The following is a 57671-nucleotide window of genomic DNA, read 5'->3' as shown; positions in this document are numbered from 1 at the left end:
AAAATTGAGGGATAGACCTGTACTTATGTACGGATATGGTGGATTTGGAATACCGACCACACCTGCAGCATCTATGGCCTATCTAGGTGTTTTACAACCTATGTGGCTTGATAACAATGGTATTTTTGTTATTGCAAGTGTTAGAGGGGGAGGTGAATATGGGCCGAAATGGCATGACTCAGCTAAACGTACAAAAAGGCAAAGAGTTTATGATGACTATTATACAATTACCGAAGATTTAATAGCAAAAGGGTATGGACGAGCAGGAAAAATAGCATTTATTGGTGGTTCAAATGGTGGTTTGACTGCAGGTGTACTTCCAACTCAACGACCTGATTTATTTGGCGCGACAATTTCATTGGTACCGCTGTTGGATATGGAACGTTTTCATAAATTATTAGCTGGAGCGAGTTGGGTAGATGAATATGGAAGTCCAGAAAACCCAGTAGAGAGAGAAAGCTTGTTGAAGTATTCTCCTTATCATAATTTACACAAAGACAAAAAGTATCCTCCAATGTTTATTATGACCTCGACTAAAGATGATCGGGTTCACCCAGGGCATGCACGTAAGATGGCTGCTAAAATGCAAAAGCAAGGTCATGAAGTGTATTTTTACGAAGCAGCTGAGGGTGGACATTTTATGGCAATAAATGATGAAGGAAGAGCATACAATACTGCAATGCAAATGACTTTTCTCACTGAAGCTTTAGATATTCACTAGAAAGGATAGTTCTCCCAAGTAAGATCCTAACTTTCTATTTAGTTAGGATCTGTTCTGGTCAACTCCAGCCGGACACTTTTCTTAAAGAATTTTCATACTCTACTGGTGACTGTTCGTCATTAGCTGAGTGCAGCCTTTCCAGATTGTAATATTTCATATATTCAGTAACATCACTTTTCATATGTTCACGAGTTGGCTGAGCCACTTTTAACAACCAATCATGTTTCAAGCTACCAAAGAACCTTTCAACAACAGCGTTATCCCAACAAGCCCCCACTTCACCCATGCTTGCTCGCATACCAAACTGCTTTAACAGGTTGCGATATCGCTTACTTGTATACTGGGACTCTCTATCAGAATGAAATACCAAGCCTTTGGCTGGTTTTCTCAGGTTATAAGCCTTAACCATGGCTTTCATTACTAAATCAGTCGTCATACGTTTATCAATATGCCAGCCAACAATTCGACGAGAATATAAATCCATCACAACAGCAAGGTACATCCAGCCTTCGCCAGTTTTCAGGTATGTCACGTCGCCAGCCCAAATCTGATTGGGTGCTACCGGATTAAAGTTCTGGTTAAGCAAATTATCTGCAACTGCATCAGAGTGCTTACGCTTAGTTGTTACTTTATAGGCCACTCGTTGTTTAACCACTAAATTGAGTTTCGCCATTAACTTTCTGGTTTTATAACGCGTTATTTTAAAACCTTCTTTGCGTAAGCTTTTACATAACTCACGGTAGCCTAAGCTTTCTCTGCTGCGTTTAAACAGCGCTTTGGCTCTGCAATAAAGATGCAGCTCTTTGGCCGTTATAAGCTTTGCTGGACGCGCCAGCCATGCGTAATAACTTGAGCGACTCACCTTCATCGCTGAGCATAATTTTATAACGCGAAAAGCTTGGCTATTTTCTTTGATGAACTGATACTTTACTTCATTTCTCTCGCAAAGAAGGCGCTGGCCTTTTTTAAGATCTCTTTCTCCATTTTGAGATCTTTCACTTCTTTCCTCAGGCGCTTTAGCTCTGCGCGCTCATCTTCATTTAGCGAATTACCAGCTTGTTGCTCTTCGAGTTTAGCTTTCCAGTTATAAATAAGTTTGGTTGTGATCCCTAAAGAGGCTGCGGCCTCTGAAACTGAATAGCCTTGCTCAGTGACTAAAGCAACTGCTTCTTGCTTAAATTCGGTTGTATAAGATTTATTTTTACGTTTTGTCATTTAACACCTCAATATTGGAACATTGTCCATTATTAAAGTGTCCGGCTCAATTAAACCAGTTCACAATTAGAAGAGCTAGTAGAATCATAGTTTATGAATAAACTATTTTTTTATAAACAAGGCTGAAACAGCCTTGAATCACATCTTTTAAGCAGTAGTTGCTTACTTTACTTTTTCTAACAGTTCACCCACTTCACATTCGAAAAGCTCACAAAGTTTATCAATAGCTTCTAAATCAATTCGTTGTGCTGTTTCTTTATAAAGAAGGGTTATTGTATTTCTATGCAGTCCCGTTTCTCTGGCAACATCCATAACTTTCATTTTCCTTTCGCCCATTAGGCGAGCTAAGTTACATCTAATCACGTCATCTGACCTCTAAAGTGACTTTTTGTCACCCAGGATAACAAAAAGTCGTTGACAAATGCGTTTTGAGGTGCATAATGTTATTCAGGATGACAAAAAGGTTTTCTGAATTAACCTTTGTCATTTATATTAGCATGACAATTAGGTGAATACTATGCAATCAACATCTACTTATTTAACTACATCAGAGTTATCAAAACTTATTAAATATGACTGTCGAACTATTCGAGAGCAATTGAAAGATTCGGTATTGCTGGAGGGGGTTCATTACATACGCCCATTTGGAGGGCGAAAGATCCTATACGACTGGGGGGCTATACAGCGTGATATGTGTAAATTTTCTTTGCAAGCTATGGCAATTCCAATGTCAAATGGAGGTATTTGTCATGGGTAGTATTAATTCACGTGGCTCAGGAAAATTGTACCTCGATTTCAGATATAGAAATCAAAGATGTCGAGAGCAAACTGAGTTAAAAGACACACCTGCGAATAGGAAAAAGCTACAAAAGTTACTCGATAAAATTGAGGCTGAGATTTTATTAGGGTGCTTTGATTACGCGAAAACGTTTCCTAATAGCCCTCGATTAAAAAAGATCAAATATGCAGAAGAAGTTTTAAAAAACTCTGATGCTAGCTTTCCAATATTTAAGGACTTTGCTGAACTTTGGTTTACTGAAATGCAAGTTCAATGGCGGAAAAGTTATATCGCAACGATTCGAAATATATTGTTTAACAGGTTGATACCGTTTTTTGGAGAGATGCCAATAAATGAAATATCAAAATCACAGTTACTCAATTTTAGAGTGCAGTTAACACAGTTGAAAAAAAGTGGCGGTGGTTTGTTTTCTCCAAATCATATAAATCGGCATATGAAAGTTATGAGGTCGATTTTGCAAGAAGCAGCGGATCGATATGATTTTATAACTTCTTACAAGGGTATAAAGCCATTGAAAGGGCCTAAGCATCATATAAAGCCTTTATCTACCAATGAAATTGCGTTGATCCTCGAGAATGTTCGTGAAGACTTTAAAGAGTATTTTACAGTTAGAATTTTTACGGGTATGCGTACTGCAGAAATTGATGGCCTTAAGTGGAAGTTTGTTGATTTTGAGCAGCGCGTTATTTTAATTCGAGAAACATTAGTTTCTGGTCGTGAAGAGTATACGAAAAATGACTTTAGTCAGCGTGAAATTCAAATGAGTGATGTAGTCCTTCGAGCAATGATGAGTATGAAGAAGCGAACAGGGCATCTTAAATATGTTTTTTGTGACAAGAATGGAAAACCTCTCGATCATAATTGGGTAACAAAAAGTGTGTGGTACCCATTGCTTAGGCGGTTAGGAATTGAAAGAAGGGTTCCCTATCAAATGAGGCACACCGCAGCAACTTTGTGGTTAGCTTCAGGTGAGAGCCCTGAGTGGATAGCTAATCAAATGGGGCATGCAAATACTGAGATGCTATTCCGTACATATAGCAGGTATGTCCCAAATTTAACTAGAAAAGACGGTTCTGCAGCTGATGGTTTCTTCAGCAAAATTTTAAAGCCAAGCCGATAAGGCTACACTTTTTATTACTTCAGGAATTTGATTATGAAAACTTTTGAAATTGACTCTATACAGCCATTACTATCTGATGTTATTGAATTTAAGAGATTTATGGGTCGTTACTATTTAAGTAATATAACTATAAAGGAAGACTCCATTGGCCAAAAATGTTGGGTTCTGACTTTATCTGATGGCACCGGTGATTTTAATGTTTATTGTAACTCTCAAGAGTTGATGAGTATTGAACTTAAGGCCCATAGCATAGTGCATGTTGAAGCTGCTCTTTTACAGACTCATGGTAGTGCTTACTTTAAGTGTAAGAATTTATTGGAATGTAACCATTCACATAAGCTTGGAGAAGATCTGTCAAATCTACCAAGATCGCAATGTCCTTTGCCAAAGTATTTTGACGCTCTCATCGTTCTCGTAAGCCGTGTACAAAACCCATATCTAAGATCCTTTATTAGGTCTGTATTGTTACAAAAGTCAGTGGGAGTGAGGTATCTGCAGTGCCCTGCGAGTCTTAATTATCATCATAATTATCCTGGTGGATTATTGAGACATTCTGTTGAAATAGCATGGGATATTTTGGGAGTAGGTGACTTAAATTCGCATGAAAAAGATATCGCTGTTGTTGCCGCGTTATTACATGATATTGGTAAAACGCTTACTTTAACGTCATCAATGAGAAGAACAGAAATCGGTAAGTTAGTGGATCACAGTCAGTTAACTCTTGAAGTTTGCTCTAATGAACTTAAGAAGCTGGAAAGCTTGGCTCCAAATGTTGCGAACCACCTGAGGCATGCATGGACTTGTTATTCACCCAAAGCTAGGTATGGCTTCAAACCTAAAACTCAGGTTGCAAAGTATTTACAAAAAGTTGATAGAATGAATGCTGAAAATGACTATGGAGAGGGGTTCATTCCACAATTTTCGAACGTCACTGAAGTGCTGCGTGAAACGGTTGGAGGTTAGAATGAACTTGATTAATTGTGATTTTCAAAAAGTGGCAGGTTCTAAGTTGTTAAAAGCATTAAAAAAGGAGCTTTATTTGAATGTAGGTGAGCCATTTACCCAGTTAATGGTAAGACCGCAAAAGACTTTTGAAGGCTATCAGTTAGATCCTGCTACTCATGCAAAGGCACAGGCTGTACTACAGTACTTTAGCTCTTTTGGTTGTCCTATCAGTATGTTGAGGCTGGGGCGCTCTCTATCTCCTATGAATAAATTTGCAGGGTCTATACTTTCAGATGAGTTTGCTCAAACATATTTAATTTATGGTTTTCGAGTTATGCATATGTTTAAAAGTGACTTTACTGTGAGAGATAAGCTAGTTGCTTACATAGCAAGCGTAGAGTTTAGGCAATCGTCGGAGTTACTTCTTCATTATATTCAAGATAAAAAGTTAGATGCTGAGGCTGAAGTCATAGGGCTCGCGTTAACTGGTATGGCAAGAGATGGACCAAGTATATTAAAGTTTTGATATGTAGTAATGATTGCTTTTCATTGAATACAAGTAAACCCTGAGGAATCGAGAAGTGACTCAGGCTTTATGACTCTGTCACTAAATATACAAAATGAGAATTCGGCACCGGCTCGTCTTCAATCCCAGCTATATATATCGAGTTTACATGAAATAGATATTGGAGTATTTGGTTTGAGCTATTCGCTCTACCTTCTATATGATAATAAAGTTGCGCATCGATGAATCCGTTTTGTGATTCTTTTATATCATCAAGCTGTATTTCCATATATTTTTTTTCTTGTTTTACTTTAATTACCCATTTCATAGGAAGGGGGAGCTCTTCTTCGATTATATTAATAAAGTCTTTGAGCTTCTTATAGTTTTTAAATCTGATACAGCTATGTGTGGCTAATACGTTGAAGAACATATATGACATACACCATGTAAGTCTTCGATTGTTAGTTAATATAGGAGTAATGTGTTGTTGGAGTATGTGTAAATGATGAATTTCATCTGATTCTTGTGGCATTGGCGGGTGTAAATTATTTGATGTACTAGGGTATAAACGGTATTGTTTTTTTGTTGTCTTGAAGAACTCTTTTATGTCACTGGCTACTTCAAGCCACTTTGAAATAATATCACTTTTGATAGAAAGGACTTCTGAGATTGTTGAGTTATTTATACCTTGGTCATGAAGTTTTAAAGTGTCGATACAGTCATATATAGTAGGTGTTTTACAGCTAAAATCAGGGAGGTTGTTACCGATAGTAAATTTCAAAGGAGCTGAAGACTTTTTCACAAACTTTTCAAGTCTAGGTAAAATAAATTTATATGTATCACTTAAGTTGATAATACCATCATTTTTGTACTCTCTAACTACCTTTGTAGGCATGCGACATAACTTCTCCCAAAAATTTATAGGCTGTTTGAGTTCTAGATTTTTTGTCTGAGAATAAAGCAATAAGTCACATGTATGAGAATATGATCTTAGAGTCGTTTCAGGTGTTAAATGGCCAGCAGCACCAGCGATTTGCCAAAGTTCGTTGAGTAAACTTTTCCCACAAAACTCATTTTTTAGTCTATCGAAAAAATCAGCTCGATAGTCAGTAAAGGTGCTTTTTAACTCATTACACCCAAAGAACATTATCATGAGATTAGATATAAAACTATGACGACACTGATACAATGGAGAATCTGTTAGAATGAGATGTTTATTTGCAAAATAGTTAAAAATTGTACTTAACTCTGATTCATTAAATTGGATATCATCTGACGCATTTTTACTAAAAATCAGTGCTTTATTAGTGGTTTTATGTAGTAGTTTTCTCTTGTTTATATATTGCCTAAAAGTTTTTAATTCATCATCATTTAGCAGTAGCTTTAGTGGAATTTTTCTCTTCGACTGCGCTGTTTTATTATCTCCAAATTTATTTTTTTGAATAAAAAGCCAATCTTCATTTTTATCTACATCAATTAATTGCAACTTAAAGATTTCTTTAGGCCTTAGGCCACATCTGAATGCAATTATAATGATTAAGTCGATAGTTGTACGATAAAAAGAACTCTCATGTTGTAAAGCCTCATTCGTGTCAAAGCGAATTTGTTTATAAAGATGTGGGGGAATGATTGTGCTTCTAACATAATTCTTCCTTATTACTTTATCTGTTTGAAGTGTTTTTGGTAGAGTTATTGCGAAGTTTATAGCTGCATATTCAAAGAGATCTTCAGTTCGTAATTTTTTTTGTTCAGTAAATCTTTCTATAGATTGAGTTATTTTTTTGTATAGAAACTCGGAATCATCTTCATCAAATTCAGATATTTGCTCATAAATAGCGCAATTTAGCCATGCTTCACCAATCTCGCTGATGTAAGAATTAGGGGTTGAAATAGCCTTCCATCGATTAGCTTCTATCTTATCCAACATTCTAGAAATGAGTATTTCAACAGCAATTGGGGAGGGATCTTTTAATAGTGATAGTAAGTTTTTCGTAAACCTTTCAGGCCAATTATTTTTGTTGCAAAGTGCTGTTTTAGGGTTAACTGCGTTGCGTATTAAGTTGACCCATTTTTCTACTTCATTTGAAGAAGGGAGGTTAAAGCACCGTGAAAAATTGTATTTTTCATGGTGCTTTAACCTAGTAATGCGTAGATTTTTCTTTATTGGGATGTATTTTTTATTTGTAGCCATGTTGAAAAAAAGTTGGAAGCTACTTAGCGGCATAGACGCCGAAAGAAGGGTGCTATTCATATGACTTATTAAGAAGAGCGGAGTGTTTGGGTAGTGACTTCTGATCATAACTACACTTGCTGCTTTACAAAAGCGTGAGAATGAGGAAACTTTAGGTGTATTAAAACTTGACCAAAAAGAGGTGATATATTTCCAAATATCAAAATCATCAAGGTTAGTTGTTGTCGTTTTTTTCTTATGAAACTTTAAAAAGTTGTATATTGCTACAGATGTTAATTTGTCTGGAAACCAGCGTTGCAACGTTAAGCTTTCTGAACCTTTATGATAGTTGAGAGGAGTATTTTTTGCCTTGAAAACTAATTCGAAATGTATAAAGTGATTGGTTTGAAACAGGGGATTTTTCTCGGTTAAAAGTTGTTTAATTAAAGTATTAAGGCCTTCCCTATGACACAAGCCTCCGTATACTGATGCAAAAATAGCAATCAGTGCTAAATTATCATTAAAACCGATTTTAAAAAGGGAGTTATTACTTGATAAATGGACGTGAATCTCGCTTATTAACTTCTGTACCATTAAAGCATCTTTTTCCATCTGTGACGTAATTGCGGCTTTTGAATCATCTAGCATTTTATTCTCGAAGAGGGCTTTTAAGAGTTTTAATATCGAGGCTTTGAAATATTTTATTTTCAATGAAGTCTGCAAGCTTATCTAAATCATTCGTTTTTATGCTGCTAAATATTGAAGATTTATGATCTAAATTGCTATTATGATCAAAAAATAGATCAACTAATTCGGAATTAAATTCTGCTTTTTCAAATTCACTTCTTAGATAATGTCTGTGCCAGTTTGTAGGAAAAGGGAAGCGACCTTGAGTGAAATCTTTAAAGACTCTCAGAGTATTGGAGCTAATTTTGTAGCGTTTTTTCGAAGCATTATCTCGCTCAATTAATGAGAGCAAGTTGCTCGTGCCATCTATTTTTTTAGTCAACTCCTCACTAACATTTCTATCTTGATAATATGTTCTTTTAGTTAAAATTTTTATAAATTTTATGTATTCAATAAGTTGAGTATGTGCAGATTTACTTAACTTTATTAACCGTCTTGATTTCTCTCCTTTGTCGCAAATGATGACTGTTTTATCATCTAGATTGAATCTGTTTATATCTTCAAAAAAGCCCACCTTTGGTCTTAACCCGGTACTTAATTGTAAAATACTAATGGTGTATGTGGTAAAGTAATTATGAAGACTTATGTAGTCCAAGTTATTCTTATGATACTTGATGTTTCTTTGAATAAAAGCAAACAGCATTGATACGAAGTGTTGGTCTATTACACGGTTACTTCCCCAATATTCCGTCGATACTAAGGCTGGTAAAGTTGGCTTATATTGAAGTTGATTTTTAAAAATATCATCCCAGTAATTCTCAATTGTTTTTAATAAAATTTCATTATTTAATCTCGTGTAATAAATTCCTGCATGGTAGCTAATTGGCTGACCTGAAATAGCGGCGTAGACAACTTCAGAAACTGATTTTTTAATACACCATTGATGAAAATTTGATCTTGTTCGTGCCAGTGTTAGTCTTGTTTTGTACTGCTTATTGATCGACTTTAGAAATGAATTAATTAACTTTTTATAGTCTTTTTCTTCGAGGTTGGACTTCGATTTTTTGAAGTTTGCGAGAATTTTTGATAAAGGTTTTGGTATTAAAATTAATGCTGGCGAATTGGATAATTTTGCAAAGCCTTGAATTTTACTTAAGCTTTTTTGTTTCATAGTCGGTCGGTTTACAGAAAATAAAGCAGCTCCTTTAAATTTTGTATCTTCCCCAGGATAAATAATTTTATTATCTTTGTTGATTAATGAGTTTAAAGACCTGCCTGTCAAAAGTGAGCACAAAATGAAGGTGATTTTATACAATTCATTTGTGTTTTTACTACCATTGATTAGTTTATATGAAACGTTAATTAGAGTAGTAATATCATGATCATCTAACGAATCATACCCGCAAAAAAGCTGCTTTTTATGCCTTGTTAGATGTTTCTTTTTTCTTAGTTCACTCTTGCTCATAAGCACTTTGCTTTTGTTCAAGTCTTTTAATTTGAGTCGTAATTTGTGAGCGAGTTTTTTGCGTCAATGTGCTCGTAATCTCGCGCGATGAATGATGATTTGAATGTTCTTTTAACTCATCTTTAATATTAGCTGGGAGGAGATTAATTAGCTCTTCAAGGCTTCCTAAGGCGGTTTCTATATCTAAACTTTGTATAAATAAGTGTAATGCATATTGCCAGCTGAGATCATGAAGAATGTCAAAGTCTTTACATAAAATGACTTCGACAGTTTCTTGTTTCTTAAAGTTCTCAAAGAGCATTGGTAACCAATTAGCGATGACATAAAAGCTATCATTGTATTCACTTTTAACGACAAATGGATAAATAAAATCATGACACTTTATAGCATTTATTTGATCGAAATCTTTTATCAAAAAGGCTAATTCTTGAGAAAAATTGAAGGCATCCTCGGCTGTAAATCCAATGATTAGTTGTGAAGGCTTTACTGTAATAATTTCCTTTTCACAGTCCTTAAACATGTGTATCTCGAAGAAGTAATGATTAATAAACAATAGGTTTTTAGTCTGTAGAAGTCAAAATTTGAAGAAATATCTCCAATAATTTTTTACAAAATGTGACCATACCTCTGCTAAATGGTTTTAAAAGGACTTATTGGTCGTAATGAGTTAGCAGGTTAAGTGTTTGTAATTAATAATATAAACATTGGACGACGGTTAACCCCTATCACCATCAGTTTCGATAGGGGCCCTCCGGAGGCTAAGTTGCAGGTTCGATCCCTGCCGAGAGCGCCATTTGCTCTTCACTTTAATATCTTCTAAGCTCGATTTACTCTTTAATAAAACTCAAAAGTAAAATGACCTATCAACCCATAGACTGTGGCGACTACGATAAGTACGAATTATGGTGCATGCATAAATCATTATTGAGTATTACCTTAGTATCTGGTGAACAGGTAGAGGGAAGGGCTGAGACACTTAAAATATTTAACTCCGATGGCGAGCACCTGATTTTGGCGACAAAAAAAGGCGAACATGCCGTCCGCCTTGATTTAATTAAAAAGGTTATCGCGTTATAGCCACTTCTTATTTTTAAAGTAAATGCCAATTCCAACGGTTAGCACCAGCAAGAAAATAATAAACAAGCTAAATGCATAAGGGCTTTCAGTGCCCGGAATTCCACCCACGTTTACACCGAGTAAGCCTGTTAAGAAGCCAAGTGGTAAAAACAGTGCAGCAACCACCGACATCACATACATGCGTTGGTTTAGTTGCTCCGACACTTGGCTGGTAATCGCTTGTTGAATAATTTGTGCACGTTCAATCGAGCTGTCTAGCTCCTCTAAATAACGGATCAACATATTGGTTGTTTCGTTTAAGCGAGCTTTATCGTCTTCATCTAGCCACTTATATTTGTTGTTTAACAAAGTAATAAGTGCTTCTTTTTGTGGTCTTAAATAACGTTTTAACGCGATTGTCTGACGACGAATTTGCGCTAGCGATTGATGATCAAAGCCTTTGTTTGGTTCATCAATTTCATCTTCAAAGCCATCGAGTGTGTCATCAAGGCTATCGATCACCGCTTGCATACGAGACGTTAGGTTTTGCGCTAATTGACACACTAATTCAGAGATTGAGCAAGGGCCATTACTACCATCGAACGATTCAACAACGTCTTGCACCGATAATAAACGGCGTTTACGCGTTGTAACAATAACATTCTCGTTGATGAATAAACGTAACGACACCATATCTTCTGGACTTTGCGCGGGGTTTAAATTTACACCACGTAAAAACAGCATGTTACCGTTGGTAACTTTAGTTAGGCGAGGGCGTGTTTCATCAGCAATAAGGGACTCAAGTTCGTAATCTGTTAATAAGTTACTTTGTTCAAGCCACTGCACTGCATCGGCCTGACTGTAGTCCATGTGAACCCAAAGTTTTCCGTGTGCAGGTTGCCAATTTTGCAGCTCGGTACTATTGTCAATAGCACGTGCGCCGCCTTGTTCGTCTAAGATTAAGACATGAAGTAACCCATTGATCATATTGAGCTCTCATTTTACAAATAGTGCGATATAGTTGAGTATATACATTAGTATAGTCAAGACTATATTAATGAAATCGATTTATCGAGGGGATAAATATATTTCGTTGGTGTTTCTAGCGCTGTAGCGTATAAGACACTTTTTTAAAGAGGGCACATGAATGACCGCAAAAATGATAGTTGGCTGGCGTGAGTGGCTGAGCTTGCCAGAACTGGGCATTGAGAAGATCAAAGCGAAGGTGGATACAGGTGCGCGTACATCTTGTATTCATGCGTTTGATATTGAGGAATTTTCAGAAAATGGCGAAAACTGGGTGAAATTTAGTACCCATCCTCTGCAAGAAGATGTAGAAACAACAGTGTTGTGTCGTGCAAAAATCGTTGAGCGTAAGTACGTGACCAGTTCGAGTGGTCAGCGTGAACTTCGTTACTTTATTGAAACAAAACTCGTTGCAGGAGATCAAAGCTGGCCTGTAAGAGTAACCTTAAGTAACCGTGCAACGATGAAATTTAGAATGTTGCTAGGGCGCACAGCAATGGAAAATCGTATAGTCGTTGATCCGGCTTTATCACACTTATTATAAAAAGGACTTATGACACATTTTTAATGTGTATGAGTTAAACAGTTAAGGTTTTAACTATGAAACTTGGTATTTTATCTCGCAACCAAAATTTATATTCAACACGTCGCTTGATAGAGGCAGCAGAACAGCGTGGTCATGAAGTAAAAGTGATTGATGCACTACGTTGTTACATGAACATTAATTCAGAGCAACCAGAAATTCATTATCGTGGCGAAAATTTAAAAGATTTTGATGCTATCGTGCCACGTATTGGTTCATCAGTAACTTTCTATGGTTGTGCGGTATTACGTCAGTTTGAAATGATGGGCGTATTTCCTGTGAACGAGTCTGTTGCTATTACCCGTTCACGTGACAAATTACGTTCACTACAGCTACTCTCGCGAAAAGGTGTGGGTATGCCAGTAACAGGCTTTGCGAGCAAACCTGATGACGTAAAAGACTTATTAAGCATGGTAGGTGGCACACCTGTAGTAATTAAACTACTTGAAGGTACGCAAGGTATCGGTGTGGTATTAGCTGAAACACGCAAAGCAGCAGAAAGTGTAATTGAAGCATTCATGGGCTTGAAAGCCAATATCATGGTGCAAGAGTACATCAAAGAAGCTGGCGGTGCTGATATTCGCTGTTTCGTACTAGGTGATAAAGTTATTGCTGCTATGAAGCGTCAAGCTCAAGAAGGTGAGTTCCGCTCGAACTTACACCGTGGTGGTAGTGCGACACTTGTGCGTATTACGCCTGAAGAAAGAAGAACTGCTGTTGCAGCTGCTAAAGCGATGGGCTTGAACGTAGCAGGTGTCGATTTACTTCGTTCTGCACGTGGTCCATTAGTGATGGAAGTAAATTCATCACCAGGCCTTGAAGGCATTGAAGTAGCAACAGGCAAGGACATTGCTGGCATGATCATCAATTTTATTGAGAAAACAGCCGCTACAAAAAGAACTGCAACTCGTGGTAAAGGCTAAGCCTTTACCCATAATTATGTATACCCAAACCACCTCAAGGTGCGAGTTTCAGTTGGAATTAAAAGCGATTTAGGCAAGGCATTGATTGTAAGTAATAGTGGTTCTATTGTTAAAATCAATAACGCAGTATAAATCGCTTTTAAACCAACCCTTTGGGCGCTTCACAGGCACTTACTCTCATCGTTGTTACTTCTTAAAAGGGACTGCCATTCTTGCAAAGTAACGCCTTGATATTAAGCACCTGTGAAACGCTGAATTCTGCATCTAGAGGAGGTTTGGGTATTAGCGCTCTATTAAAAGGAACAGTGCGTGGCTAAGGTTAAGAAAAATACACCGTTTTCAATTTTAGGTGATACGGTGGGGGTTGGCGAACGTAAAACATTTTCTATTGAAGCTGCTAAGCTTTATACCCATTCGCCGTTAAATATTCCGATTGAAGTCGTCAATGGTGTGCAGCAAGGACCGGTATTAATGGTATGTGCGGCCATACATGGTGACGAGCTCAATGGTGTTGAGGTTGTTAGGCAATTACTGGCTAAGATTGAGCCTGAGCAACTGCGAGGGACTATTATTGCAGTACCGATTGTGAATGTATTTGGATTCATTCACAAATCACGCTATTTACCTGATCGCCGAGATATGAACCGTAGCTTTCCGGGCTCAACCCGCGGTTCATTAGCTGGGCGCATGGCTAATGCATTTTTCTCGCAGGTAGCTATGCATTGTACGCATATTATTGACTTACATACGGGCGCGATACACCGGACAAACTTGCCGCAAATTCGTGCTAATTTAAGTGATCCTGCAACGGCAGCTATGGCGAAAGCCTTTGGTACTCCAGCGGTGATTGATGCGTCACTTCGTAATGGTTCATTACGTAGTGAGGCGGCAAATTTAGGTATTCCAGTGATTACTTATGAAGCTGGTGAAGCGCTTCGCTTTGACCCTATTGCCATTGCTGCAGGTGTGCAAGGTGTTGATTATGTAATGCGCCATTTAAAAATGGTACGTGGTAAGCGAGCTAAGAAGCTACCAGAGCCGGTTATTGCAAGCTCAACAAGCTGGGTACGCGCCGAAGTTGACGGTATTGTGCGTGCACAAGTATCACTTGGTGAGCGAGTAATGAAAGGGCAAGTGTTAGCTTATATCAGCAGCCCACTTGGTGATGCTGAGCTTGAGCTACTCGCTCCGCGCAGTGGTATTGTGATTGGTCAACAAACCATGCCGCTTGTGAACGAGGGGGATGCCGTATTCCATCTTGCTTACTTTGCTCATGCAAATAGTATTGTAGAGCAACAACTTGAAAACTTTATTGATGAAATAAGCGATATTGAAGACGAGTTGAAAACTGCAGATTTAAATAATTAGCCGTTAAAGTATTTTATAAAAAAAGCCGCAATTGCGGCTTTTATTTTTTTGGCCCTAAAATGCGCTTTATGGTTGGCGCTTTAGTCGCTGTTGGTGGGGTCTTTAACACCATCACAGGGCGGGTAACAAAGATGTTGTTTGGGTAAATGACTTTGTGGCCATCAACATGCTCAAGCACCACGTTCATTAACCCCATTTCGATAATACGCCCTTCTAAAAAGTTTGCACCGTCAATTACTCTGACCCAAAAACCAACCCGACAATCGTTTTGAATAAACATCAGCAAGAAGGCTGTTAGGTTGCTTAGTAACGACCAAGCAGCAAAAAGGGCTACACCCAACATGGCAAAAATGGATGAGCCTAGTACTAACAAGCCGCGCAGCTCTATACCCCAAAAAACTAATACTAAGCATAGCATTACGATCGCCAAAATAATGTTAAGGAGTAGCTCTGCACGGTACTCTCGGTGCGGATCAGCTTTACCTTTAATGGCTTTTAAAAGCAGTTTTTTGGTGGTTTTACGTAGTAGCGGATAGAGCAAAACCGCGATGATTGTCACGATTAAATGATATTGCTCATTAAAAAATTCGACGAAGTCCAAAGGGGTTCCCAAGCTAATAATTTACGTCCGATTTTAGCGCGTTAGTTGCTGAATAACACTAGCTTAAAAGGTATTTTTAACAGTCACAAGCCATTGTACTGAATCTATCTCATCATCGTGATTATTTATCGGTGCGGCAACATCTAGATGGATTACTGTTCCTGCATTGGCACGACTAGGGGCTAAACGAAGACCCACACCGACATTTTGTAGTACATTGCCATTTTCACCATTGTTTTTGTCGTTATACCAAGCTCTGCCAATATCATAAAATGCCGCGCCACCGACTTTGAATAACTGCAATAAATCGTATTCCCAATAATAGCGTTTTTCTAAAGTCACTAAAAAGCTACGATCGCCTACTTGGTAATCGAGCGGGTAGCCTCTGAGGCCGTTTTCTCCACCTAGAGTAAGTTGTCTGTCGGCGGTCAGGTTTTTTGCGTACTGCAGGCGTGCTTTAGCATACCAGCTTTGCCTAAGAGTCGTATTAAGGTAATACTGGACTTGCGTGCTTGTGAAAAGATTTTCAACATCATCAAGGGCTTCGTTCCAATAGCCGTCTATGTCGGCTTTAAAGCGCCAAAGTTGATTATCTCCGCTGTAGTGCGCTTTTGATAATGATAGTGAGTAAATGGCACGACTTGAATCATCGCTAAAGTCTTTGCTTGAATAACCAAGAAGAGCTTGGATATTCCATCCAAGATTGAGGTCTTCGGTACGATATATGCTGTCGAAGTTTCTTACTTTGATGTAATGATCTTCAAACCATTGCGCACTCACATAGGGGTAACTAAGGCTACGATCATCTGCAATAGGGAAGCGCGTTTGTGAAATGTCTTTAAAGGTCTCTTCGCGGTTTTCAATGCCGAGTTTTATGCGCTGGGTCCAATTATTGGCAAGTTGTGATGAGTGACCAAAGTAAGCGCGGCTTAATACAGTTTTTTGTTCAAACTCACTGACCACATCTCCCCGATAATAAAGTGATTCGCGGCGCTCATCAGAGTAGCTTGTTGCGCCATAACTATAAGGTGTATCGATAGAAAAAAACGGGTAACTTACATCGATGTAATGACGCTTACCATCGTCGTTATCGGAATATTCTAGCCGCCCACGATAGCGGCTTGAAAAGATATTAGGATCATCATAAACAAATAGGTAACCGGTACGGTCAGCATCATGCGTACGCGAGAACGACACGCGTTTACCCCAACCTAAAAAGTTTGACTCGCGAAATCCAAGGCTTGACTCATTTTCGCCACCGCTGCGGCTGAAACTTATTTCTGGCAGTAAGGTCCATAAATCGCGGGTGACAACATTAACGTGTACATTTCCGTCACAGTCAAGCTTGGCGTTAATACGGGCGTCATACAAATAACCTTGTTTACGCAGCAGTCGCTCAGACTCTAGTAATTTACGTGGATTGTAAACATCACCTTCTTTGAATAGTAAAACGCTGTGTATTACATCCGGCTCAGTGGTCATGTGAGCACGATTAGCAAAGCGAAATAAAAAGTTATTTTCTTCTTCAAGCTCGGTATTAAATACATTGAGCTGCTCAAGTTTTATAGAAGTTATTTTGCTGCCTTCAGCAGCCTGCGGAAGTGGGTTATCGGTATCAAGTTGGCGGCGCAAATTGTTATCTTGGGATTTTAGTGTGCGCTGATTTTGACAATAGTTGCTATCGTCTATGTCTTGCTGTTCTGCATACACGTTCGTTACCAAGCTCACTGGCAACAAAATTAGTAGAGCAACGAAGTGCGACTGCTTAAAACCCATTTACACCCTTAGTTGATTGTTTCCTATACAGTCACTACATACTAAGCGTGGAAAAAAGTCTAGCTTATTATTGTAACTGTGTGACTAAATGCTGATAAAGCTCGCCTAATATCTCTGTAGCTTCTACGCCCTCAGCATTTATCCAAATACTTTCACTGTAATGTTCAAAGTTTAGATTAAAACTATGATCTGTAAAGTGAAATCTTAACTGATGTCGATCGGCTCCAGCATCAAAGTCGGCAATTTTTATTGCGGGTGTATGTAAAAACAAGGTAGCCCATAATTCAAAATCTTCGTCATGAGGAGGCTCGCTTGCTTGCACAATGATGACTGCATGTTCTGCATCAAAAGTAAGTTCAGTCATGGTAGTCCTAGTTTGCGGCTAAGTAGTCGCGGATAGTATTTAAAAATGGTGCGCCGTATTTATTTAGTTTAGTAAAACCAACACCCGACACTTTTAAGAACTCGCTATCATTAGTTGGCATAAGTTGCGCCATCTCAGCAAGCGTTTTATCGTTGAATACTACATAAGGTGGCACATCATCCGCATCAGCCAGTTCTTTACGTAAGGCACGTAATTTAGCAAACAGTTTTTTGTCGTAATTAAACTGGGCGAGTTTATCTTGGTATACGTGCTTGGCTTGTAAGCGAGGCTCGGCAAGTTGTAATGCATATTCACTTTTAAGCACTGCACGGGCGGCTTCGGTTAAACGTAACGATGAGCCTTGCGTGATGTCTTGGCTTAATAACCCTTGGTGAATAAGTTGCCTTAAAATACTTAGCCAAAATTCCACGCTGTGATCTTTACCAATACCATAAGTACTTAGCTGGTGGTGATTATTATCACGAATGCGGCTGGTATTTGCACCACGTAGTAGTTCAACAATATAGCCAATCCCAAAACGTTGCTCGGCACGGTACACACAAGATAGCGCTTGCTGCGCAACGAGTGTGCCATCAAAGCTGGTTGGTGGGTTTAAGCAAATATCACAGTTGCCACAAGTTTCGCGCTTATATTCACTAAAATAATTGAGTAAGATTTGTCTGCGGCATGTTTGTGCTTCGGCAAAGCTGGCCATCGCATTAAAGCGCTGTTCTTCAACGCGGCGTCGTTGCTCGTCTTCAATATCTTCAAAAAAGCGCCGCACGCGGCCTATGTCAGCTGGATCAAAATACATAATCGCTTCTGCGGCAAGGCCATCACGACCAGCTCGGCCTGTTTCTTGGTAATAGGCCTCAATGCTTTTTGGAATATCGTAATGCACCACAAAGCGCACGTTTGGTTTGTTAATACCCATACCAAATGCAACCGTTGCAACCACAATTTGAATATCGTCTCGGGCAAAGCCTGATTGCACAAATTGGCGTTGCTCGTTACTCATGCCTGCATGATAGGCTGCGGCATTAAAACCTGCATCAGCAAGTTTTTCAGCAACATCGTCAACCCGTTTACGGCTGGTGCAGTAAATAATGCCACTTTGATTCTGCTGCTCTTTTAAATAGCGAAGCAGTTGCACCATAGGTTTGAATTTTTCTTCAATGGTGTATCGAATATTAGGTCTATCAAAGCTGCCTGTGTGCACATACGGCTGGTTAAGCTGGAGCTGTTCGATTATATCGTAACGAGTTGCCTTATCTGCTGTCGCTGTAAGTGCCATCATAGGTACATGCATAAAGCGATGTTTTAACTCGTTGAGTCGACAATAATGTGGCCTAAAATCATGGCCCCAATGAGACACACAGTGTGCTTCATCGATGGCAAAAAGTGCTAAATTAAGATGACTTAAACGTTCTAAAAATTCATGTTGCAACACTTTTTCTGGCGCCACATACAACAGCTTAATTTGCCCGTAGTGCAATTGCTGATATACCGCTTGCTGCTCTTCAAAGGGAAGGCTGTTATTAATATATGCAGCCTGTACGCCAAGCGCTCTTAGTTGGGCAACTTGGTCTTGCATCAGAGAAATAAGCGGCGAGATGACCACAGTCACACCATCGAGGATTAATGCCGGGACTTGATAGCATAAGGATTTGCCTCCACCTGTTGGCAGAAGTACAAGCGAGTCTTGTCCGTCTAGCGCTGCGGCTATAATCGCTTCTTGGCCATCACGAAAATCCTTGTAACCAAACACTTGTTTGAGTACGGCGTGTGGTGATCGAACGGGTGTGTTGGACATTGCGGTATTGGTATTCATCGCCGAGCATTTTAGTGGTTTTTTAAGGCGATGTCTTTAGCAATATACCAAATGACCTCAAGATGCAGAATTAAGCGTTTCACAGGTGCTTAATATCAAGGCGTTACTTTGCAACAATGGTAGTCCCTTTTTAGAAGTAAATACATGGGTTTATTTAACGCGTTTTGCTTGCGTCACTGCTTAGTGGGCGTAAAATAATGTTTTTAACCTACAAAGCCAAGCTTATGCCTACCAATATTGAACAGCGAAAAGGGGTTATTTTCGCATGTTTAGCTTTTTTTATGTGGGGTCTTGCACCCATTTACTTTAAGTTTTTGCAGCAAATATCTGCATTTGAAATCTTGATGCATCGCGTTATTTGGTCGGTGTTATTTTTACTTCTTATTATCGCAGCTCGTCATCAATGGCAGCGTATTCGTATTGTGCTTGGGCAACCTAAATTACTACTGATGTTGGTGATAACAGCCAGTTTACTAGGCTTTAACTGGGGCTTATTTATTTGGGCTGTGAACAATAATCATATGCTTGATGCAAGTTTAGGATATTACATCAATCCATTGATCAATGTGTTACTTGGTATGTTGTTTTTAGGTGAGAGACTGCGTAAATGGCAAGGCGTTGCGGTAGGTTTAGCACTTTGTGGTGTGTTACTTCAACTTGTGAGCTTTGGTTCATTCCCCGTGGTTGCTTTCTCACTAGCCGGTTCGTTCGCCATTTATGGATTATTACGCAAAAAGCTGCCAATTGAATCATTACCAGGCTTATTACTAGAAGCGCTTATTTTATTGCCTGTGGCGCTTATTTACTGGTGGTTGATGGCGCCTTCAGCAAGCTCTGATTTAACAGCGAATGATTGGCACATTAACCTGTTACTCATCAGTGCCGGAGTGGTAACAACCTTGCCGCTGTTATGTTTTACAGGTGCCGCAAAGCGCCTGCAGTACAGCACGCTGGGCTTTTTCCAATACATAGGTCCAAGTTTAATGTTTATACTTGCAGTGGCTTTTTACGGTGAAGTATTTGATGCTGAGCGTGTAGTGACTTTTGCGTGCATTTGGAGTGCGCTGGCACTATTTAGTTGGGACTCGTATCGACAAAGCCGTAAACAACGAAAGGCGCAATTAGAAGCGGTGACAAAGCCTGTTTAGGCTTTAGCTAACTAACTTATTGCGTCCAGACTCTTTTGCTTGATAAAGCTTTAAATCAGCCTGTTTAATCAGTTCATCTAGACTGTAAATAGGCTGATGATGAAAGCCTATGGATAAAGTGAAATGAATTTGCTCTTTACTAAACTCTGGGCTGTGCTTTTCAATAAAAGCGCGAAATTTTTCTAGGCGTTGTAATGCTTCTTCTGGATCTTGATCTGCAAAATACACGGCAAACTCCTCACCACCAAAGCGGCCTACTAAATTATCTGCAAAATATTGGGTCATGTGATGTGATAACGCTTTGAGCACTTCATCACCTGCATTATGGCCATAATTATCATTAATAGATTTAAAATGATCAATGTCGATCATGCCCAGGGATACCGACGAGCCAGCTTGTTTAGCGGCTTTTAAATGTCTATTTGCTTCACCGAAAAAGTAACGTCGGTTTGGTAGTTTAGTTAGGTAATCGGTATTTGCTTGTAAACGAATCGTTTTGATGTTTTCAAGCATGTCGACGTTTTGGCTTAGTCGACAGTAGAATTCTTCATTATTAAATGGCTTTCGTAGGTAGTCGTCTGCGCCTGATTTTAAAAAACGCGTTGATAGATGCAAAGTATCATAAGCAGAAATACCGATAATTGCTTTTTCATCGTTGGAGTATAAACGGCGTATTTCAACACAGAGCTCTGCACCGCTCATGTTCGGCATTTCGTTATCAGTTATTATCACTGAAATTGTTGGGTTTTCAGCTAATACTCTGAGAGCATCGACGCCATCAACGGCTTCAATTGTCTGGTATTTGTGGCGAGCTAATAAATGACAAATTAGCTGACGAGTTGCTTTTGAATCATCGACCACTAACACCAGTATTTGCTCATTGCGAGGTAAACGCGCCAGTTGTTTTTCTAGGTATTGATAGGCTTGTTTATTTTCTTTGGTAATGTAATCAATGATTGGGTGCTTTTCGACGATATTACGCGTGGTTTCGTCAAGGTTACCGGTCATAACAATAGTCGGTATATCGGCAGCGATGGTGCAGGGGACGGCTTCACCTAAAGGTGCGTCTGGGAGAATAAAATCAACCACAGCACAAAAATAATTGTGCTTACTTATAAGCTTTTTTGCTTCGGCTAGATTACCTGCAATGTCAGCTTCATAGCCAACTTTTTGCGCGATATGTTTTTGCACTCGCGCAATGGTTGGCGTATCTTCAACTATTAGTATTCTTCGAGTCACAGCTTGCCTTGTAATAACTTATTGGCGAAACAAAAGTTATTACAAGTTTTAACCCTAAAAGGGTAAAAAAGCAAATCGTTATAAGCTATCTGACTCAGAATAATACTCAACACTTTGCGGTGTAGGACTGGCAATACGTGAACGACCAAACAAAGTGTGAAACTTCGTTTTACAGGTTGTTTGTTTTAGGTATTTCATCCAAGCGCGTTCAACTGGGTTTGTTGCTTCAAGGTTACCGGTAACAACTTGCACAAATTGAGTTTGAAATTCATTTTGTGGTTCTAGGGTTTTGTTGTATAAACCCTTTAATACAACACCATGCTGTTCGAGAATGTCGGCTTCTAGCAAAGTGAAGTGACCACTACGACCAAAACCGCGTGGGAAGTTTTGATCATCATAAAATTGACGTTGGCTTGCAAATGCCTGACGAAGTGATGAAATGTCATTGCTCATGGCTTTATCCTCATGCCCTAATTTCTTGCAGGAGTATGGATCAAGTTGTCGATTTTATTAAACAAGTTATTTTTATCGTAAGGGTAAAAAATGGATATCGATTTATTGAAGACTTTTGTCGAAGTGGTTCGTACTCGCCATTTCGGCAAAGCAGCTGAAAATTTATATATTACGCAGTCTGCAGTGAGTTTTCGAATCAGGCAGTTAGAGCAAGGTTTAGGCGTTAACTTATTTATTCGTCAACGTAACAATATTCAGTTAACAGCACCGGGTGAGCGATTGCTGCCACATGCGCAAATGATCATTACCGGCATGCAACGTGCAAAAGTTGATGTGGCGCTTGCTGATAATATGCATAAGCAAATTAGTTTAGCAGGTACACCTAATATTTGGGATGCTTTTTTACAGTTTGGGATCACAAATATTGTTTCTGCCATGCCGGGTGTATCGTTAGTCGCTGAAGTAAAAGCACAACAAGAAAGCACTCGCTTACTATTAGAGCGTACATTAGATTTAGCGGTACTGTTTGATCCTCCTAAAGTGGATGAGCTAGTTGTTGAACGAATTTGTGAGCTGCCAATCATTCCTGTGAGTGCTTTTGAAACAGCTAACAGCGAAAACTTTTTCGACAATCAATATGTTTATGTTGATTGGGGTACTACCTTTTCTTTGTGGCATGCTCGTGAGTTTAACGGCCACGCGCCTCCTTACTTTAGAACCAGCACAGGGCGTATTGCTCTTGATTTAATTTTGAAGTGCGGTGGTAGTGCGTTTATTCCTAAGTTATTAGTAGAAGAGCAGTTAAAAGCGGGTGATTTATACCATGTTGAGGATGTTGCTCATACCTCGCGAGATGTGTTTGTTGCTTACCATAGAGATAATGAACAGACACCTCTTTTAGAAAAGTTGGTAACCTTACTAACTGAGCTGCAAATAAAAACTTAAAATTTATTTAAATTAGCTTTTATAAAAACTTAACCGTGAAACAGTAAGTTACGTTTTTATTTCAGAAATAATTATATTTCGTGAAGCTAAATTGACGATTTTGTTTCAATTGTCATCTTTCTGTCATTTTTCGCTGTCACACTGCGCGCATTGAAACACAACATGTGTTTTTTGTTGCGATTATTGAGGAAACGACATGAAATTTGCAAAGTCTAGCTTATTCCTAGCTTTATTTGGTGGCTTATCTTTTTCTGCATTAGCTGATGTAGATGTATATGGTAAAGCAAACGTGACTGTTCAATCATCAGATGATGGCGAAGGGTCTTTCACAGAAATTAAAAGCAATAACTCACGTTTTGGCTTAAAAGGCTCAGAGAAAATCTCTGAAGGCTTAGAAGCGGTTTATAAATTTGAGTTTGGTGTTGACGTATCTGACGCTGATTCAAAAGGCGACAATGATGACAACATCACTGCACGTAACCAATATGTAGGTCTTAAAGGCAGCTTTGGTCAGGTTGTTATCGGTCGTAACGATACAGCTATGAAGCAATCTCAAGGTAAAATTGATTTATTCAATGACCTTGAAGCAGATATCAAAAATGGTTTCAAAGGCGAAAACCGTTTAGGTGACACAATTTCTTATGCTTCTAAAGATTTCAGTGGCTTCAAAGTATTAGCAACGTATGTGGCTGAAGATGATGTAGATGCTGATAACGGTTACTCAGTAGCGCTAACTTACGGCGATGCAAAACTTAAAGAAAGCAAACTTTATGCATCAATTGCAGCTGACAGCGAAGTAAAAGGTTACGACATTGTTCGTGCAACAGTGCAAGGTAAAGTTGGTGACTTCAAACTAGGTGCTATGTACCAAACACAAGAGAAAGTGGATGGTAGTGCAGAAGCTGATGGTTACTTAGTAAATGCTGCTTACCAAATGAATAGCAACACTTTCAAAGTACAATACCAAGTAATTGACTTTGATGAAGGCGATAAGAAAACAGCTATTTCTGCAGGTGTTGATCACAAGCTTAGCAAAAACACGAAAGTATTTGGTTTCTACTCAACGTTTGATACAGATAATCAAGTTGACCAAGATTACTTAGGTGTTGGTATTGAATACAAGTTCTAATCCAACCCTTGGATAACTCCCTAACTTGTCAGCCCAGCTTATTAGCTGGGCTTTTTTATTGTTTAGTAGGAAATTTATAAATCAGATTGCGCTTTGATTTGCGATCAAGCCTGTGCGTAGTCTGATTTGCCAGCAAGCCAGCGTTGAATCAATTTATCGGTAAGCGTTGGGTAGTCGTTTAATATTTTGAAGGCTATAGGTCTGACATGATTGAGCGTTTGTTTGTCGCGGTTTAGGTCAGCAATTTTAAATTCAGCTAGGCCTGTTTGTTTGGTGCCAAGTACTTCGCCTGGACCACGAATTTCAAGATCTCGTTCAGCAATCACAAAGCCATCATTACTTTCACGAAGTACCCCTAAGCGTTTTTGCGCTGTGGCTGACAATGGTGCATGATAGAGTAAAACACAGTGTGATGCAGTTGCCCCACGACCAACACGACCACGCAGCTGGTGGAGTTGTGCAAGCCCCAGCCGTTCAGGGTTTTCAATAATAATAAGGCTAGCATTAGGCACATCAACACCCACTTCAATCACCGTTGTGGCAACGAGTACATGAATATTACCTGCTTTAAACTCGCTCATAATGGCTTGTTTTTCAGTGGCTTTCATTCGGCCATGTACTAAGCCGACGTTTAGCTCGGGTAGTGCTGCTTTTAATTGCTCTGCGCTATCTTCTGCGGCTTGGCATTGTAGCACTTCAGATTCATCAATCAGGGTGCAAACCCAATACACTTGACGACCTTGATCTGTACATGCGGTTTTAACACGTTGAATGATTTCGTCTCGACGGGCATCAGGAATAGCCACCGTTGTAATGGGCGTTCTACCCGGTGGTAATTCATCAATTACTGAGGTTTCTAAGTCTGCGTAGGCTGTCATGGCTAAAGTACGCGGAATAGGCGTTGCAGTCATCACTAATTGGTGTGGGTAACAGTCACCAAAACGGCCTTTTTCACGCAGTGATAAGCGCTGATGAACACCAAAGCGGTGTTGTTCATCGATGATGATTAGCACCAGATTATTAAACTCGACCTGCTCTTGGAATAACGCATGGGTGCCAACAATCATTTGTGCTTCCCCAGAGGCGATTTTTTCCAAAGTTGCTGTGCGCTCTTTACCTTTACTTTTGCCACCTAACCAAGCGACTTCAACACCGAGTTGATTAAACCATTGGCTAAAGTTGATGCCATGCTGCTCGGATAAAATCTCAGTAGGTGCCATTAAAGCTACTTGGTAGCCTTCGCTTATAGCGGTGAGAGCACTGAGTGCTGCAACTAAGGTTTTACCTGAACCTACATCGCCCTGTACTAAGCGCATCATCGGAAACGGGTGTTGTAAGTCACCTTTGATTTCTGCCACGACACGACTTTGCGCGTTGGTTGGGCTGAAGGCTAAATTTGCTAAAAACTGTTGCTCAAGTTGGTTATGGGGCTTTAAAGGGACGGCTTTTACGGCTTGCCCTTTTTGGCGTAACTTTAAAAGGCTTAAATTTTGCGCAAGTAACTCTTCAAACACTAACCGTTGCTGGGCAGGGTGCATACCTTGTTCAAGGGCGGTTAAATCAACATCGTTTTGTGGGCGATGTAAGGTCATTAACGCACCGGCTAAGCTCATTCCGGTTGGTTGAAACTGTTCTGGCAGTAATTCTTCTACCGGGTATTTAGACAATAGCGCAAGCGCTTGATCGCTAAGCGCGCGAATAGATAATTGTTTTAGTCCTTCAGTAACAGGATAAACCGGCGTGAGCGTGGTATTTGTAGGTTGCTCTGAAGGGGTATCCGATAGGCTGTATTCAGGGTGTGTCATTTCAAAACCAACACGACCACGGCGTATTTCACCAAAGCAGCGAATGATCTTACCTGCACTTAAAGCATTTTTTTGAGCTGCGCTAAAGTTAAAAAATCGCAGCGTTAAACGGCCCGTGCCATCGTTAATTTGGCAAACCAGCATGCGTCTTTTACCAAAGGTGATTTGGCTGGTTTCAATGGTGGCTTCAACACTAACATGGCTATGCGGTTGTAGTTCGCAAATTGGGTGAATGCGGGTGCGGTCTTCATAGCGGTGAGGCAAATGAAACAGCATGTCTTGCACCGTATGAATATTTAGCTTAGCGAGGCGCTCGGCCATTTTCGGGCCGACGCCTTTTAATTCTGTGATTGGGTATAACGCTAAGCTAGGGTGACTCAAAGGTGACTCAAATTGTTAATTAGTAGACTATTTTTTCAGTTTACTTGCACTCGTTAGAGGCATCAAGCGATTGCGTATGTTTTAAGGTATGCCAAAACGCTTCATCAGCAATAATGATGCCGTTTTCATCAAGCTCAGGATAAGGCAGTTCCTTATCTCGGCATTGCTCAGCAATAATAGGGTGGCAGCCTTCAAATAAAATACGATGCTTAACTTTAGCATCAAGCATATTGCGGTCGTAGAGCCCGGCTACTTCTCTTTGGCGCTGTGCTTCAAATAGAATAAGTGCAGCAGCAACAGACACATTAAGAGACTGCACCATGCCTTGCATTGGAATGATGATGTGCTTATCGGCATGTTCAAGTGCCCGAGGTGAAATTCCATCTCGTTCTTGACCAACAATAACAGCCGTCGGTTTGGTGTAATCAATGTCACGAAAATCAACGGCATCATCACTGAGATTAGTTGCTAAAATTTGTACCTCAGGATTATGGGCACGCATTGTGGCTACAGCCTCATCAATATTGCGGTGTAAATGAGTTTCAAGCCAATTCTTACTACCGCCTGAGGTATTGTTAGTTAACCACTTTTGGTTATCGGGCCACACTGCATGTACATGATGACACCCCGTGGCATCTGCTGTGCGGGCAATGGCTGATAAATTATGATGTTTATGTACTTCTTCTAAACAAACCGTTAGGTCCGTTTGGCGGCGATCTAACACGCGCTTTACACGCTCAAAGCGAGTTGTATCCATAGTTGTGTGCTCGTTGACGGATTCTAATTGGCGCTGATTATACCCTAGGGAACAACAGCACGGCTAATTGGGTTTTGAAGTGAGATCAGCGTTTCTGTTGATTGAATGGCTTCAATCGCTTGGATTTTATTGATCAGTACATCTTGTAAGTGATCAATTGAGCGAGCCATTACTTTGATAAAAATACTGTAATTTCCCGTGGTGTAATAGGCTTCAACCACTTCTTCTAGCTCTTTTAGGTGCAGCAAGGTTTGCGGATAATCACGGGCGTTATTGAGGTTAATACCAATAAAGCAACAGACATCATAACCAAGTTGTTTAGCATTAATACTTACTTGGGTGCCTGTAATAATACCTGCTTGTTTCATTTTTTCGACTCGTACATGAATAGTACCCGCGCTCACAGCAAAGCGTTTAGCAAGTTCTGCATACGCTGTTCGGGCATTTTCCATTAATGCGTTAAGGATGTTTTTATCGAGATTATCGATTTGATAATTTTCCATAGTATTTCTTGTTGCTAATTGTTGAATCAGTAATTTTTATAGCATTATTTTTATGAAAATTTCAATGTTAAGTTCTTTTTGTTGGTGGTTATTGAAAATAATCTTGGTTTAGTTGAGGATTGATTTATCGGAGAAAGCCAAGCAGCGGGCTTTTCTCATAAAGCAAGTAACAATAACTGGGAATGAGGCCAATTATTATGAGTTCACACTATCTGCAGCAACAGCAGCAAATTAGTAAAGTAAAACAGTTCTTTTCAAGCCAATTAGAACAACAATTAGGGTTAGTTGAAGTACAAGCACCAATCTTGGCAAAGGTGGGCGATGGTATTCAAGATAATCTAAGTGGTACTGAAAATGCTGTCTCGGTCGCAGTAAAAACAATTCCTGGTAGTCAATTTGAAGTAGTTCATTCTTTAGCTAAGTGGAAGCGTAAAACCTTGGCTGATTACGGTTTTTCAGTAGGTGAGGGGCTCTATACGCATATGAAAGCACTTCGCCCTGATGAAGAGTCACTTAGCCCAATTCATTCAGTGTATGTTGATCAATGGGATTGGGAAAAAGTAATTTGCGAGAGCACGGAGCGTACTCTTGATAAGCTTAAAGAAACTGTGACATCACTTTATCAGGCGATTAAAGCAACCGAGCGCTTTGTAGCGAGTGAATTTGATTTAACGCCTTTTTTGCCTGAGCAAATCACCTTTATACATAGTGAGCAGTTGCGCCAGATGTATCCTGACTTTACTGCGAAACAACGTGAAAAAGCGGTGGCGCAAGAATACGGTGCGGTATTCTTAATTGGTATTGGCGGCACACTCGCCGATGGTAAAATTCATGACGTACGGGCACCGGATTATGACGATTGGTCAACGCAAACATGCAGCAAATTTGCAGGCTTAAATGGTGATATTTTAGTTTGGAATCCTGTGCTTGAAGATGCTTTTGAAATATCTTCAATGGGCATTCGCGTAAGCCCTGATGCTTTAGCTACTCAGTTAGCGATTACTGGCGATCAGGCTCGCTTAGAGTTTGATTGGCATAAACAGCTACTTGCGAAAAAGTTTCCGCAAACAATAGGTGGTGGTATTGGCCAATCTCGACTGGCTATGTTGCTGTTACAAAAGCAGCACATTGGACAAGTACAAGTAGGTGTATGGCCTGAGCAACTAAAAGAGCAAGTGGAAGGAATTCTTTAAATTAAGATTAATGACCCTGGTAAAAAGAGGCTTTAAGCCTCTTTTTTATTAACTGGTTTTAAACTCTACCTCAACCTTGTTTTCTTCAAGCTTGACCTTACACGGTGGGTATTGGCGGTTTGTACGCAATACTTTGTCGAAAATATGAATTTCTACACCAGAGTGCAGTGTTTTATTAACAATGAGCTTTGCGTCTTCAAGTAAGTCATGTAGGTGGTTCTCAAGCGTTGATAGTTTTTTTTCTAACATTTCAGCTTGCTCACAGTAATGCATTTGTGTGGCACCTATTTTAGCGAGTAACAGTTTTTTCTTCTCAACATCTTTTACTTGATCCGCTTTTTCTATTGCTTCTTGAAGAGTGTCGAGTTGTGAGTCTGTCTGCGCAAGATCTTTTAGGCATTGATCTGTTTGTGCGGTGACGTCGGCACCTGATGCTGCTAAGTTTATTAACATTTTTGCGCCAGATTCATTGCCAATTTCACCAGCAATAACCATTTGTGCATCTAAAATCTCACCGCCAAACAGTTTGCCCTGTGGGTTATCCTCTTGACCAACTTGTAACAGCTTAGTAGCCTTCATGACACAGTGGCTAGATTGACGTTCAATAAGGATATTATTCGCTTCTAAGTAGCAGTATTGGCCATGAGATAAGTGAATATCACCTTGGCAAATAATATTACAGGAAAGACTTTTATCTTCTAGCTGATGACCAATGACGCCTTGCTTTATTGTGATGTTGCCAGCGGCGGATAAGTTACCTGACTCAACGGTGCCCATTACGGTAATGTCGCCTTTGGCGTTAATACGCATGCCCGGTTCAACGTTGTGAGTAACAATGACGCTACCTTCAAAGTCTACGTGACCACTTTTTACGTTTACATCGGCGATAGTAAAAATATCATCTACGCGCATTCCGTTGGCGATCTCAACCGGCACACCTGCAATGACAGAAATAAGTTCTAGTGGGTTGTTTTTAGAGATTTCGGTGCCTTCACCTGCGACCAAAGTGAGGCTCTCTCCCGGTTTGGCGGGAAGTACATCGCCTGTCACTGTAAAGCCTTCTTTTCCTGGAGTCGCTGGAATTTGCTTAATCAACAGCACGCCGGGCTCAACGCTAGCTAATTTACCAAAATCACGCATATCAACAGTGCCATCTTCGCGAAGTTTTGGTTTTTTTAGGCGATCTTTTAGTGTTTCGACTTGTGGCACAAACTTGGATGGCTGACCATCAATTGGAAGACGGCCTTTTGCTAAAACACCTTCTGTTTTGGTGCCTGCTGGTAATTCAAATTGCTGTTGTAATAACTTTTCTAAAAATGCCTGTTTGTAACCTCGTGCTACACCTGCTTTTATTAGCTCTTTTTTGGCGTCTTCTAAGCTCATAACTTTGCCGCCTTCAGCGACTGTTAATTCGCCTATCGCCTGCATTTTGTCATCACTTATTTTTACTTCTAGGGTTGCATCATGTTTAGAGGCAACAACGAGCGTACGCTCATTCGATTCACTTTTAAAAAAGTTATTAATAGAGTCGTGATCAACTCGGCACTCACTATAAGGTGATTTCTCAAGTGCTTCGATGATAAATGCAGCACTTGGTGGCGAATGTTCATGAACATCTAATAAAACGTTGCCATTGTGAGCGAGCTTAAACACGTGGAGATCCTTTTATACAACAATAGTGAAAGGGTTACTTAGTAAACCCAAACCATCTCAAAAAATTAGCTTCTAATTGGTATTCAAGCGCTTCAAATAAGGTTTTGATTCACATAATGGTAAAAATCAATAACGCAATATAAATCGCTTTTTAAACCAATCGTTTGAACATTTCTTTGAGCCTAATGTTTATCGGTGCTACTTCTTCAAATAAATTGCCAACAAAGGCAAAGTAATACGTTGATATTAAGCCTATTTAAAATGCAAACTATGACATTTTGAGGTGATCTGAATACCTTTACTATACAGATTGCTAGAGAATCGTTGGTGAGTCAAGAATTTCGGATGAGGTAAAATAGAAATTTGTCAATAAAAGTGCCAGCAACAAATAGCTGCTGGCATAGCTGATTAGTTCGTTGAAGGCAGCTCCATGATACCGTCAATCTCAATTTGCACACCTTTTGGTAAAGCGCTAATACCAATTGCAGCGCGTGCAGGGTAAGGCTGCTTGAAGTATTGACTCATAACTTCGTTAACAATCGCAAAGTTTGATAAGTCAGTTAAGAAGATATTTACTTTCACCATATCTTGAATTTGACCGCCAGCAGCTTGGCAAACAGCAGATAAATTTTTGAATACTTGGTGCGTTTGTTCAGTAAAGTCTTCTGAGATCACTTCCATTGTTTCTGGCACTAATGGAATTTGACCTGATAAATAAACAGCCGTGCCTACTTTAACTGCTTGGCTGTAAGTACCGATTGCTGCAGGCGCATTATCAGTAGAAATAAATGATTTGTTCATAATTATCCTTGTTACTTTTTACGATAGACTCTTTGCACATCAGGCATCACGCGAATGCGGCGCATAATGTTGGCAACGTGAACACGGTTTTTAACCGTGATACCTAGGTCTATCATGTATAAATTGCTTTCTTTTTCATCGGTGGCTATCTCAACTATGTTAGCTTGGGTTGAGGCTACAACATTGGTTAATTTAGCCAGCGCACCCTGATGATTGATGATCTCAATACGCAGAGCGGCTATATATTCTTTTTCTGGGTTATCGTCCCATTTTACAACTAAGTATTTTGAGCGTTCTTTTTCCCAGCCTCGAATGTTCTTACATTCTTGGCGGTGGACAGTCAGACCTTTACCTTGGCTGATATGAGCTGTGATGGCATCACCTGGTACGGGACGGCAGCATTTAGAATAGTTAACTAACATGCCTTCTGTGCCTATGATTGTTGCTTTGGCTTTTTTGGCGATGTCGTTTATATCTTCAACATCGTCTTGCATCAAGCGTTTAGCAATTAATACGCTCATAAGATTACCTGAACCAATCTCTACGAGTAATTCAAGTAAAGTATTTAGATTATGTTCTTGTAATACTCGACGGATATTTTCATCTGGGATGTCATCTAATTTTGACTCACCAAGTGCAGAATCTAATAAACGGCGACCAAGCAACATCGCTTCTTCATGTTGTTGGCTTTTCAGATAGTTACGTATACCTAAACGTGCTTTACCAGTTACAACAAAGTTTAGCCACGTCGCATTTGGGTGCGCGCCAGAGCTGGTGATTACCTCAACAGTTTGCCCTGTATCGAGAGGTTTGCTCAAAGGGTGAGGCTTACGGTTTACTCTTGCACCCACACAGGTATTACCTACGTCTGTATGTACTGCATATGCAAAGTCAACAGCGGTTGCTCCCATTGGGAGCTCAACGATACGGCCATCTGGCGTGAAAACATAAATTTCCTCTGGGAAGAGTTCAGTTTTAACGTTTTCTACAAATTCAAATGATGAACCAGCACTTTGTTGCAGTTCAAGTAAGCTTTGCATCCATTGGCGAGCGCGTTGTTGCGCAGTATGTCCTGCGTTATCACCGGCTTTTTTATACATCCAATGTGCAGCTACCCCTTTGTCTGCCATATGATCCATATCGTGAGTGCGAATTTGAATCTCAACAGGAATACCATGCGGGCCAACCAAAGAGGTATGTAAAGATTGGTAACCGTTGGTTTTAGGAACCGCTATATAATCTTTAAAGCGGGTTTCAATTGGCTTATAAAGGTTATGTGCCACACCTAGTACGCGGTAACAGGTATCCATGTTATCGACATTGATCCGAAACGCGTAAATATCCATCACTTCGTTAAATGACAGCTCTTTATTTAGCATCTTCTTGTAAATGCTATATAGATGCTTTTCTCGGCCAGAAATGGTGGCGTCGATACCTGATTCTTCTAAGCGTGCTTCTATTTCTGTTTTAATATTACTAATGACTTCTTTTCGGTTTCCACGGGCTTTGATAACCTCTGATTTCAAAGCGCGATGACGCATTGGGTATAACGCTTGAAAACCTAAATCTTCCAATTCGTTTTTAATATCATGGATACCTAAGCGATTGGCTATCGGGGCATAAATTTCGAGAGTTTCACGGGCAATACGACGGCGTTTGTCTGGGCGAAGTGCGCCTAAGGTGCGCATGTTGTGAGTTCGGTCAGCAAGTTTAATTAAGATCACGCGAATATCTTGGGTCATCGCCATGATCATTTTTCGATAATTTTCAGCCTGAAATTCTTTTTTATCTTTAAAGCTGAGTTTATCTAGCTTACTCACTCCTTCAACAAGCTCAGCAACGGTCTCGCCAAAAATTTCTGCTAAGTCTTGCTGGCTAAAATCGGTATCTTCAATCACATCATGCATCAAAGCTGCCATGAGTGTTTCATGGTCTAAGTGCATGCCGGCAAGTATTTGTGTAACTTCAACTGGATGAGTGATGTAAGGCTCGCCGCTTGAGCGAGTTTGGCCTTCGTGAGCTTCACGGGCGACCACGTATGCTTTTTGAACCAGCTCTATTTCAGCAGGTGGCAAATATTCGGTTATTTTCTTTTTTAGGCCTTCGAATAGATACAAAGTCACACTCCAATGCGCAAATGAAGTAAATCGGTAACGGTATGAATAGAATATACGATGAAAAGAAGGGCTTGCCAACGGCTAGTGTTGAAATACTAGCCGTTAAGCTAAATCAAAGCAGGGCGCTTGATTATTGGTTGCCACCAACGATAGCAGCAACAGCAGCCATTTCTGCTGCTTCTTGATGTTGTTGCTCTTCACGGTCGATCAGGTCCATAGACGAGCTATTTACTAACCCTTTCTCAATTTCACGTAGAGCAATTACAGTAGGTTTATCATTTTCAGCATCAACGAGTGGATCTTTACCACCAACCGCGATTTGGCGGGCACGACGAGCCGCAACTAAAATTAAGTCAAAACGATTACCAATTGCATCTACTGCATCTTCAACAGTTACGCGAGCCATCTTAGCACTCCAAATAAATTCTTAAGCAAAGGCGTAGTTTACTGTACCAAGTTAAATTCGCCAATAGCTTGTGGTTAATTTTTATCTTATTCTTAAAAAAGTATTATTTAAGTAAGTTCTCTAATAGCGCCTGATGGCGCACAGTTTGGCTTTTTAACGATAAACGTTTAGCCATCACGATCGTTTCGATTTCTGAAAGTGCAGTTTCAAAGTCATCGTTTACAACAACGTAATCATATTCATTGTAGTGGGAAGTTTCAGATTGTGCTTTTGCCATCCGTCCGGCAATTACTTCTTGTGAATCTTGACCACGATTATTTAAACGTGATTCAAGTTCTTCTTTTGACGGCGGAAGAATAAAGATAGTCTCAACATCATCAACTAATTTACGAATTTGCTGAGCACCTTGCCAGTCAATATCTAAAAATACGTCGATTCCAGCGTCTAACTGACTCTCGATTGCTTGTTTAGAAGTACCGTAGTAATTATCAAAAACTTGCGCCCATTCAAAAAAGTCATTTTTCTCGATCAATGCTTTAAACGCTTCAACAGAAACAAAATGATAATGAACACCGTTTTCTTCACCTGGTCGAGGTGAACGAGTCGTGTGTGATACTGACACTTTCATATCGTTGTGTTTTTTGAGTAAAGCACTTATAAGACTTGATTTTCCTGCACCAGAAGGAGCCGATAAGATAAATAAATTTCCGCGAGTTTGCGCCATGATCTGTCTCTAATAAAAAATAAATAGGCTTGGACTATTGCTAACCCAAGCCTTTAATTTATCCATTGTACTTTATTTCGCTAAATGCGCTCAAGTTCACACAAGCGAACCTTTGACATTAAGGAATAAGCTGTATAGATAATCTAAACAGTCTTTTGCAAATTAGATTTTTGCGAAAGCGTCTTGTAGTGGTGGTACTACTTGCTTCTTACGGCTTAATACACCATCTAACCAAACGCGACCGTCTTCTGATTTAACATCATAAGCAGCTTCGATTACTGCTACGTCATCAGACGCAATTAGCATTTCTGAGCCTTCTTTCATGATATCAGTTAACAGGAGTAATACTGAGTGGCGGCCGCCTTCTTCTTTAAGCTTTGCGATGTCTGCTTCAAGATCTGCTTTGATTTCATCAAATACAGCAAGGTCGATAACTTCTAGCTGGCCAATACCTACTAGCTTACCGTTCATATTGAAGTCTTTGAAATCACGCATTACTAAATCGCGTGCTGGCGTGCCTTCAACTGCTGATTTAACCTTGAACATTTCCATGCCAAGTTCTTTGAAATCTTCAATACCAGCGATTTCAGCAAGTGCTTCAACACACTTGATATCAGCCGTTGTGCAAGTTGGTGATTTAAAGATCACAGTGTCGCTTAGGATAGCGCATAACATTATGCCTGCGATATCTTTTGGAATTTCTACATTGTAGAAGTCATACATCATTTTGATGATGGTGTTTGAACAACCCACTGGGCGGATCCAACATTCAAGTGGTGTTGACGATGTTAAGTCGCCTAATTTGTGGTGATCAACAACACCTACAACACGTGCTTCATCGATGTCATCAGGTGCTTGTGTTTTTTCTGTGTGGTCAACGATATAAACGTCTTCGCCTGCGTAGCTAAGTTTTAGCTCAGGTGCTTCGAAACCGAATTTATCTAGGATAAATTGTGTTTCAGGTGATACTTCACCTAAACGCGTTGGGATCGCAGGTTCATTGATTTGGTTTTTTAAGTAAGCAAGCGCAATTGCACCGCAAATTGAATCTGAATCAGGGATCTTATGACCCACTACATACATTGACATTGACGGAACTCCTTTAAATTTGGCGGATATTTTAGCAAAGTATCGACAGATTGATACATAACAGACATGAAATTTTGTTGATCAATTACAACTGCCAATTAATGTCCTTTTTGGTTACACTTTAAGATATTGAAAACTGAGGAAGATACTGATGCGTTTGAGCCGAAAAGCATGGAATAATGTGGTGATTATTTCGATGCTACTGATGATTTTTTTCTTCAATGGCCTCCATAAAAAGCTCAATACTCAGCCCGTTGAAGAAGGAGTGCAAGCGTTACTCCCAGAGCAAAGCTTCATTTTGGCGATGGCATTTCCAGAATTAAAAATTGAGCGTATCGGCACCTCTTGGCGTAGCCAGTCATTGCAAAAAGCCTCTTGGCAAGGCGATGAACAACAGCTCGAACAACTCGTTGAGCTTTGGCAACATCAAAAACTCACTATTGCCAGTATTCCTGTTAGTCAAATTTCTCAGTCGTCAGCAGATTATGTTGCTTCTGTGTGGTTAGCCGGGGAGCAATTGCCTGCTGTTTATCAGTTGTACCATATAGATAGTAAATATTATTTATTAGATAAGCGGTTACAGCGGGTGTTTGTGCTTGAGCAAGCTGATGCCGCTAAGTTATTTCCGTTATACCCGTTTTAAGAGAGTCTCAGATGCCTGAATTACCTGAAGTTGAAGTGAGTCGGTTGGGGATCACCCCACATGTGCTGGGTCAAACTGTTGCTAAAGTAAATATTCACAATGCGAGCATGCGTTGGCCAGTGCCGGATGATGTCTATCAATTACAAGGCCTTAAAGTGACATCAATTGAGCGCAGAGCAAAATATTTACTACTCGGCTGTGAGCTGGGTAGTGTTATTTTGCACTTAGGAATGTCGGGCAACTTACGAGTTGTGAGCGCTGATGAGCCATTAAAAAAGCACGACCATATCGAATTTATTTTAGCTTCAGGTAAAGCGTTGCGGCTTAACGATGCTCGTCGCTTTGGTGCTTGTTTATGGCAAGCGCCAGGTGAATGTCATAATTTGCTGAGCAAGCTTGGGCCAGAGCCATTAACAGATGAGTTTGTGGCACAGCGTGTTTACGAACAGTCGAGAAACAAAAAAGTACCCATTAAACAGTTTATTATGGATAACGCGGTGGTAGTTGGTGTAGGTAATATCTACGCTAACGAATCGTTATTTAAAGCGGGGATCCATCCAAAGAGAGAAGCTGGCAAGGTTTCTTTGCAGCGTTATCAGCAATTAGTGCCTATTATTAAAGAGACACTCGCTGCAGCCATCACGCAAGGCGGCACAACGTTAAAAGATTTTGCTCAAAGTGATGGTAAGCCAGGTTATTTTGCCCAGCAATTACTGGTGTATGGCCGCAAAGGTGAGCCATGTGTTAATTGCGAGGAGCCATTAAAAGAAATTAGATTAGGACAAAGAAGCACAGTGTACTGCTCTAATTGTCAAAAATAACAACGAATCCCTCATCTATGTAGTATTGCAACAGATAGCAAGATAGAGACAGGCTTAAGGAATGAGAAGGTTGTATGCTATTAAACAAATACCTCATAGGATATGTGTTGGTAATGGTGCTTGTTGGTTGCTCAAAAGAGCAACCAAACGAGGTAATTGAAGAAGTTGTTACTGCTAAGGTCAAACAGTTTGATGTGCCTTTATACGGAAACTACGTGGCACGCACAGATGCGTCGCTGGATGTTGAAGTACGCGCGCGGATCACAGGCTTTGTAGAAAGTGTTGAGTTTGTCGAAGGAAGCTGGGTTGATGAAGGGGATTTACTCTATACCATTGACGATAGACCTTACCGAGCCAAGCTTAATCGCGTTAAAGCGGCACTGCAAAAAGACCAAGCAGCGTTGGCTAAAGCCAAACGGGATGTAACTCGTTTAAAACCCCTTTACGAGCAAGATGCAGCAAGCCAGCTCGACTACGACAACGCTATTTCTATTCAAGAGCAAGCGCAAGCGTCATTATCAGCAACCCAAGCAGAGCTTGAAGAAACGAAGCTCGAACTCGAATATACCCGCATTACAGCGCCAATTAGTGGCATGGTAGGTAGCTCTGAAGCTGATTTAGGTGCGCTAGTCGGCACTAACGGTATTTCTTTGCTAACCACTATTCAGCAAATAGATCCTATCTACGTTAATTTTAATATGTCGGCACTGGATTACTTAAACGCAAAACGCCGTATGAGTAGTTTGATGGATCAGCTACAAGCCGAACAAAAAGGTAAAGCGCTTGAAGGATTCGTGCGTATTTCTTTGCCAGATGGCAGCGAATATCGCTACTGGGGTGATGTGAGCTTTACTGACCCTAAGATTAGCCCGAAAACAGGCACCTTTAAAGTACGGGCACAATTACCCAATCCCGACAGTGAGTTATTACCAGGCCAATATACTAAAGCGCGCATAAAGTTGTCGCAGATCAGTAACGCCATTGTCGTCCCTGAGGAAGCTACACAAGTTGAACAGGGTGGTATTTATGTGATGGTGGTGCTTGATTCAGGTGTGATAGAGCGGCGCTTTATTGTTGTTGAGCATTATGGTGAGCAAGGTATTGTGGTCAGTGGTGGCTTGAGTGCGGGTGAACTAGTCGTGGTTAAAGGCTTGCATCGTATTCGTCATGGCCAACAAGTGAAAGCGATTTCACTCGAGGAGTTTGAAAAGCATCAACTAACCCCAAACGCCGATCATCAACTACTCGCCCCAGATAAACCTGCAAAACAGGAAGATAAAAATAAAGCGCAGGGAGTTTAATTATGTTTTCGCATTTTTTTATTAAGCGCCCGGTGTTTGCCATCGTTATTTCGCTAGTTATTTTACTCACTGGCTTGGTCTCGCTTTTTACTTTGCCAATTGATCAATACCCCGATATCGCTCCGCCATCGGTTAAAGTGTCGGCTTCATTTCCGGGAGCAACCGCCGAAACCGCATCTGAATCTGTAGCTATTCCACTTGAGCAAGAATTAAATGGCACGCCAAACATGTTGTATATGGAGTCAAAAGCCACTAACTCGGGGAGTGTTGGGATCACACTCACTTTTGATGTTGGTACCGACCCTGATCTCGCCCTTGTAGATGTGCAAAATACTGCAAGCCAAGCAGGCAGTAATTTACCTGTTGATGTGCAAACTGAAGGGGTGACAGTGTCTAATGAAAGCTCAGTCGAGCTTTTGAAGCTAGCGCTGACATCTGATGACCCTCGCTATGACGAAATCTATTTGAGTAACTACGCTAGCATCAATGTTGAGGCGGCTTTAAAGCGTGTTCCGGGGGTTGGTAAAGTGCGTAACACCGGCTCGCGCTCTTATGCTATGAGGGTCTGGTTAAAACCTGACATTTTAGCGGGCTATGAATTAACCGTGAATGATGTGAATGCAGCAATCAAAGCACAAAACAAAGAGGCCGCTGCCGGTGAGATAGGTGCACAACCTATGAAAGATTCCATTAAACTTAACTTTCCGGTACGAGCGCAAGGAAGGCTTAATAAGGTTGATGAGTTTAATAATATTATGCTGCGAGTTAATAGTGATGGCTCGATGATTCGCTTGCGGGATGTTGCAAGGGTTGAGCTGGCTTCCTCTGCGTATACCTTAAACTCAAAACTCAATGAACAACCAGCCACCATTTTACAGGTTTATATGTTGCCAGGCTCTAATGCATTAGCGGTTACTGAGCGTGTTAAGGCAGAGATGGAACGCTTGAGCGCGGCTTTTCCGAAGGGAGTGAAATGGCAGCTTTTTTATGATGCCTCTGAGTTCATCAAGCTGTCGATTAATGAGGTGATCAATACCCTTATTCAAGCACTAGTTTTAGTGATTTTAGTGGTGTACTTATTTTTGCAAAATTGGCGAACGACCTTGATACCTGCTTTAGCTGTGCCGGTGTCGATAATTGGTACTTTTATCGCCTTGGCAGCATTTGGATTTACCATTAACAATGTCAGTTTACTGGCTATGGTATTGGCAATCGGCATCGTCGTTGATGATGCGATTGTTGTAGTCGAAAGTGTTGAGCGACTGATCAATGAGCAAAATATGGAGGTAGTTGCTGCTACTAAGCAAGCGATGACAGAGCTTTCTGGCGCCATAGTGGCAACCTCTTTAGTACTGGCAGCGGTGTTTGTGCCGGTGTCATTTTTAGCCGGTATTACGGGCATTATGTACCGAGAATTTGCGATTTCAATTACCGTTGCGGTACTCATTTCGACCCTAGTTGCGTTAACCTTAAGCCCTGCTTTATGTGCGATTTTCTTAAAACCTAGTACCCCCTCAAAGAATAAGGTTTTTGTTAAGTTTAATAGCTGGCTTGAAGGTATTGGCGAAAAATACACCTGGCTTGTAAAGGCTAGCTGTGCAAAAGCAAAGCGCAGCTACATTGCCTTTTTTATTATGTTAGTAGGAGGCTATTTTATGTTTAGCCAACTACCAAGCAGCTTTATGCCGCAAGAAGATCAAGGGCGCTTTTTTGTTGATATTACCTTGCCAGATGCGGCAACGGTTTCACGTACCAATGAAGTAATAAGCAAAGCAAACCAATTTGTTATGAGCCATGCGGGGGTGGCTTATTCATTCACTCTAGCGGGTGAAAACCGCCGTGCTGGTAGTGCGCAATCGCATGGTCAAATGGAGGTGATTTTACAACCTTGGCAAGTGCGTGCGGAGCAAGGATTTACGGTCACAAGTGTGATGAATGATATACGTAAGCAGCTGTATGCCATTCCCGATGCTGAGTTTAATGTGTTTCAACCATCAGCTGTGGCAGGGCTTGGTTCGGGCTCTGGCGTTGAGTTTGCGCTGCAAGAAAAAACAGGAGGCAACTTAACGGGTCTAGTTGAATCGCTCGAGGTACTGCTGGCAAATTTAAATAACCGCCCTGAAGTTGCTAAAGCAAGTAGCTCACTGCGTGGCTCAGTACCTCAGCTGTTTTTAGAGTTAGATAGAGAAAAAGCCATGGCATTAGAGGTGCCGATTGCCGATGTTTACAGCACAATGAAAGTGCTTACTGGCTCATCAACAATTAATGACTTTAATTTATTTGGCCGCGTTTATCGGGTTAAAGTTCAGGCTGAAGATGAATTTAGGGCACGCCCTGAAAACCTCAACGAATTTTATGTGCGTTCAAAAAATGGCGCTATGGTGCCATCAAATGTGCTTGCTAAGTTAAATTTAACAACCGGTCCGTCTGCGATAAATCGCTTTAATATGTTTACCAGTGCCATGGTGAATGTATCGCCAGCTGAAGGCTATGCATCGGGTGATGTAATTAACGTAATTAAAGAGGAAGTGGCTAAATTACCAACAAATATTGGTTATGAATGGACAGGCTTAACTTATCAAGAAATTCGCTCATCGGGTCAACTAGGTATTGCGGTGAGTTTAGCGATTGTGTTTGTTTTTTTGTTTTTAGCAGCGCTTTATGAAAGTTGGGCATTACCATTTGCGGTATTACTTATCAGCCCTATTGCCATGTTAGGGGCCTCTATATTGACCTTGGTGACAGGGCATGAAAACAACTTATTTTTTCAAGTCGCGTTTATTGCATTGATAGGCCTTGCAGCGAAAAACTCTATATTGATTGTTGAAGTGGCTAATCAGCTTTACCAAGAAGGTATGAATGCCGTTGATGCTGCAATAGAAGCCGCCCGTTCTCGTTTTCGACCCATCTTAATGACCGCAGCCTCTTTTGTGCTTGGCGTTTTGCCGTTAGTACTTGCCTCTGGCCCCGGAGCAGTTGGTCGGCAGTCGGTTTCTATGCCTATTTTAGGGGGGATGTTACTGGCAAGCTCTATTGGCATCATTTTAGTGCCACTGTTTTTTATTACCGCTGCACGCTTTGTGAAAAAACAGCCAATACTGGCCTCTAAAGAAGTAGAGGAGCAAGTTGATGCATAAATTGTTGCCATTGTTTTGTTTTGCTTGCTTACAAGGCTGTGCTGTTGGCCCTGATTTTGAAGTGCCTGAGCATAGCAAAGTCACTAACTTTATGGGGGCCGCAGCAACGCCACAGTCGCAGGCTTTAGCTGGCTGGAAGCAAATATATAGCGACCCACATTTGCAAAAACTGATTAGCCAAGCGCTGGTTAATAATCAAGATATGTTAATTGCGCAATCGAAAATTATCGAAGCGCGAGCTCGATATCGGATTACCGATGCCGCTTTATGGCCTGATGTAAGCGTAGGGCTTACCTCGGAACGAGAAGAAGAGCTTAATAGTAGCCCTGAAAATACATTTGATTTAAAAGGTTACTTAAGTTGGGAGCTAGACTTATTTGGCAGTAATCGGCGCGCAAGCGAAGCCGCACTGGCAAATTATTATAGCCAAGAGCAAGCCCGAAATGCGTTGCAGCTCGCCTTGATTGCTGATGTGGCGCAGCAGTTTTTTGCCCTTAAAGAAGTTGAAGAGCAATTAAAAATTAGCCTAAGTACAATTAAGCTTCGTGAGAAAGAGCTTGAAATTGCGCGTATTCGCAAAAAGGGCGGTATTATTTCAGGGCTAGAACAACGCCAAGCTGAAGTAGAGTTAGAATCAGCGAAGGTGAAGATCCCGCCATTACAGCACAGTGAAAGGCGGATTATTAATCAGTTAAAGTTTTTAATTGGTGATGCCAATGCTGATGTGCAAGGGGGTAATGAGTTATCTGTGCAAACCCTTCCTAAGCAACTACCAACAGGGTTACCTAGCGAACTGTTAAAGCGTAGGCCAGATGTGCAACAAGCAATGTATCAATGGCAAGCAGCAATGGCTGAGATTGGGGTCGCAAAAGCGGCGTTATTTCCAAAACTTAATTTGTATGCTGAGCTTGGTAGTGAAAGTACTGATTTTAATGATTTGCTTGCCAGTAATTCGCAGGTTTGGTTGCTGGGCTCAGAGCTGTTAATGCCAATATTTAATATGGGCCGCAATCAGGCAAATTTAACGGTTGCGGAACAACGGGCTTATCAGGCAAGTATCAAATACCAAAAAACAGTGCTGGTGGCACTGCAAGAAGTGAGCAATCAGTTATCGAACTACCAGTCGGCAGAGCAAAGCTATGATGCGCAAAGAAGCTTGGTGCTCAGTAGTCAAGATTACTACCGCTTAGCACGCCTTAGGTATAGCAATGGTGTTGCCAGTTCACTTGACTTAATGGATGCCCAGCGGCAGTTATTTTCGGCAGAAATAGCGTTATCGCAGGCAAAGAATGACCGTCTGCAAAGCCTAGCAACGCTCTATAAAGCCCTTGGTGGTGGATGGTATGATACCAATCCGCAATAATACTTAATCATTTTGAGGGATTAAACCTGTCGCTATCTGCGTTAAAAATTTCTGATTTAGAACAACTAAATAACGAAATTTTTGCCTTGCTATCAACGAGGTTTTATTGCCTCAAAATAGATCACTTAATTAAGCGAATTGGTATGAATTGAGCGAACAGGAATTAGAAAAAGAAAAAGTAGTGGATTAATTTAAAGAGCATGCAAAAGCATGCTCTTTAAAAACTTATAACTCAAATGGTGCTACGCCAACGGCTTTCATCTTGTAGCCTACTTGAGCAATTTCACCAGACCAGGTTTCTGTGCTGATAACGCCTGTCACTACGATCGCATCGTACAGGCTTTCGATTGGCACACCGCCTTTAATAGTAACATGCACAATTTGGTTTGGTGGCGGTGGTGGTACGTGAATACACGCTCCAAAATAAGGCACTAGTAAAAACTCGGTGATCACTTCGCTATCGCCTTCTAGTGGTACCACAAAACCAGGCAAACTCACTGATTTTCCATCAAGCTCCTTTACCACAGGCGCATCCAGGTCTGGTTGCACCCAGTTTTGCTCGCTACCTTCATGGTTTGCTTGTGCTTGGGTGTCGATTTGGACATGACCTTTTGGAATTAAATCTTCCCAGAAAATTTCTTTTGGTGCGCCAGCATTGGCTGTAGCGCACACAAATAATGTGACTAAAGCGACGAGTTTTCGAAAAAACGGCATAACATTCCTTAAATTTTAATACTCATACCATCAGCAAGAGAGTAGAAATACGCACGGGTTGCAGGAATTAACCCAACAATAAAGCCTGCAACCATTATCGCAGCTAAGAGCATAAGTTCATAGGATGACAATAAAGCTATATTTAGGCTTATTCCGGCATGGCTTTGCAAGTAATCTGCGCCGAGTAGCATTAAAGCATAGAACAATGCGGTGCCAACAATGCAGCCAAGCCCTGTAATGAGTAACGATTCGACACTGATCAAGGTGAAAATATGCCAAGGCCGTGCGCCAACAGAGCGTAAAATAGCAAGCTCTCTGCGGCGTTGATTTAAGCTTGAAAGCAGGCTCGTTAACATGCCAAGTAAACTGATCAGTACCACGACAATAGAAAATAACAGCAAGATTTTTTCCACGATAGAAAGCATTTCCCAAAGTTCACGCAAGGTAACGCCCGGCATAATGGCAAGCAGTGCTTCATCTTTGTATTGGTTGATATTACGACGCACTTGTAAGGTATAAAGCGGAGAGTCAAAACCAAGTAAAAAAGCGGTTATTTGTTTTGGTGTACCCACTAAATCAACATTATCATGCTGGTCGTGGTCGTGGTCGTGGTCGTGGTCGTGGTCGTGGTCGTGGTCGTGGTCGTGGTCGTGGTCATTTGCATCAGCCTGAGCGGGTTGATGTTGATGAGCATGGCCGCCATGAATCTCCTCAATTGCTGCCAGTGGAATATGCAGGGTTTTATCAACAGGCGTCCCCGTTGCTTTTAAAATACCGACCACTTTAAATGGGTTATCGTCATGGTTATGAAAGCTGGTATTGCCCATGCCGTGTGCAATCACCACTTCATCGCCAAGCTGATAGCCTAAGGTGTTGGCAACCTCAGCACCTAACACAACCTCAAACAAGTGATTAAATTCATGACCTTGTGAAAAGCTTAACGGTTGCTTTTTAGCAAAGCGATAGTGCTCAAAATAGTCTTTATTTGTGCCAAGCACAGCTAAGCCTTTGTGGCTGTCGCCAAGCGACATAGGAATAGCCCATTTTACGCCGCGTTGCCCTGTGATGTATTGGTAACTTTTCCAGCTCACGCCATTGTTAGCATGACCAATACGAAATACTGAAGACAGCAGTAGTTGGATGTCACCGGTACGTGCGCCAACAATTAAATCAGTGCCTGAAATTGTATTGCTAAAGCTACTTTTGGCATCGACTCGAACGCGCTCAATCGACATCAGTAGCATAACGCTAATTGCTATCGTAAATAACGTGAGTAGGGCACTGGCTTTACGGTTTAATAAACTTTTCGCGGCGAGTTTAACGAGTAGCATGTGTGCCTCCTTGTAACTCGACAAGGCTGATACTACGAGTAAATAATGTTTGTAGTGTTTCATCATGACTAACAAAAATTAGCGTGCTATTTGCCGCGCTTGCTTGCTCAAATAATAATTTTACGAAGGCTTGGCGATTTTGTGTATCGAGTGCTGAGGTAGGTTCATCTGCAATGATAATTTCAGGGCTGCCTATAAAAGCACGCGCAGCAGCAACTCTTTGTTGTTGACCAATACTAAGCTGTGCAACGGCTTGATGTTGCAAGGAATCATTTAGCCCTAAAGCACTGAGTAAGCGGCTTGCCTCTGCTGCTAATGTTGCACTATTTTTTAATGCGTTTGTTTGCCTTTGTTTTGAAAACTGGCATCCTAAAGTTACGTTTTCAATAGGGGATAAATAAGGTAATAGATTAAAGTTTTGAAAAATATACCCTATGTGGTCGGCACGAAAACGGTCACGTTGACTGTTGCTAAGCTCGTTTATCGCTTTATTAAGTAATTCGATACGACCTTGATTAGGAATAGTAACACCAGCGAGCAGTGATAATAAGGTTGATTTACCACAGCCGCTTGGACCATGAAGAAAAACATGTTCGCCTTGATCAATATCTAATTTAGAAATATTGATCGTCGGCTCAGGTTGTTTTGTGTGCCACTTGAATAGCACGTTTGCAAGCGTGATCATAACGACCTATCAATTGTTACCATCGCCAGTAATTTAATTTTTTGCGCATCTTAAAGTTACGAATAAAGTTACGTGGTTTTGGCTTAAGTGCTGGATTGCTCAATAGTAATTCATTGCTTGCAGCAAGTACACGTTGACTCGATAAGCCGTCTTGATAAGGGTGAAGCTGTTGACAAAACTGCTCAATTTTTTCCATTAATTCAGCTGGTCGTGTAAAGGCATAATCTATCGCCTCAGTTAGCTTATCGGCATCAGTGATATCTATTAGGTGTTCGCCAGGTGCTTGGTTACAGAAAGTGACAACAGGCTTTCTTTGTAAGATAAACATCAACAAAATAGACGAGGTATCACATAGCATGACATCTGCCGCTTGTAATAGCGGTAATACATTATCGGTCTCGACAAAGGTAAGATTCTCATTTTGAAGCGCTTTGTATTTCGCAACAAGCTCGCTTGGCATTTTCGGGTGAAACTGCATTAAAATACGCCACTTTCCTTGCTCACTGTACGCTTTTATCTGCTCGTATAATTTAGGGGCAAGAGATAGGTTGCGAGAAAATGTTGAACAAATTAAAAGCGTTTGCCTTTGATCGCTCTCATCTATGTATGGATTGTTCGCCATTTTCGAAAATAACGGATCAAGAGTTGGCCAACCTGTTTCTTTGGTTATAAAAAAGCCATGTGCTTTAGCTAACTCTGAAAATCTTTTACTCGTATTTGGGCCTTGAGTGCAATATAAGTCAAAACAACCTCTTATATTGAAGTGATCTTCATATCCTCTTCGATTTAACTTTCCTGAGTTAAAGCCATGAAAAACAGCTACTTTTTTACCGGGTATAAAGTTTGGAATAATATTGCCAGGTATAAAAGAAATATCTGGATTCCAATCTATTACCGATTCAATTGAAGTGAGACAAGATTCATCAGAGTGCAAAAAGTCAGGATTAACTTCATCACCCTCTAAAAACCATTTTACTTCGCCTCCGCGCGCTAGAATCTCTTTCTGTAAAGGGCGCAAAATAGCGTAAGAGTAGTTTTGAGAAATATACATTAAGTATTTTTTGTCTGCTGTAGCTGCTAAATAATCCAAGAACACCTCCTATTGCGAGACAATATTATAACGAAATCGCGCTTATGACAGCAAAATTACAGAATCGTGAATTATTTATTGTATTTAGCGTTCTTGATTATGCGCAGATAACCGGGCAATGATTGAGCTTTAAGCACGTCTGGATTATTATAGGCGGCCATAACCCCAATCCCATACATGTGCTCACAGGAGCATGCCAAATACTATCGGAGATAGCATGACTAGCTATAAAGTTTTAGACGTAAACGATGATTTACCGATCCGTACAAAAGGTGCGGTTCATAGTGGTAAAGTGCGTTCAGTTTATTGGTTAACTGATGAAGACAGCGCTCGTTTAATTAGTGAAAAAGGGTACCAAGTTCCAAAAGGTACTGAGCTGGCTATTATGGTTATTTCTGACCGCATTTCAGCGTTTGATTGTATTTGGCAAGGTGAAAACGGCTTAAATGGCGTGCCAGGTAAAGGGATTGCACTGAACTCAGTGGCATCTCATTGGTTTAAGTTATTTGATAAAGCAGGCCTTGCAGGTAATCACATTGTTGATATTCCTCATCCATACGTGTGGATTGTCCGTAAAGCGAGTACGGTTAAAGTAGAAGCGATTGCTCGTCAGTATATTACAGGTAGCATGTGGCGTGATTACGCTAAAGGTACGCGTAATTTCTGTGGTATTGATTTACCTGAGGGCTTAGCCGCGAACCAGAAGCTAGAAGAAGTGTTAATCACGCCATCAACCAAAGGTATTATCCGCGGTGTTGCTGATATTCCAGAAGTTGATGATGTGAATATCACGCGTGAAAACATCACGAATAACTTAGCTGTTTTTAACTTTAAGTCTGAAGACGATGTCGCTAAATACGAGCAATTACTTGTTGAGGGCTTTAAGCTGATTAGTGATGAACTTGCACAGCTAGACCAAATCTTTGTCGATACTAAGTTTGAATTTGGTTATGTTGAAGACATTGATGGCTCAGATAAGCTTATTTACATCGATGAAGTGGGTACACCTGATTCATCACGCATTTGGGATGGCCCTGCTTATCGTGACGGTAAAATTATTGAAAACTCAAAAGAGGGTTTCCGTCAGTTATTAATTAATAACGTGCCAGACAGCGACGTGTTATTAAATAAAGACCGCATGGATGAGCGCGAGCAGTTAGCAAAAGATTACACATTGCCAGAATCTGTGATGCTTGAAGTGTCTAATACCTATGTTGGCATTGCCAGCAAAATAATTGGGCAAGAAATTACGATTCCAGCTGATCCTCGTAGTGAGGTCATTGCGATATTAGATAAAGAGTATGGCTTAATTAAGCACGGTTAACTTTTATCAATCAGATTTAGCAATTTGCTAGGTCAATAATACTAAAGCCAAGCTTTTTTCTAAGAAAACAGCTTGGCTTTTTCTTGCTTTTAACGCTTCTAGTCATTAACTTAAACTAAGATTAACCTATACTAATTAGCTAACTAAGCTAAGCAAGGATCTAATTATGTCGATTTTTGCGCATTGTGCTCGCGCTGTGTGTGGTCTTGCAATATTTTTCAGCTCTATAAACTTATTCGCTGCAGATCTTTCGTTTGTTGTGCGTGATCAATCTGGAGAGCCTTTAGCTAACGCCGTTATTGAGCTTGAAAGTTCAGCACATTCGTCACCGCAATCCTTGCCAGTAGCGATAATGGATCAGGTAGATAAACAATTCTCACCGTCAGTTTTAGTGATCCAACCAGGGCAGTCTGTGGACTTTCCTAACAGTGATAACATTCGCCACCATGTATATTCATTCAAGCACAGTAAAGTATTTGATATTAAATTATATTCAGACCGTCCAGAGCAGCCGGAGCGCTTTGAAGACCCAGGTGTTGTTGTGCTGGGTTGTAATATTCATGACTCAATGGTGGGGTATATCTATGTGGCAAATTCGAACAAAGTCATAAAAACCACAGCTGATGGCAAAGTGACTCTTAAAGGCGTGACTTTACCTACTACCTTTACTGTGTGGCATCCTAATCAATTAACACCGCTCACTAAAAAGCAATCAGTCACCTTATCTGAGCAAGGCAAAGATGTAAGCATTAACGTTCAAGAACCTGCACCACGAAACACATTTGGTGAAATGTTTAAGGGCAACAATGATTAATAGTTTAAGAGGGCGCATCATTGCATTGTGTGTGAGCCTAGTCCTTTTGACTAGCTTAGTTAGCTTGGTAAGTTCCTGGTGGTCAGCGAATCGCTTTAATGATCAAAAGTTACTTGAAGACATTAATGTTGCTGAAAATGTTTTTAAACAGTATCTAAGTGCTAAAGAAAGTTTATTACTTACAGCTGCAAAAGTGTTGACCGCTGATTTTGGTTTTAAGCAAGCGGTTGCTACTCAAGACGCAGACACAATTAGTAGTGTGTTGAATAATCACAGTCGTCGCATAAATGCTGATGTGATGATGCTAATTGATTTATCTGGGCAATTAATTTCCGCAAATACTGATTTTAATCATACGCCTAGTGAATTTACCCCATTAATGAATCAGCTTATGGTCAATGCTGATCAATCGAACTTCATTGTGTTAGATAAAACGCTTTATCAGGTCATTTTATTGCCAGTTCGAGCTCCTCGTACTGTGGCATATAGCTTAGTGGGATTTGAAATCACGGACCTTGTGGCTGAAGAGCTAAAAAATCTCACCACGATGGATGTTAGTTTTATTGGCGAAGATGATGGTGTGGTTGAAACATCACTGGCAGAGCAGCCAAAAAATAACTCAGTATTAGCGCATTTTAATACGCAAACAACACAACGTATTTTTGGTGAAAAGCCCGTTTATCGTAATCGACTTGTGCAGTTACCTTCTCTACCAGGACATTTAGTTTCTGTATTGTTAAGTGCAGATCTTACTCATAGTTACCGAGAATTTGAGCAGCTGTTTTTTACTATTATTATTCTTGCTGCCATAACGGTTGTGATAGGTGTGCTTACTAGTGGCATATTAGCAAAAAACCTTACCACTCCCTTATCAAAGCTCACCTCACTGGCACAACAATTTGCGCTTGGAAACTATAAAGCTGAGTTTGTAGGTAATAAGCAAAGTACAGAAATCATTACCTTAGTTGATGCATTTAATAACATGGGTAATGACATAAAAGAGCGTGAGCGGCAAATAAGTTTTCAAGCAAGTCATGACTCTTTAACGGGCTTTTTAACCCGCTCTGCGATGTTAGAAGCAATGGAGTCATTATTTGAAGAAGGTGCAGAATACACGCTGGTTGCAATCGATATACGTGGCTTACGTCATATCAATGATAAGTTAGGACCACGTATTGGCGATGATTGTTTAAAAGCGGTTGCACAACGTATTGCCGAATTTGCAGCGCACTCAAAAGGAATGAACGCACGTATTGGGGGGGATGAGTTTTTAACCATTCTGCCAGCAAGAGATACCGGGCAGTTTAAAGATGCTGTCATGAAGATGCTTGCACAATTACAAGCGGGTTATTTAATTCAAAGCTTAAACATCACGTTACGCTTTAGTGTAGGAGTTGTGCATTGCTTTTCACAAAGTGTCAGTCCTGAAGATTTAATGAGACGAGCATTGATTGCGGTTGATACCGCTTCTTGTGAGCACAAAGCCATTCATTATTACCAAGAAGGCGAAGATGAAGAACATCTTGAGCGTTTAGCGATTATTGATGAATTAAAGCAGGCATTATTGGATGATGACGGTCAGTTGTTTATGACTTATCAACCTAAGCTAAATATTAAAACACAGCGTATTGATAAAGTTGAATCGCTGATCCGTTGGCAGCGAAAAGACGGTCAATGGGTGTCTCCAGAGTTGTTTATCGACTTAGCAGAACAGTCGGGTGTTATTGTTGAGCTGACATCATGGGTTGTGAAGACCGTGGTTTCGCAAGTTTCACAGTGGCAACAGCAAGGGATTACGATGCAAGCTGCTATTAATGTTTCTGCACAAGATATTGCTTATCCTCATTTTTATTCGCACCTAGCAAAACAGCTAGAGCAACATAATTTAAGTGGCCATTTGATCACGATAGAGCTAACAGAGCGCGACATGATCGAAAATGAAGAGCAAGGCATTAAAGCGCTAGAAAACTTAAAAACATTAGGTGTAAAAATATCACTTGATGACTATGGCGTTGGGCAAACCTCATTGGGGCGCTTGAAGCTACTACCTATTGATGAGTTAAAGCTGGATAAGTGTTTTATTTTACAACTCGATCAATCGAAGCAAGATCAATTTATTGTTGAGTCAACGGTGAACTTAGGCCACCAGTTAGGTTTTTCTGTTGTAGCTGAAGGTGTTGAAAATAAACCATCGCTAGACTTATTGATAGACATGAAGTGTGATTATGCACAAGGTTACTATTTGAGTAGACCACTAAAATCTGAGCAATTTTTGCAGTGGTTAGAGGTATACAATGAAGCATCTTAATGGGTTTTTTAGCTTAGTTCTTTTAGCCTTTGCAAGTACGGGGCACGCAGCTTCAGGAAAATTATTAGCAACACCAGGCGTATCGCAAGTTGAAGGCAGCGCTGGCGGCGGTATCGTACCTTGGGCGCAACTTGCGGGCTATGCAAGCGATAACGAAATAGCCATCAATGGTTTTTGTAGCCGAGCAGATGTGAGTGATTACAGCTTAGATGTATGTGGTGCACAAGTTAACTTTTATGATCGTGTTGAGCTTAGCTACGCGGAGCAGCGCTTTGAAGTTCCTGCATTAAATACCGATATTGAGCAATCAATTACTAGCGCAAAAGTACGTGTCTATGGCGATATTGTTTACAGTAAATGGCCACAGTTGAGCTTGGGTGTACAACATAAATCATTGGATGACGGTAGTATTGCAAACCTATTAGGTGCAAAAGACACCAGCGGTACTGATATCTACTTAGCTGCCAGCAAGTTGCACTTGGGCGCTCTTGCAGGTTACAACTGGTTTTGGAATACCACCTTTCGCTACAGCGATGCGAATCAACTAGGTTTGTTAGGCTTTGGCGGTGCTGATAGCGATAAAGAGGTATTATTTGAAGCATCGACAGCGGTGTTTTTAACGCACCAATTAGCTGTAGGGGTTGAGTATCGTGAAAAATCCAACAACCTTGGCTTAGGGGAGCAAGATTGGCAGGATGTGTTTATTGCCTGGTTTCCTAATAAACATGTAAGTGTAACAGCTGCGTGGCTCGATTTAGGGCGTATAGCTGGTGCTGACGACCAAACTGGTTGGTATCTTTCTGTAACAGGGTATTGGTAATGATGAAACGTCTTTTTATTCTAGTGTGTTGTATTACTTTTCTTGGTTGTGCAGGCAAAAGTAATGACACCGTTTATCAGCAGGTAGGCGGCCAACAAGGTATTGAAAGTCTAGTCGATAGTTTTATCAATCAAATAGGCCGTGATGCTGATATTTTGCCTTATTTTAAGCAAACGAATGTTGCACACTTTCGTCAAGGATTTATTATCCACTTGTGCAGTGTTACCAATGGCCCATGTGAGTATCAAGGTGATAGCATGGTCGATATCCATACTGGCATGCATATCACTGAAAAAGACTTTAATCGAGTTGTTGAACTATTAATAAACGCGATGGATGAGCAACAGATCCCGCAAACAGTGCAAAACAAGATTTTAAGCCGTTTAGCACCCCTTCGCCCTGAAGTTATTAATATTTAGCTTTTAACAAACTTTTTATTGATGGCTGAAACAAAAATGTAATTTATGTACAATGGCCGGCATTATCAACTATAAAGCTGTAAAAAATGCAACTATACTTTGATGTTCAACATCTTTATTACATTCCGCAGTACACCCCTGTATTAAAGGAGTTGTTATCAAATGGTCACCAAGTGTCGATGGTTTTTTATGAAAATCAAGATGCACGCAGTTTGGCTGCATGTAAAAGGTTTATAGAAGAACAGGGTATTAATGCGTTTTGGTTAACAAATAAAGAGGAAACCTTCTCTTTCTATCAAAACTCAGACGCAGATTGGGTTATTTTTGGTAATACCTTTGCCGGGGCTGAGCAGCTCAATAAGAAAACGGCGTTGATGCAACATGGTATTGGCCCCAAGCAGTGTTATTATGATGTATCGCATAATAAAACAACGGTACGTTTTGTTGAGGGAGAGCACAGGTTGCAGCGCCTCCAAGCGTTATACCCAGACGGTAACTTTGTTGATAGTGGCTACGCCAAATTAGATCCTATTTTCAACCAAACAATGAGTCATATTGATCTCAGTCGCTTAGGGTTAGACCCCAGTAAAAAAACACTTTTATATGCCCCTACTTTTTATCCAAGCTCGATAGAGTGTATGAGTGACAGTTTTCCTGCACACTGTGAGAAGTTTAATATCATCATTAAGCCGCACTTCTTTAGCTTGTTTAAACAAAAGTACAAAAAGCAGCGAACAAAACTTCAGCGATGGTCAGAGTTTAAAAATGTTTATGTAGCGAACGAGCATGACTTTGATCTAACGCCTTTTTTAGCAATCGCTGATATTATGGTATCTGATGCTTCATCAGCCATATTTGAATTTGCAGCACTTGAAAAGCCTGTCGTATGGTGTGATTTTTATAAGTTACGCTGGTCATATCGTGGTATTTTTTCATTCCGACTTAAATCTCGATTAGATGAAGATATTAAATACTTCAACAAGCTTTGCTCACGGGCAGGAGACTATAACGAGTTGCAAACTATACTTAACTCCGATTTTTGTGAGACAGCAGAGTTTAAAGAGTCAAGAAAACACATTATTAATAAACTAGCGGGTAAAACGGACGGTCGCTCAGCTAAAAGAATAGTATCTTATTTAGAGGAGCATAAATGAAACGTGTAATAACGTTTGGAACATTTGATATTTTCCATGTGGGTCATATTAATATTTTGGAACGGGCAAAAGCTTTGGGCGATTATTTAATCGTTGGAGTATCTTCTGATGAACTAAATCAAACTAAAAAGGGTCGTAAGCCTGTATATAGTGAATCAGACAGACTGAAAATTATTAGTTCTCTAAAGTGTGTTGATGAAGTGTTTGTCGAACACTCTCTTGAACTAAAAGGCGAATATATTAAAAATCATCAAGCTCACCTACTTGTTATGGGCGATGATTGGGCAGGACGCTTCGATCAATTTAAACATCTTTGCGATGTGACTTATTTAACGCGAACCCCTTCTATATCGACTACAGAAATAATTGAGGTCGTAAGGCAGCCATAATACTGTCATCTAAAATTAACATAATAGCTATATGCACATTTATCTTCTTTCTAATTTAGGTTTTAAGATTTTCTCATATGGCTTTTATTTTTATCTCTCGCAGCAATGTACATGCACGCTATTATAAAAAATTAATTAAACAACTATCCTTCAATTGCACACTGCATATTATGGGCGTACCGCGATTAGGCGCTTTAAAATACCTAAAAATAGCGTCGCAAGTTGACTTTAATAAAGTTATTGCAAATCAACTATTACGCAAGCAGGCACGAAATAGCTTGTGGAGTAATGCAGTAATCATAAAAGTTTATACGATGTTTATGTTATGTGTAGAGCGCTGCCGCTTTGCTAAGTACTATGATTTACTTAAATCAGAGTCACCCGAAGCACTGGTGATTTGGAATGGTAATAAGCTGCCAAATATCACAGTATGTATGGCTGCTAAACAGCTAGGACTGACTACTTATTTTTATGAAAATGGGCTGCTACCGGGCACGACTAGTTTAGATCCGAGTGGTATTAACTATGCTGCATCTTTGCCAAGAAAGAGTCAGTTTTATTTGAATTTCGACAAAGCTAACCAGCTACCATTTTCAGCTCCTGAGTTAATCCCTCGTATAAATCATAAAAAGCGTTGTCAATTTGATGCTATTGAGCTGCCCGAAAGGTATCTTTTTGTGCCTTTTCAAGTGCCTCATGATACACAGATAGCATGTTATTCACCTTGGTTAAAATCAATGGAAGCGTTATATGATGCAGTTGTGGCCTCAGTGAGAGAATTAGCAGATCCAAACCTTAAAGTTGTATTTAAAGAACACCCATCTTGGCATAAGCATTATGCGCACTTGTACGACAAAGACGACGTTGCAATTTTTGCAAATGGCAACTGTACTCGAGAACTCATTAATGGCGCTGAAGCAGTGATTACAATTAACTCGACAGTTGGCTTAGAGTCCTTATTACTAGATAAACAAGTGATTGCCTTGGGGCTTGCTTGTTACAACATTGATGAGCTTGTACTACACGCCAGTGATCAAGCTACTTTGATTAAGTGCTTAGAAAAACTACAAAATGGCTGGCAAGCAAATAGTATTGTAAGAGATAAATTTTTTACCTACTTAAAGCATGTGTATTGCTTGCCCGGTGTTTGGAAAGAATGTACAACTGAGCATGTTGAAGCGGTCGAAAAGCGCTTAACTCAGCAAGATACATTTGCACAGCTATCGCAAAAGGAAAGTTAATGAAAAACATTGTCTCGCCAGAATGGCTTAACGAGCATTTAAACAACGATAATTTGGTTATTTTTGATGCCGGAATGGTGCGTCCTGGCCTGTCTGGGGAATATGCGCCTAAAGCAATGCTACCTAATGCACAGCGTTTTGATTTTAAAAATACGCTGGCAGATAGCACTAACCCTGTACCAAGTATGATGTGCAGTAGCGAGCAATTTGAAGAGCAAATGCAGCTTGCGGGGGTTAACCAAGATTCACTGGTTGTAATTTATGAAGACCAAGGCTTATTCAGTTCAGCGCGTGCATGGTGGATGTTTAAAGCCATGGGGTTTGATAACGTAAAAGTTTTAAGTGGCGGTTTAGCTAAGTGGCAGGCACTTGGCTTTGCAACACAAGCAAGCTATTCAGCTGCTTCTGGGCAAGGCAATTTTGTTGCAAGCCCGCGCGCTGATTACTTTATTAGTGCTGAGCAAGTGCTTAACTCACTTGATGAGCAAAGCACACTAACACTCGATGCACGCCCTTATGCTCGATTTACAGGAGAGCAAGCTGAGCCGCGTGAAGGTATGCGCAGTGGTCATATTCCTAATAGTCGTTGTTTATCGCTGTCAACCGTATTGAATGATGGTGAGCTTAAACCGCTTAGCGAGTTGCAGGCATTATTTGAGCAACATATAGCGCCGCATCATACCCAGTTGCAATTTAGCTGTGGTTCGGGTGTGACCGCTTGTGCAATAGCATTGTGTGCCGATGAATGCGGTTACGCTAACTTACGTGTTTATGATGGTTCTTGGAGTGAATGGGGCGCTCGTCACGACCTACCTATTGAAACAGGCCCGCATCAATAAACTCAGCGTAATTTTGCCAGCTGCCGATACTGTTTTTATTCAGTGGCTGGCGAATTTGCTTTTTACTCGCGGTGGCTGATGCTGCATTGTTGTTATAAAAATTTAGACAGTTTTCTTGCCAGCTTAAATCACAAAAAGCATAGAGCTTCTGAGTTTGTTGGGCAGGCTCGGCCACTAATTGCTCATAGCTTTGTAAAAAAACGTTTTCAGGATACTTGTTGGCAAAATGACTGACTAAAGCCAAGTAATCTTGATGGAATGAGGCTATATCTTCAAGTGTAAAGCTGTAGTGATGAAATACACTTTGCGGGCTATACATCTGCCTAAAATTGGCAATGCTGCAATCACGCCACTCCCGTTGCATACAAACGATTTTAGCATTAGGAAATGCCGCTAAAATAAAATCAATATAGTAAAAGTTAAATGGCTGTTTATCACAACTTATAAGGCCATCACTCAGCAGCTGTGCTCTTTGCTGATAGCTAGCGAGTGCTTTAGTTACAGCGGTTGATGAATAAGCTTTATCAAGCATTTCGCTATCAATCACACGAGCTGATTGCGTGGCGTGTTGTATCAATTGCGCAATATCATTTAATTCCCCAATACCTCGTAGCTGTGTACTTTGATTTAGGATTTTTTCAACTAAGGTTGTGCCAGAGCGGGGCATGCCAACAACAAAAACTGGCGAGAACTCAGTGTCACTACTTGCAAGTACTTGCTGCTTACTTTGCGTAATGAGTTTTTGACAAAAGCGGTGGTGTTGGGTTGCTTGATAATTAAGTTTACTTGCTATGGCTTGCTTACTTAGTGCAAAGTACTTAAATGCATTTTTGTAGTCATTGAGGTGCTCATAATTAAGAGCAAGACTATGAAAATACACTTGTTGTTCAACAATGCTTTTTTCTTTATCCGCCAAAGTTTGTAGTTTTTGAATATGTTGTTCTGCATCTAGAACAGTATTGAGTTCAGCCTGCGAATAGTGGGCTTGATAAAAGCGAGGTTGCTTTGTAGTTAGTTGCTGTAACAAGCTTTTAGCTTCATCGAACAGTCCGTGAATTTTAAAACACACCGCCAAATTATAGCTAATTTGTAGGTTATCCTTGTTGCGTTGGTAGGCTGCTTTTTGCAAGTTAAGAGCGTCGTCATAATGCCCTAAACGGGTGGCAATATTAGCTAATGTATCAAAGTCAGCGGCGCTAAAGTCAGCTGTTTGCAACGCGCTTTGATAGTGCACAGCTGCATTACTTACTTTGCCTAACAGTACGTATAACTTGGCAAGGGCTAAATGGTAAATCGCAAAAGAGGCTAGGCTTAGCGCTTTTTCAAGGAGTTTAATCGCTTTGTTGATATCACCAGCTGCGGTGTTAACTTCGCTGAGTAAAAAGTAACAAACGTGGTCTTCAGGATTTTGCTTTAGGCGCTGCACAAGTAGGTGATGTGCATCGTTCAGTTGCTTGTTGCTTAACAACTGTTGGATATGAGCGCGAAGCGCTTGTTGGGTATCATTTAGCATAAGCGCATAGTATACCAATTCGCCATAATACTTAATTATTTTCAGGTATTATACCAATCCGCAATAATACTTAATCATTTTGAGGGATTAAACCTGTCGCTAGCTGCGTTAAAAATTTCTGATTTACGACTGCATGGATGCAGAAGGTAGAGCAATGCAGGAGCAATTGCCGAGCACAACTAAATAACGAAATTTTTGCCTTGCTATCAACGAGGTTTTCTTGCCTAAAATAGACCACTTAATTAAGCGAATTAATGGAATGGACTCTCTCCACTCCCCAACGGCGTCATAATGCGCCATAGTAGTTTGGGGTAAGTTTTAGCTTAA

Annotated in this window: 53 protein-coding genes (1 of these 53 running past the window's edge); 27 read left to right on the top strand and 26 right to left on the bottom strand. The window is 40.4% G+C overall.

Features of this window, described 5'->3' with window-relative positions; all coding sequences use genetic code 11:
• On the top strand, positions 1-721 hold the end of the coding sequence (locus QL229_RS13435; RefSeq protein ID WP_281547056.1) for a prolyl oligopeptidase family serine peptidase. Its footprint begins 1478 nt before the window's first position; 721 of the gene's 2199 nt are visible here — the last part of the coding sequence; the start codon falls outside the window, past its left edge; its stop codon occupies positions 719-721.
• Positions 722-779: 58 nt separating this feature from the next.
• On the opposite strand, the gene QL229_RS13430 is transcribed toward QL229_RS13435, so the two are convergent.
• Positions 780-1936, bottom strand: a protein-coding gene (locus QL229_RS13430; protein WP_281547055.1) for an IS3 family transposase whose coding sequence is annotated in 2 segments (ribosomal slippage) — positions 780-1693 and positions 1693-1936 — 1158 coding nt in all. Because the reading frame shifts where the segments join, the coding sequence is not laid out codon by codon here.
• Between the two features lie 162 nt (positions 1937-2098).
• On the bottom strand, positions 2099-2299 hold the full coding sequence (locus tag QL229_RS13425; protein ID WP_281547054.1) for a helix-turn-helix transcriptional regulator: 201 nt from the start codon (positions 2297-2299) through the stop codon (positions 2099-2101).
• Positions 2300-2453: 154 nt separating this feature from the next.
• Between QL229_RS13425 and QL229_RS13420 the strand changes: the two genes are divergently transcribed.
• The 4 genes from QL229_RS13420 to QL229_RS13405 are packed head-to-tail and all read left to right on the top strand — an operon-like array spanning position 2454 to position 5326.
• Positions 2454-2693, top strand: coding sequence for a hypothetical protein (locus QL229_RS13420; protein WP_119853811.1), 240 nt, complete (start codon positions 2454-2456; stop codon positions 2691-2693).
• Positions 2686-3855 carry a site-specific integrase gene (locus QL229_RS13415; protein ID WP_281547053.1) on the top strand — a complete coding sequence of 390 codons (1170 nt, stop codon included), beginning with the start codon at positions 2686-2688 and terminating at the stop codon, positions 3853-3855. The genes QL229_RS13420 and QL229_RS13415 overlap by 8 nt, the downstream gene beginning before the upstream one ends.
• 33 nt (positions 3856-3888) lie before the next feature.
• Positions 3889-4818, top strand: coding sequence for an HD domain-containing protein (locus QL229_RS13410; RefSeq protein ID WP_281547052.1), 930 nt, complete (start codon positions 3889-3891; stop codon positions 4816-4818).
• Between the two features lies 1 nt (position 4819).
• Entirely contained in the window at positions 4820-5326 is a 507-nt protein-coding gene (locus QL229_RS13405; RefSeq protein WP_281547051.1) for a hypothetical protein, read from the top strand.
• A 67-nt stretch (positions 5327-5393) separates the two neighbouring features.
• Here QL229_RS13405 and QL229_RS13400 read toward each other — a convergent pair whose 3' ends face one another.
• Genes QL229_RS13400 through QL229_RS13390 form a run of 3 tightly spaced genes read right to left on the bottom strand, consistent with a single transcriptional unit; the run spans position 5394 to position 10087 of the window.
• Entirely contained in the window at positions 5394-8123 is a 2730-nt protein-coding gene (locus QL229_RS13400) for a site-specific integrase (RefSeq protein ID WP_281547050.1), read from the bottom strand.
• 1 nt (position 8124) lies between these two features.
• A complete protein-coding gene (locus QL229_RS13395; protein ID WP_281547049.1) occupies positions 8125-9567 on the bottom strand; it encodes a hypothetical protein in 1443 nt (480 codons plus the stop codon).
• Positions 9554-10087 (bottom strand): hypothetical protein, encoded by a 534-nt coding sequence (locus QL229_RS13390; RefSeq protein WP_281547048.1) that lies wholly within the window; start codon positions 10085-10087, stop codon positions 9554-9556. The genes QL229_RS13395 and QL229_RS13390 overlap by 14 nt, the downstream gene beginning before the upstream one ends.
• A 335-nt stretch (positions 10088-10422) precedes the next feature.
• Between QL229_RS13390 and QL229_RS13385 the strand changes: the two genes are divergently transcribed.
• Positions 10423-10644: a Rho-binding antiterminator gene (locus QL229_RS13385; RefSeq protein ID WP_138557041.1), complete on the top strand. Its 222-nt coding sequence runs from the start codon at positions 10423-10425 to the stop codon at positions 10642-10644.
• Here the strand turns inward: QL229_RS13385 and zntB are convergent.
• Positions 10639-11610 carry a zinc transporter ZntB gene (gene zntB, locus QL229_RS13380; protein ID WP_135926175.1) on the bottom strand — a complete coding sequence of 324 codons (972 nt, stop codon included), beginning with the start codon at positions 11608-11610 and terminating at the stop codon, positions 10639-10641. The two genes, QL229_RS13385 and zntB, sit on opposite strands and share 6 nt — an antisense overlap.
• A gap of 160 nt (positions 11611-11770) precedes the next feature.
• Between zntB and QL229_RS13375 the strand changes: the two genes are divergently transcribed.
• The 3 genes from QL229_RS13375 (at position 11771) to QL229_RS13365 (ending at position 14523) form a co-directional block, all read left to right on the top strand.
• Positions 11771-12193, top strand: coding sequence for an ATP-dependent zinc protease (locus QL229_RS13375; protein WP_135926174.1), 423 nt, complete (start codon positions 11771-11773; stop codon positions 12191-12193).
• 56 nt (positions 12194-12249) lie between these two features.
• Positions 12250-13155 carry a 30S ribosomal protein S6--L-glutamate ligase gene (gene rimK, locus QL229_RS13370; RefSeq protein WP_135926173.1) on the top strand — a complete coding sequence of 302 codons (906 nt, stop codon included), beginning with the start codon at positions 12250-12252 and terminating at the stop codon, positions 13153-13155.
• 309 nt (positions 13156-13464) lie between these two features.
• A complete protein-coding gene (locus tag QL229_RS13365; protein ID WP_135926172.1) occupies positions 13465-14523 on the top strand; it encodes a succinylglutamate desuccinylase/aspartoacylase family protein in 1059 nt (352 codons plus the stop codon).
• A gap of 40 nt (positions 14524-14563) precedes the next feature.
• On the opposite strand, the gene QL229_RS13360 is transcribed toward QL229_RS13365, so the two are convergent.
• The 4 genes from QL229_RS13360 to recQ form a co-directional block, all read right to left on the bottom strand.
• The gene (locus tag QL229_RS13360) at positions 14564-15124 is read right to left on the bottom strand and encodes a mechanosensitive ion channel domain-containing protein (RefSeq protein ID WP_135926168.1); all 561 of its coding nucleotides are present in this window, start codon (positions 15122-15124) and stop codon (positions 14564-14566) included.
• Positions 15125-15187: 63 nt separating this feature from the next.
• Entirely contained in the window at positions 15188-16900 is a 1713-nt protein-coding gene (locus QL229_RS13355) for a POTRA domain-containing protein (protein WP_235382223.1), read from the bottom strand.
• A 67-nt stretch (positions 16901-16967) separates the two neighbouring features.
• On the bottom strand, positions 16968-17264 hold the full coding sequence (locus QL229_RS13350; protein WP_135926166.1) for a DUF3630 family protein: 297 nt from the start codon (positions 17262-17264) through the stop codon (positions 16968-16970).
• Between the two features lie 7 nt (positions 17265-17271).
• On the bottom strand, positions 17272-19095 hold the full coding sequence (gene recQ, locus QL229_RS13345) for a DNA helicase RecQ (protein WP_138557039.1): 1824 nt from the start codon (positions 19093-19095) through the stop codon (positions 17272-17274).
• A gap of 224 nt (positions 19096-19319) precedes the next feature.
• Between recQ and rarD the strand changes: the two genes are divergently transcribed.
• Positions 19320-20243, top strand: a complete 924-nt coding sequence (gene rarD / locus QL229_RS13340) for an EamA family transporter RarD (RefSeq protein ID WP_235382257.1) — start codon at positions 19320-19322, stop codon at positions 20241-20243.
• Positions 20244-20246: 3 nt separating this feature from the next.
• Here the strand turns inward: rarD and QL229_RS13335 are convergent, their stop codons facing one another.
• Positions 20247-21482 carry a diguanylate cyclase gene (locus QL229_RS13335; protein ID WP_281547047.1) on the bottom strand — a complete coding sequence of 412 codons (1236 nt, stop codon included), beginning with the start codon at positions 21480-21482 and terminating at the stop codon, positions 20247-20249.
• Positions 21483-21560: 78 nt separating this feature from the next.
• Positions 21561-21935 carry a DUF413 domain-containing protein gene (locus QL229_RS13330; protein WP_135926162.1) on the bottom strand — a complete coding sequence of 125 codons (375 nt, stop codon included), beginning with the start codon at positions 21933-21935 and terminating at the stop codon, positions 21561-21563.
• A 90-nt stretch (positions 21936-22025) separates the two neighbouring features.
• Between QL229_RS13330 and QL229_RS13325 the strand changes: the two genes are divergently transcribed.
• The gene (locus QL229_RS13325; protein WP_135926161.1) at positions 22026-22880 is read left to right on the top strand and encodes a LysR family transcriptional regulator; all 855 of its coding nucleotides are present in this window, start codon (positions 22026-22028) and stop codon (positions 22878-22880) included.
• 196 nt (positions 22881-23076) lie between these two features.
• A complete protein-coding gene (locus QL229_RS13320; protein ID WP_135926160.1) occupies positions 23077-24009 on the top strand; it encodes a porin in 933 nt (310 codons plus the stop codon).
• Positions 24010-24113: 104 nt separating this feature from the next.
• Here QL229_RS13320 and recG read toward each other — a convergent pair whose 3' ends face one another.
• The 3 genes from recG to asnC are packed head-to-tail and all read right to left on the bottom strand — an operon-like array spanning position 24114 to position 27455.
• Complete coding sequence (gene recG, locus QL229_RS13315) at positions 24114-26195, bottom strand: ATP-dependent DNA helicase RecG (RefSeq protein ID WP_281547046.1); 2082 nt, start codon at positions 26193-26195, stop codon at positions 24114-24116.
• A 40-nt stretch (positions 26196-26235) separates the two neighbouring features.
• On the bottom strand, positions 26236-26952 hold the full coding sequence (gene trmH / locus QL229_RS13310) for a tRNA (guanosine(18)-2'-O)-methyltransferase TrmH (RefSeq protein ID WP_281547045.1): 717 nt from the start codon (positions 26950-26952) through the stop codon (positions 26236-26238).
• A gap of 44 nt (positions 26953-26996) precedes the next feature.
• A complete protein-coding gene (asnC, locus tag QL229_RS13305; RefSeq protein WP_062567385.1) occupies positions 26997-27455 on the bottom strand; it encodes a transcriptional regulator AsnC in 459 nt (152 codons plus the stop codon).
• A 197-nt stretch (positions 27456-27652) separates the two neighbouring features.
• Between asnC and asnA the strand changes: the two genes are divergently transcribed.
• The gene (gene asnA, locus QL229_RS13300; protein ID WP_281547044.1) at positions 27653-28648 is read left to right on the top strand and encodes an aspartate--ammonia ligase; all 996 of its coding nucleotides are present in this window, start codon (positions 27653-27655) and stop codon (positions 28646-28648) included.
• 48 nt (positions 28649-28696) lie between these two features.
• On the opposite strand, the gene QL229_RS13295 is transcribed toward asnA, so the two are convergent.
• The 6 genes from QL229_RS13295 to QL229_RS13270 form a co-directional block, all read right to left on the bottom strand.
• Entirely contained in the window at positions 28697-30301 is a 1605-nt protein-coding gene (locus QL229_RS13295; RefSeq protein WP_138557035.1) for a FapA family protein, read from the bottom strand.
• A gap of 408 nt (positions 30302-30709) precedes the next feature.
• On the bottom strand, positions 30710-31102 hold the full coding sequence (locus tag QL229_RS13290; RefSeq protein ID WP_135926155.1) for a RidA family protein: 393 nt from the start codon (positions 31100-31102) through the stop codon (positions 30710-30712).
• 11 nt (positions 31103-31113) lie between these two features.
• Positions 31114-33219 (bottom strand): bifunctional GTP diphosphokinase/guanosine-3',5'-bis pyrophosphate 3'-pyrophosphohydrolase, encoded by a 2106-nt coding sequence (spoT, locus tag QL229_RS13285; RefSeq protein WP_135926154.1) that lies wholly within the window; start codon positions 33217-33219, stop codon positions 31114-31116.
• Positions 33220-33349: 130 nt separating this feature from the next.
• On the bottom strand, positions 33350-33625 hold the full coding sequence (gene rpoZ, locus QL229_RS13280; RefSeq protein ID WP_036973056.1) for a DNA-directed RNA polymerase subunit omega: 276 nt from the start codon (positions 33623-33625) through the stop codon (positions 33350-33352).
• 103 nt (positions 33626-33728) lie between these two features.
• Complete coding sequence (gene gmk / locus QL229_RS13275; RefSeq protein WP_135926153.1) at positions 33729-34349, bottom strand: guanylate kinase; 621 nt, start codon at positions 34347-34349, stop codon at positions 33729-33731.
• A 162-nt stretch (positions 34350-34511) separates the two neighbouring features.
• Complete coding sequence (locus QL229_RS13270; RefSeq protein ID WP_138557034.1) at positions 34512-35438, bottom strand: manganese-dependent inorganic pyrophosphatase; 927 nt, start codon at positions 35436-35438, stop codon at positions 34512-34514.
• 151 nt (positions 35439-35589) lie between these two features.
• Here QL229_RS13270 and QL229_RS13265 point away from each other — a divergent pair, with 151 nt between their 5' ends.
• The 5 genes from QL229_RS13265 (at position 35590) to QL229_RS13245 (ending at position 42703) form a co-directional block, all read left to right on the top strand.
• Positions 35590-36081: a hypothetical protein gene (locus QL229_RS13265; RefSeq protein ID WP_235382228.1), complete on the top strand. Its 492-nt coding sequence runs from the start codon at positions 35590-35592 to the stop codon at positions 36079-36081.
• Between the two features lie 11 nt (positions 36082-36092).
• Entirely contained in the window at positions 36093-36902 is an 810-nt protein-coding gene (gene mutM / locus QL229_RS13260) for a bifunctional DNA-formamidopyrimidine glycosylase/DNA-(apurinic or apyrimidinic site) lyase (protein ID WP_235382229.1), read from the top strand.
• Positions 36903-36976: 74 nt separating this feature from the next.
• Entirely contained in the window at positions 36977-38203 is a 1227-nt protein-coding gene (locus tag QL229_RS13255; protein ID WP_199527350.1) for an efflux RND transporter periplasmic adaptor subunit, read from the top strand.
• Positions 38204-38205: 2 nt separating this feature from the next.
• Positions 38206-41340, top strand: a complete 3135-nt coding sequence (locus QL229_RS13250) for an efflux RND transporter permease subunit (protein ID WP_281547043.1) — start codon at positions 38206-38208, stop codon at positions 41338-41340.
• Positions 41333-42703, top strand: a complete 1371-nt coding sequence (locus tag QL229_RS13245; RefSeq protein ID WP_281547042.1) for an efflux transporter outer membrane subunit — start codon at positions 41333-41335, stop codon at positions 42701-42703. Before QL229_RS13250 ends, QL229_RS13245 begins: the two co-directional genes overlap by 8 nt.
• A gap of 225 nt (positions 42704-42928) precedes the next feature.
• On the opposite strand, the gene QL229_RS13240 is transcribed toward QL229_RS13245, so the two are convergent.
• Genes QL229_RS13240 through QL229_RS13225 form a run of 4 tightly spaced genes read right to left on the bottom strand, consistent with a single transcriptional unit; the run spans position 42929 to position 46523 of the window.
• A complete protein-coding gene (locus QL229_RS13240; RefSeq protein ID WP_135926146.1) occupies positions 42929-43417 on the bottom strand; it encodes a DUF3299 domain-containing protein in 489 nt (162 codons plus the stop codon).
• Positions 43418-43425: 8 nt separating this feature from the next.
• Positions 43426-44748, bottom strand: coding sequence for an ABC transporter permease (locus tag QL229_RS13235; RefSeq protein WP_281547041.1), 1323 nt, complete (start codon positions 44746-44748; stop codon positions 43426-43428).
• Entirely contained in the window at positions 44735-45433 is a 699-nt protein-coding gene (locus QL229_RS13230) for an ABC transporter ATP-binding protein (protein WP_281547040.1), read from the bottom strand. Before QL229_RS13230 ends, QL229_RS13235 begins: the two co-directional genes overlap by 14 nt.
• 16 nt (positions 45434-45449) lie before the next feature.
• Entirely contained in the window at positions 45450-46523 is a 1074-nt protein-coding gene (locus tag QL229_RS13225; protein ID WP_235403855.1) for a CDP-glycerol glycerophosphotransferase family protein, read from the bottom strand.
• A gap of 217 nt (positions 46524-46740) precedes the next feature.
• Here QL229_RS13225 and QL229_RS13220 point away from each other — a divergent pair, with 217 nt between their 5' ends.
• The 9 genes from QL229_RS13220 (at position 46741) to QL229_RS13180 (ending at position 55831) form a co-directional block, all read left to right on the top strand.
• Positions 46741-47847, top strand: coding sequence for a phosphoribosylaminoimidazolesuccinocarboxamide synthase (locus QL229_RS13220; protein ID WP_138557026.1), 1107 nt, complete (start codon positions 46741-46743; stop codon positions 47845-47847).
• Positions 47848-48013: 166 nt separating this feature from the next.
• Positions 48014-48661 carry a methylamine utilization protein gene (locus tag QL229_RS13215; protein ID WP_281547039.1) on the top strand — a complete coding sequence of 216 codons (648 nt, stop codon included), beginning with the start codon at positions 48014-48016 and terminating at the stop codon, positions 48659-48661.
• Positions 48654-50969 carry an EAL domain-containing protein gene (locus tag QL229_RS13210; protein ID WP_281547038.1) on the top strand — a complete coding sequence of 772 codons (2316 nt, stop codon included), beginning with the start codon at positions 48654-48656 and terminating at the stop codon, positions 50967-50969. Before QL229_RS13215 ends, QL229_RS13210 begins: the two co-directional genes overlap by 8 nt.
• Positions 50956-51789, top strand: coding sequence for a DUF3034 family protein (locus tag QL229_RS13205; RefSeq protein WP_135926140.1), 834 nt, complete (start codon positions 50956-50958; stop codon positions 51787-51789). Before QL229_RS13210 ends, QL229_RS13205 begins: the two co-directional genes overlap by 14 nt.
• A 2-nt stretch (positions 51790-51791) precedes the next feature.
• Entirely contained in the window at positions 51792-52208 is a 417-nt protein-coding gene (locus tag QL229_RS13200; protein WP_281547080.1) for a group 1 truncated hemoglobin, read from the top strand.
• Positions 52209-52294: 86 nt separating this feature from the next.
• Positions 52295-53362 carry a CDP-glycerol glycerophosphotransferase family protein gene (locus QL229_RS13195; RefSeq protein ID WP_135926139.1) on the top strand — a complete coding sequence of 356 codons (1068 nt, stop codon included), beginning with the start codon at positions 52295-52297 and terminating at the stop codon, positions 53360-53362.
• Positions 53359-53751: an adenylyltransferase/cytidyltransferase family protein gene (locus tag QL229_RS13190; RefSeq protein ID WP_135926138.1), complete on the top strand. Its 393-nt coding sequence runs from the start codon at positions 53359-53361 to the stop codon at positions 53749-53751. The genes QL229_RS13195 and QL229_RS13190 overlap by 4 nt, the downstream gene beginning before the upstream one ends.
• A 77-nt stretch (positions 53752-53828) precedes the next feature.
• Entirely contained in the window at positions 53829-54992 is a 1164-nt protein-coding gene (locus QL229_RS13185) for a capsular biosynthesis protein (protein WP_281547037.1), read from the top strand.
• Complete coding sequence (locus QL229_RS13180) at positions 54992-55831, top strand: sulfurtransferase (protein WP_138557021.1); 840 nt, start codon at positions 54992-54994, stop codon at positions 55829-55831. The genes QL229_RS13185 and QL229_RS13180 overlap by 1 nt, the downstream gene beginning before the upstream one ends.
• Here the strand turns inward: QL229_RS13180 and QL229_RS13175 are convergent.
• Positions 55806-57344, bottom strand: coding sequence for a tetratricopeptide repeat-containing sulfotransferase family protein (locus QL229_RS13175; protein WP_281547036.1), 1539 nt, complete (start codon positions 57342-57344; stop codon positions 55806-55808). The two genes, QL229_RS13180 and QL229_RS13175, sit on opposite strands and share 26 nt — an antisense overlap.
• Positions 57345-57671: the final 327 nt, after the last annotated feature.

Source organism: Pseudoalteromonas sp. PAR1 (assembly GCF_947311895.1).
GTDB lineage: Bacteria > Pseudomonadota > Gammaproteobacteria > Enterobacterales > Alteromonadaceae > Pseudoalteromonas > Pseudoalteromonas lipolytica_C.
The sequence above is the reverse complement of the archived record's forward strand: the minus strand, read 5'-3'. Positions and strand labels throughout refer to the sequence as shown.

Bases quoted from the DNA above. Each gene is read 5' to 3' on its own strand.
- QL229_RS13230 (WP_281547040.1), bottom strand. From the start codon at position 45,433: ATGATCACGCTTGCAAACGTGCTATTCAAGTGGCACACAAAACAACCT.
- QL229_RS13265 (WP_235382228.1), top strand. From the start codon at position 35,590: ATGCGTTTGAGCCGAAAAGCATGGAATAATGTGGTGATTATTTCGATG.
- rimK (WP_135926173.1), top strand. From the start codon at position 12,250: ATGAAACTTGGTATTTTATCTCGCAACCAAAATTTATATTCAACACGT.
- QL229_RS13405 (WP_281547051.1), top strand. From the start codon at position 4,820: ATGAACTTGATTAATTGTGATTTTCAAAAAGTGGCAGGTTCTAAGTTG.
- QL229_RS13320 (WP_135926160.1), top strand. From the start codon at position 23,077: ATGAAATTTGCAAAGTCTAGCTTATTCCTAGCTTTATTTGGTGGCTTA.
- rpoZ (WP_036973056.1), bottom strand. From the start codon at position 33,625: ATGGCTCGCGTAACTGTTGAAGATGCAGTAGATGCAATTGGTAATCGT.
- QL229_RS13210 (WP_281547038.1), top strand. From the start codon at position 48,654: ATGATTAATAGTTTAAGAGGGCGCATCATTGCATTGTGTGTGAGCCTA.
- QL229_RS13350 (WP_135926166.1), bottom strand. From the start codon at position 17,264: ATGACTGAACTTACTTTTGATGCAGAACATGCAGTCATCATTGTGCAA.
- gmk (WP_135926153.1), bottom strand. From the start codon at position 34,349: ATGGCGCAAACTCGCGGAAATTTATTTATCTTATCGGCTCCTTCTGGT.
- QL229_RS13250 (WP_281547043.1), top strand. From the start codon at position 38,206: ATGTTTTCGCATTTTTTTATTAAGCGCCCGGTGTTTGCCATCGTTATT.
- QL229_RS13415 (WP_281547053.1), top strand. From the start codon at position 2,686: ATGGGTAGTATTAATTCACGTGGCTCAGGAAAATTGTACCTCGATTTC.
- mutM (WP_235382229.1), top strand. From the start codon at position 36,093: ATGCCTGAATTACCTGAAGTTGAAGTGAGTCGGTTGGGGATCACCCCA.
- QL229_RS13200 (WP_281547080.1), top strand. From the start codon at position 51,792: ATGAAACGTCTTTTTATTCTAGTGTGTTGTATTACTTTTCTTGGTTGT.
- QL229_RS13395 (WP_281547049.1), bottom strand. From the start codon at position 9,567: ATGAGCAAGAGTGAACTAAGAAAAAAGAAACATCTAACAAGGCATAAA.
- QL229_RS13215 (WP_281547039.1), top strand. From the start codon at position 48,014: ATGTCGATTTTTGCGCATTGTGCTCGCGCTGTGTGTGGTCTTGCAATA.
- QL229_RS13410 (WP_281547052.1), top strand. From the start codon at position 3,889: ATGAAAACTTTTGAAATTGACTCTATACAGCCATTACTATCTGATGTT.
- QL229_RS13355 (WP_235382223.1), bottom strand. From the start codon at position 16,900: ATGGGTTTTAAGCAGTCGCACTTCGTTGCTCTACTAATTTTGTTGCCA.
- asnA (WP_281547044.1), top strand. From the start codon at position 27,653: ATGAGTTCACACTATCTGCAGCAACAGCAGCAAATTAGTAAAGTAAAA.
- QL229_RS13375 (WP_135926174.1), top strand. From the start codon at position 11,771: ATGACCGCAAAAATGATAGTTGGCTGGCGTGAGTGGCTGAGCTTGCCA.
- trmH (WP_281547045.1), bottom strand. From the start codon at position 26,952: ATGGATACAACTCGCTTTGAGCGTGTAAAGCGCGTGTTAGATCGCCGC.
- QL229_RS13195 (WP_135926139.1), top strand. From the start codon at position 52,295: ATGCAACTATACTTTGATGTTCAACATCTTTATTACATTCCGCAGTAC.
- QL229_RS13190 (WP_135926138.1), top strand. From the start codon at position 53,359: ATGAAACGTGTAATAACGTTTGGAACATTTGATATTTTCCATGTGGGT.
- QL229_RS13185 (WP_281547037.1), top strand. From the start codon at position 53,829: ATGGCTTTTATTTTTATCTCTCGCAGCAATGTACATGCACGCTATTAT.
- QL229_RS13175 (WP_281547036.1), bottom strand. From the start codon at position 57,344: ATGCTAAATGATACCCAACAAGCGCTTCGCGCTCATATCCAACAGTTG.
- QL229_RS13390 (WP_281547048.1), bottom strand. From the start codon at position 10,087: ATGTTTAAGGACTGTGAAAAGGAAATTATTACAGTAAAGCCTTCACAA.
- QL229_RS13180 (WP_138557021.1), top strand. From the start codon at position 54,992: ATGAAAAACATTGTCTCGCCAGAATGGCTTAACGAGCATTTAAACAAC.
- asnC (WP_062567385.1), bottom strand. From the start codon at position 27,455: ATGGAAAATTATCAAATCGATAATCTCGATAAAAACATCCTTAACGCA.
- zntB (WP_135926175.1), bottom strand. From the start codon at position 11,610: ATGATCAATGGGTTACTTCATGTCTTAATCTTAGACGAACAAGGCGGC.
- QL229_RS13385 (WP_138557041.1), top strand. From the start codon at position 10,423: ATGACCTATCAACCCATAGACTGTGGCGACTACGATAAGTACGAATTA.
- QL229_RS13330 (WP_135926162.1), bottom strand. From the start codon at position 21,935: ATGAGCAATGACATTTCATCACTTCGTCAGGCATTTGCAAGCCAACGT.
- QL229_RS13400 (WP_281547050.1), bottom strand. From the start codon at position 8,123: ATGCTAGATGATTCAAAAGCCGCAATTACGTCACAGATGGAAAAAGAT.
- QL229_RS13325 (WP_135926161.1), top strand. From the start codon at position 22,026: ATGGATATCGATTTATTGAAGACTTTTGTCGAAGTGGTTCGTACTCGC.
- recQ (WP_138557039.1), bottom strand. From the start codon at position 19,095: ATGAATACCAATACCGCAATGTCCAACACACCCGTTCGATCACCACAC.
- QL229_RS13220 (WP_138557026.1), top strand. From the start codon at position 46,741: ATGACTAGCTATAAAGTTTTAGACGTAAACGATGATTTACCGATCCGT.
- QL229_RS13240 (WP_135926146.1), bottom strand. From the start codon at position 43,417: ATGCCGTTTTTTCGAAAACTCGTCGCTTTAGTCACATTATTTGTGTGC.
- QL229_RS13290 (WP_135926155.1), bottom strand. From the start codon at position 31,102: ATGAACAAATCATTTATTTCTACTGATAATGCGCCTGCAGCAATCGGT.
- QL229_RS13270 (WP_138557034.1), bottom strand. From the start codon at position 35,438: ATGTCAATGTATGTAGTGGGTCATAAGATCCCTGATTCAGATTCAATT.
- QL229_RS13255 (WP_199527350.1), top strand. From the start codon at position 36,977: ATGCTATTAAACAAATACCTCATAGGATATGTGTTGGTAATGGTGCTT.
- QL229_RS13235 (WP_281547041.1), bottom strand. From the start codon at position 44,748: ATGCTACTCGTTAAACTCGCCGCGAAAAGTTTATTAAACCGTAAAGCC.
- rarD (WP_235382257.1), top strand. From the start codon at position 19,320: ATGCCTACCAATATTGAACAGCGAAAAGGGGTTATTTTCGCATGTTTA.
- QL229_RS13205 (WP_135926140.1), top strand. From the start codon at position 50,956: ATGAAGCATCTTAATGGGTTTTTTAGCTTAGTTCTTTTAGCCTTTGCA.
- QL229_RS13245 (WP_281547042.1), top strand. From the start codon at position 41,333: ATGCATAAATTGTTGCCATTGTTTTGTTTTGCTTGCTTACAAGGCTGT.
- QL229_RS13420 (WP_119853811.1), top strand. From the start codon at position 2,454: ATGCAATCAACATCTACTTATTTAACTACATCAGAGTTATCAAAACTT.